49 protein-coding genes and 1 pseudogene (1 of these 50 running past the window's edge) are annotated in these 57,671 nt (G+C 67.3%); 17 read left to right on the top strand and 33 right to left on the bottom strand.

All coding sequences use genetic code 11. The annotated features are described in order from the left end of the window. Nucleotides 1–438 carry the 3' portion of an alpha/beta fold hydrolase gene (locus tag LC041_RS15620; RefSeq protein WP_226534017.1) on the top strand. The gene continues 363 nt to the left of window position 1, outside the view, so 438 of the gene's 801 nt are visible here — the last part of the coding sequence; its start codon lies beyond the left edge, outside the window; it ends in the stop codon at nucleotides 436–438. Between the two features lie 137 nt (nucleotides 439–575). On the opposite strand, the gene msrA is transcribed toward LC041_RS15620, so the two are convergent. The 12 genes from msrA to LC041_RS15560 form a co-directional block, all read right to left on the bottom strand. Further along, nucleotides 576–1,121: a peptide-methionine (S)-S-oxide reductase MsrA gene (msrA, locus tag LC041_RS15615; RefSeq protein ID WP_226534016.1), complete on the bottom strand. Its 546-nt coding sequence runs from the start codon at nucleotides 1,119–1,121 to the stop codon at nucleotides 576–578. Next, nucleotides 1,118–1,594 carry a peptide-methionine (R)-S-oxide reductase MsrB gene (msrB, locus tag LC041_RS15610; RefSeq protein WP_226534015.1) on the bottom strand — a complete coding sequence of 159 codons (477 nt, stop codon included), beginning with the start codon at nucleotides 1,592–1,594 and terminating at the stop codon, nucleotides 1,118–1,120. Before msrB ends, msrA begins: the two co-directional genes overlap by 4 nt. 139 nt (nucleotides 1,595–1,733) lie before the next feature. After that, nucleotides 1,734–2,363: a carbohydrate-binding protein gene (locus LC041_RS17405; RefSeq protein ID WP_226534014.1), complete on the bottom strand. Its 630-nt coding sequence runs from the start codon at nucleotides 2,361–2,363 to the stop codon at nucleotides 1,734–1,736. Then, entirely contained in the window at nucleotides 2,360–4,681 is a 2,322-nt protein-coding gene (locus tag LC041_RS15600; RefSeq protein ID WP_226534013.1) for a sialidase family protein, read from the bottom strand. The genes LC041_RS17405 and LC041_RS15600 overlap by 4 nt, the downstream gene beginning before the upstream one ends. 125 nt (nucleotides 4,682–4,806) lie before the next feature. Further along, nucleotides 4,807–5,727, bottom strand: a complete 921-nt coding sequence (locus tag LC041_RS15595) for a DUF4862 family protein (RefSeq protein WP_226534012.1) — start codon at nucleotides 5,725–5,727, stop codon at nucleotides 4,807–4,809. Further along, complete coding sequence (locus tag LC041_RS15590) at nucleotides 5,724–6,410, bottom strand: N-acetylmannosamine-6-phosphate 2-epimerase (RefSeq protein ID WP_226534011.1); 687 nt, start codon at nucleotides 6,408–6,410, stop codon at nucleotides 5,724–5,726. The genes LC041_RS15595 and LC041_RS15590 overlap by 4 nt, the downstream gene beginning before the upstream one ends. After that, on the bottom strand, nucleotides 6,407–7,342 hold the full coding sequence (locus LC041_RS15585; protein WP_226534010.1) for an ROK family protein: 936 nt from the start codon (nucleotides 7,340–7,342) through the stop codon (nucleotides 6,407–6,409). Before LC041_RS15585 ends, LC041_RS15590 begins: the two co-directional genes overlap by 4 nt. Then, nucleotides 7,342–8,289: a dihydrodipicolinate synthase family protein gene (locus LC041_RS15580; RefSeq protein WP_226534009.1), complete on the bottom strand. Its 948-nt coding sequence runs from the start codon at nucleotides 8,287–8,289 to the stop codon at nucleotides 7,342–7,344. Before LC041_RS15580 ends, LC041_RS15585 begins: the two co-directional genes overlap by 1 nt. Nucleotides 8,290–8,305: 16 nt before the next feature. Continuing rightward, entirely contained in the window at nucleotides 8,306–9,106 is an 801-nt protein-coding gene (locus tag LC041_RS15575; RefSeq protein WP_226534008.1) for an ABC transporter ATP-binding protein, read from the bottom strand. Further along, on the bottom strand, nucleotides 9,103–11,154 hold the full coding sequence (locus LC041_RS15570; RefSeq protein WP_226534007.1) for a dipeptide/oligopeptide/nickel ABC transporter permease/ATP-binding protein: 2,052 nt from the start codon (nucleotides 11,152–11,154) through the stop codon (nucleotides 9,103–9,105). The genes LC041_RS15575 and LC041_RS15570 overlap by 4 nt, the downstream gene beginning before the upstream one ends. A gap of 1 nt (nucleotide 11,155) precedes the next feature. Then, nucleotides 11,156–12,112, bottom strand: coding sequence for an ABC transporter permease (locus LC041_RS15565; RefSeq protein WP_226534006.1), 957 nt, complete (start codon nucleotides 12,110–12,112; stop codon nucleotides 11,156–11,158). A gap of 78 nt (nucleotides 12,113–12,190) precedes the next feature. Further along, the gene (locus LC041_RS15560) at nucleotides 12,191–13,789 is read right to left on the bottom strand and encodes an ABC transporter substrate-binding protein (RefSeq protein WP_226534005.1); all 1,599 of its coding nucleotides are present in this window, start codon (nucleotides 13,787–13,789) and stop codon (nucleotides 12,191–12,193) included. A 130-nt stretch (nucleotides 13,790–13,919) separates the two neighbouring features. On the opposite strand from LC041_RS15560, the gene LC041_RS15555 reads away from it, so the two are divergent. Both LC041_RS15555 and LC041_RS15550 read left to right on the top strand, forming a co-directional pair. After that, nucleotides 13,920–14,645, top strand: coding sequence for a FadR/GntR family transcriptional regulator (locus tag LC041_RS15555; RefSeq protein ID WP_226534004.1), 726 nt, complete (start codon nucleotides 13,920–13,922; stop codon nucleotides 14,643–14,645). A gap of 78 nt (nucleotides 14,646–14,723) precedes the next feature. Further along, nucleotides 14,724–15,641 carry a DUF808 domain-containing protein gene (locus tag LC041_RS15550; protein ID WP_226534003.1) on the top strand — a complete coding sequence of 306 codons (918 nt, stop codon included), beginning with the start codon at nucleotides 14,724–14,726 and terminating at the stop codon, nucleotides 15,639–15,641. A gap of 22 nt (nucleotides 15,642–15,663) precedes the next feature. Here the strand turns inward: LC041_RS15550 and LC041_RS15545 are convergent, their stop codons facing one another. Continuing rightward, a complete protein-coding gene (locus tag LC041_RS15545; protein WP_226534002.1) occupies nucleotides 15,664–17,013 on the bottom strand; it encodes an HNH endonuclease in 1,350 nt (449 codons plus the stop codon). Nucleotides 17,014–17,095: 82 nt separating this feature from the next. On the opposite strand from LC041_RS15545, the gene LC041_RS15540 reads away from it, so the two are divergent. The 3 genes from LC041_RS15540 (at nucleotide 17,096) to pnuC (ending at nucleotide 19,672) form a co-directional block, all read left to right on the top strand. Beyond that, nucleotides 17,096–18,313 carry a hypothetical protein gene (locus tag LC041_RS15540; protein WP_226534001.1) on the top strand — a complete coding sequence of 406 codons (1,218 nt, stop codon included), beginning with the start codon at nucleotides 17,096–17,098 and terminating at the stop codon, nucleotides 18,311–18,313. Between the two features lie 115 nt (nucleotides 18,314–18,428). After that, nucleotides 18,429–18,956: a GNAT family N-acetyltransferase gene (locus tag LC041_RS15535; protein ID WP_226534000.1), complete on the top strand. Its 528-nt coding sequence runs from the start codon at nucleotides 18,429–18,431 to the stop codon at nucleotides 18,954–18,956. Nucleotides 18,957–18,958: 2 nt separating this feature from the next. Beyond that, the gene (pnuC, locus tag LC041_RS15530; RefSeq protein WP_226533999.1) at nucleotides 18,959–19,672 is read left to right on the top strand and encodes a nicotinamide riboside transporter PnuC; all 714 of its coding nucleotides are present in this window, start codon (nucleotides 18,959–18,961) and stop codon (nucleotides 19,670–19,672) included. A gap of 20 nt (nucleotides 19,673–19,692) precedes the next feature. On the opposite strand, the gene LC041_RS15525 is transcribed toward pnuC, so the two are convergent. From LC041_RS15525 to LC041_RS15500, 6 genes are read right to left on the bottom strand one after another with little or no spacing between them, the layout of a single operon-like run. Continuing rightward, the gene (locus LC041_RS15525; protein ID WP_226533998.1) at nucleotides 19,693–20,430 is read right to left on the bottom strand and encodes an amino acid ABC transporter ATP-binding protein; all 738 of its coding nucleotides are present in this window, start codon (nucleotides 20,428–20,430) and stop codon (nucleotides 19,693–19,695) included. Continuing rightward, nucleotides 20,427–21,293, bottom strand: coding sequence for an amino acid ABC transporter permease (locus LC041_RS15520; RefSeq protein WP_226533997.1), 867 nt, complete (start codon nucleotides 21,291–21,293; stop codon nucleotides 20,427–20,429). Before LC041_RS15520 ends, LC041_RS15525 begins: the two co-directional genes overlap by 4 nt. Continuing rightward, complete coding sequence (locus tag LC041_RS15515) at nucleotides 21,290–22,138, bottom strand: ABC transporter substrate-binding protein (RefSeq protein ID WP_226533996.1); 849 nt, start codon at nucleotides 22,136–22,138, stop codon at nucleotides 21,290–21,292. The genes LC041_RS15520 and LC041_RS15515 overlap by 4 nt, the downstream gene beginning before the upstream one ends. 58 nt (nucleotides 22,139–22,196) lie before the next feature. Further along, on the bottom strand, nucleotides 22,197–22,625 hold the full coding sequence (locus LC041_RS15510) for a cupin domain-containing protein (protein ID WP_226533995.1): 429 nt from the start codon (nucleotides 22,623–22,625) through the stop codon (nucleotides 22,197–22,199). Between the two features lie 31 nt (nucleotides 22,626–22,656). Then, nucleotides 22,657–23,952 carry an amidohydrolase family protein gene (locus LC041_RS15505; RefSeq protein WP_226533994.1) on the bottom strand — a complete coding sequence of 432 codons (1,296 nt, stop codon included), beginning with the start codon at nucleotides 23,950–23,952 and terminating at the stop codon, nucleotides 22,657–22,659. Continuing rightward, on the bottom strand, nucleotides 23,949–25,391 hold the full coding sequence (locus LC041_RS15500) for an adenosylhomocysteinase (protein ID WP_226533993.1): 1,443 nt from the start codon (nucleotides 25,389–25,391) through the stop codon (nucleotides 23,949–23,951). Before LC041_RS15500 ends, LC041_RS15505 begins: the two co-directional genes overlap by 4 nt. Nucleotides 25,392–25,516: 125 nt before the next feature. On the opposite strand from LC041_RS15500, the gene LC041_RS15495 reads away from it, so the two are divergent. Continuing rightward, nucleotides 25,517–26,899, top strand: a complete 1,383-nt coding sequence (locus tag LC041_RS15495; RefSeq protein ID WP_226533992.1) for an LLM class flavin-dependent oxidoreductase — start codon at nucleotides 25,517–25,519, stop codon at nucleotides 26,897–26,899. 88 nt (nucleotides 26,900–26,987) lie between these two features. On the opposite strand, the gene LC041_RS15490 is transcribed toward LC041_RS15495, so the two are convergent. Further along, entirely contained in the window at nucleotides 26,988–27,164 is a 177-nt protein-coding gene (locus LC041_RS15490; RefSeq protein WP_047522894.1) for a hypothetical protein, read from the bottom strand. Next, nucleotides 27,161–27,895 (bottom strand): MerR family transcriptional regulator, encoded by a 735-nt coding sequence (locus tag LC041_RS15485; RefSeq protein ID WP_226533991.1) that lies wholly within the window; start codon nucleotides 27,893–27,895, stop codon nucleotides 27,161–27,163. The genes LC041_RS15490 and LC041_RS15485 overlap by 4 nt, the downstream gene beginning before the upstream one ends. A gap of 60 nt (nucleotides 27,896–27,955) precedes the next feature. Here LC041_RS15485 and LC041_RS15480 point away from each other — a divergent pair, with 60 nt between their 5' ends. The 3 genes from LC041_RS15480 to LC041_RS15470 all read left to right on the top strand — a co-directional run bounded on the left by LC041_RS15480 (nucleotide 27,956) and on the right by LC041_RS15470 (nucleotide 29,246). Next, nucleotides 27,956–28,402 (top strand): DUF6194 family protein, encoded by a 447-nt coding sequence (locus LC041_RS15480; protein ID WP_226533990.1) that lies wholly within the window; start codon nucleotides 27,956–27,958, stop codon nucleotides 28,400–28,402. Next, on the top strand, nucleotides 28,399–28,929 hold the full coding sequence (locus tag LC041_RS15475) for a putative immunity protein (protein WP_226533989.1): 531 nt from the start codon (nucleotides 28,399–28,401) through the stop codon (nucleotides 28,927–28,929). Before LC041_RS15480 ends, LC041_RS15475 begins: the two co-directional genes overlap by 4 nt. Nucleotides 28,930–29,018: 89 nt before the next feature. Further along, nucleotides 29,019–29,246, top strand: coding sequence for an RNA-binding S4 domain-containing protein (locus LC041_RS15470; RefSeq protein WP_226533988.1), 228 nt, complete (start codon nucleotides 29,019–29,021; stop codon nucleotides 29,244–29,246). A 4-nt stretch (nucleotides 29,247–29,250) separates the two neighbouring features. Here the strand turns inward: LC041_RS15470 and LC041_RS15465 are convergent, their stop codons facing one another. Continuing rightward, nucleotides 29,251–29,865, bottom strand: coding sequence for a class I SAM-dependent methyltransferase (locus LC041_RS15465; RefSeq protein ID WP_226533987.1), 615 nt, complete (start codon nucleotides 29,863–29,865; stop codon nucleotides 29,251–29,253). 447 nt (nucleotides 29,866–30,312) lie between these two features. On the opposite strand from LC041_RS15465, the gene LC041_RS15460 reads away from it, so the two are divergent. Continuing rightward, nucleotides 30,313–32,889: a helix-turn-helix transcriptional regulator gene (locus tag LC041_RS15460; RefSeq protein ID WP_226533986.1), complete on the top strand. Its 2,577-nt coding sequence runs from the start codon at nucleotides 30,313–30,315 to the stop codon at nucleotides 32,887–32,889. A gap of 72 nt (nucleotides 32,890–32,961) precedes the next feature. On the opposite strand, the gene LC041_RS15455 is transcribed toward LC041_RS15460, so the two are convergent. Further along, entirely contained in the window at nucleotides 32,962–33,636 is a 675-nt protein-coding gene (locus LC041_RS15455) for an HAD family hydrolase (protein WP_226533985.1), read from the bottom strand. Nucleotides 33,637–33,887: 251 nt separating this feature from the next. Between LC041_RS15455 and LC041_RS15450 the strand changes: the two genes are divergently transcribed. Next, nucleotides 33,888–34,622 carry a GntR family transcriptional regulator gene (locus tag LC041_RS15450; RefSeq protein WP_226533984.1) on the top strand — a complete coding sequence of 245 codons (735 nt, stop codon included), beginning with the start codon at nucleotides 33,888–33,890 and terminating at the stop codon, nucleotides 34,620–34,622. 205 nt (nucleotides 34,623–34,827) lie between these two features. Then, nucleotides 34,828–36,948: an LPXTG cell wall anchor domain-containing protein gene (locus LC041_RS15445; RefSeq protein ID WP_226533983.1), complete on the top strand. Its 2,121-nt coding sequence runs from the start codon at nucleotides 34,828–34,830 to the stop codon at nucleotides 36,946–36,948. A gap of 403 nt (nucleotides 36,949–37,351) precedes the next feature. Here the strand turns inward: LC041_RS15445 and LC041_RS15440 are convergent, their stop codons facing one another. Beyond that, on the bottom strand, nucleotides 37,352–41,059 hold the full coding sequence (locus LC041_RS15440; protein ID WP_226533982.1) for a TniB family NTP-binding protein: 3,708 nt from the start codon (nucleotides 41,057–41,059) through the stop codon (nucleotides 37,352–37,354). A 303-nt stretch (nucleotides 41,060–41,362) separates the two neighbouring features. Further along, the gene (locus tag LC041_RS15435; protein ID WP_226533981.1) at nucleotides 41,363–41,593 is read right to left on the bottom strand and encodes a helix-turn-helix domain-containing protein; all 231 of its coding nucleotides are present in this window, start codon (nucleotides 41,591–41,593) and stop codon (nucleotides 41,363–41,365) included. 139 nt (nucleotides 41,594–41,732) lie between these two features. Between LC041_RS15435 and LC041_RS15430 the strand changes: the two genes are divergently transcribed. Then, on the top strand, nucleotides 41,733–42,182 hold the full coding sequence (locus tag LC041_RS15430; protein WP_226533980.1) for a hypothetical protein: 450 nt from the start codon (nucleotides 41,733–41,735) through the stop codon (nucleotides 42,180–42,182). A 132-nt stretch (nucleotides 42,183–42,314) separates the two neighbouring features. Next, complete coding sequence (locus LC041_RS15425) at nucleotides 42,315–42,716, top strand: DUF2333 family protein (RefSeq protein ID WP_226533979.1); 402 nt, start codon at nucleotides 42,315–42,317, stop codon at nucleotides 42,714–42,716. 42 nt (nucleotides 42,717–42,758) lie between these two features. On the opposite strand, the gene LC041_RS15420 is transcribed toward LC041_RS15425, so the two are convergent. From LC041_RS15420 to dnaB, 8 genes and pseudogenes are all read right to left on the bottom strand, one after another. Continuing rightward, entirely contained in the window at nucleotides 42,759–43,757 is a 999-nt protein-coding gene (locus LC041_RS15420) for a hypothetical protein (protein WP_226533978.1), read from the bottom strand. Between the two features lie 51 nt (nucleotides 43,758–43,808). Next, nucleotides 43,809–44,965: pseudogene (locus tag LC041_RS15415) on the bottom strand (IS3 family transposase). 121 nt (nucleotides 44,966–45,086) lie between these two features. After that, nucleotides 45,087–47,711: an AAA family ATPase gene (locus LC041_RS15410; protein WP_226533977.1), complete on the bottom strand. Its 2,625-nt coding sequence runs from the start codon at nucleotides 47,709–47,711 to the stop codon at nucleotides 45,087–45,089. Nucleotides 47,712–47,753: 42 nt separating this feature from the next. Beyond that, entirely contained in the window at nucleotides 47,754–48,104 is a 351-nt protein-coding gene (locus LC041_RS15405) for a M48 metallopeptidase family protein (protein ID WP_226533976.1), read from the bottom strand. A gap of 2 nt (nucleotides 48,105–48,106) precedes the next feature. Then, nucleotides 48,107–51,043, bottom strand: a complete 2,937-nt coding sequence (locus LC041_RS15400) for a type I restriction endonuclease subunit R (protein WP_226533975.1) — start codon at nucleotides 51,041–51,043, stop codon at nucleotides 48,107–48,109. Beyond that, entirely contained in the window at nucleotides 51,040–51,675 is a 636-nt protein-coding gene (locus tag LC041_RS15395) for a restriction endonuclease subunit S (RefSeq protein ID WP_226533974.1), read from the bottom strand. Before LC041_RS15395 ends, LC041_RS15400 begins: the two co-directional genes overlap by 4 nt. After that, a complete protein-coding gene (locus tag LC041_RS15390) occupies nucleotides 51,672–53,480 on the bottom strand; it encodes an N-6 DNA methylase (protein ID WP_226533973.1) in 1,809 nt (602 codons plus the stop codon). The genes LC041_RS15395 and LC041_RS15390 overlap by 4 nt, the downstream gene beginning before the upstream one ends. Nucleotides 53,481–53,905: 425 nt before the next feature. Further along, complete coding sequence (gene dnaB / locus LC041_RS15385) at nucleotides 53,906–55,279, bottom strand: replicative DNA helicase (RefSeq protein ID WP_374197680.1); 1,374 nt, start codon at nucleotides 55,277–55,279, stop codon at nucleotides 53,906–53,908. A 530-nt stretch (nucleotides 55,280–55,809) separates the two neighbouring features. Between dnaB and LC041_RS15380 the strand changes: the two genes are divergently transcribed. Together LC041_RS15380 and LC041_RS15375 are read left to right on the top strand one after the other, a co-directional pair. Then, on the top strand, nucleotides 55,810–56,826 hold the full coding sequence (locus LC041_RS15380; protein ID WP_226533972.1) for a hypothetical protein: 1,017 nt from the start codon (nucleotides 55,810–55,812) through the stop codon (nucleotides 56,824–56,826). Nucleotides 56,827–56,928: 102 nt separating this feature from the next. Then, nucleotides 56,929–57,671 (top strand): chaplin family protein (locus LC041_RS15375; RefSeq protein WP_226533971.1); only part of this gene is annotated, 743 nt, incomplete at its 3' end.

Genomic DNA, 57,671 nt, shown 5'->3' with positions numbered 1-57,671 from the left:
TGGGAGGTCGTGCGTGAGCTGCCGCACCGCATCGGACGAGCAGTGCTCGGTGGCGTCCCGGACGGCATTCCCCTCGCGCGACTCGACCTCGACCAGGTGCGCGCGCACATCGCGGACGGCACCCCCGTCGCCGACCGGACCACGCAGAACTACATCGCCCTCACCGAGAGGGTCCCCGGCAACGACCTGCAGGCACTGGTCGCACTGGCGGAGGGCATGCGGGCCTCGGGGATGATCGACCCCGATCCGTCGGATGCTCCGACTCGGCCGATCCTCTTCGCCACCGGATCCAAGGACGCGATCATCGAGGGGTCACGGGCGCTGGCCGCCGCGGCCCCCGATGGACGGTTCTTCGAGATCCCGAACCGGAACCACTTCAACGCGCCGGGGTCGCGTGACTTCAAGGAAGCCGCGATGGCGTTCCTCGCGGAGGCATAGCGAGGCATCGCGCCGAAACCCCCCTCCGCCGCCGAGACCCCCTCCTGCTGGCGTCAGCAGGAGGGGGTCTCGGCCCGGTGAGGGGGTCTCGGCGCGGTGGGCGACCGGGCAGCTCCGGGCAGCGCCGCGGTCCGGCGTCAGACCGCGGCGGCCTCGTCACGCTTCGGCAGCACCCATCCTGCACGCGGGAAGTGGCAGGTGTAGCCGTTCGGGTACTTGACGAGGTAGTCCTGGTGCTCCTCCTCCGCCTGCCAGAAGGGACCAGCGGGCTCGATCGTGGTCACGGCCTTCGCCGGCCACAGGCCCGAGGCGTCGACGTCGGCGATCGTGTCGCGTGCGACCTGCTCCTGCTCAGGAGTGAGCGGGAAGATCGCGGAGCGGTAGCTCGAACCGATGTCGTTGCCCTGACGGTTCAGCGTCGACGGATCATGGATCTGGAAGAAGAACGCGAGGATGTCACGGTACGTGGTCTTCGTCGGATCGAACACGATCTCCACGGCCTCGGCATGGCCGGGGTGGTTGCGGTAGGTGGCATGGTCGTTCGAGCCGCCGGTGTAGCCGACCCGGGTGTCGAGGACGCCGGGCTGGCGGCGGATCAGGTCTTCCATGCCCCAGAAGCAGCCGCCGGCGAGGACGGCCGTCTCGGTCCCGGGCGTGCGGGTGATGTTTCCGGTGTCGGTCATGACTGCTCCTCAGAAGAATCGGTGGTGGGGTGTACGAAGAGGGAACTGTAGCGACCGTACCCCTCCTCTTCCAGCCTGTCAGCCGGGATGAAGCGCAGGGCCGCCGAGTTCATGCAGTAGCGCAGACCGCCTTCGGCGCGGGGACCGTCGTCGAAGACGTGCCCGAGGTGACTGTCGGCGCCGGCCGAGCGCGCCTCGGTGCGCTTCATCCACAGCGAGCGGTCGGTCCGCGTGGTCACGGCATCCGCTTCGATCGGCTTCGTGAAGCTCGGCCACCCGGTCCCGCTGTCGAACTTGTCCGTGGACGAGAACAGCGGCTCGCCCGAGACGACGTCGACGTAGATGCCCTCGTCGTGGTTGTTCCAGTACGCGTTGCGGAACGGAGGCTCGGTCGCGTCCTGCTGGGTCACCTCGTACTGCAGGGGTGTGAGGCCGCTGACGGCCTCGGGGGTCTTGCCGTAGTCGTTCGACATGATCTGACTCCTTGTCCGACGTCGCTGGCTGCGCCGTCTCAGAGGAGAACCGACGAGCGGCCCGTTTTGGTCCCGCAGCCCTGGGAGCCGGCTGTGAGTTTCGGGGCCGCTCGTCGGAGCGATGCCGTCGGGTGCCGTCTCAGCCGACCTTCTGCCAGGGACCGCCGCTCGACGCCGTGCCCGGCTGCTGGTTGCGCGTCCACCACTTCGCCTCGAATCGCGTGCCGTCGTGCACGACGTCGTCGCCCGCGGTGAAGATGCGGGACGGGGTCCACACCGTCGCCCCCTCCGCGTCCGACGCGAGCTCCTGCCAGGGACCGACGGGGTCACCGGGGCGCTGGTCACGGGTCCACCACGACGCTTGCCACAGGCGCCCGTCGAGCGACACGAGCTCCCCGTCGGTGTACACGCTCTTCGCGCTCCACGCCGCCGCGGTGGGCAGACTCAGCGTCACGACGTCGGACGAGGATGAGACGGCACGAGCGCCGTTCGCCGCCGCAGCCTCGAACGACTCCCCCGCGATCGATCCCTGTGCCACGTCATCCGTCGTGAGACGGACCACGACCGCCGCGAGGGTCACCGCTTCACCGGGCGCGAGCGCACCCACGTCGGCCCCGGCTGCCGTCACGTCGTCGAGCGCCACGTTGCCGGTGTTCTCGACGGTGCGGGTCCAGGTCACCGTGTCGAACGCGTCCGCCACTCCGTTCCCGTTCTCGTCCGCCCACTCGCCCGCGATCTGCGCGGACACCGCGGGGGTCCGTGCGATCACGTCGACTTCTCCCCCCCCGGCACCGCCAGCTGCGTCGTCGATTGCCCTGCCGCCTCGACGGTCCAGGTCGTATCGGCGATGAAGAAGCCGCGGTCGATGTCGGCCTGGGTGACGGTGTGGCGTGCCGTGCCGCAGTCATAGCCCGCGCCGAACGGGAGATTCCGGTAGCGGCAGTTCCCGGCCGCGGGTGGGAGGAACGGCGAGAAGTCGCCGGTCTCCGGCACGACGGTGACGGCCGTCGGACTGTCGTTGTCGACTCTGAACGCGTAGGGCACCTGCTCGCCGACGGCGTAGGGGCTCGACTCCAGGTCGCGCCCCGCATCCCCCCGCCCCCCCGTGATCGTGGCAGCCAGGACCCCGTCTCGCAGCACCACGGGAGCCGCCGAATGGGTCACGGTCACCGCGGGAGCGGAGCCGTCGGCCGGCGCCACCGTGAAGGCGAACTCCGGCGTGTACCAGCCGCGATCGATGTCGGCCTGCGTGAGCGTGCGCCGCGGAGAGTTGCAGTTGTAGGCGTCGTGGGCCGGCAGGCTCAACCACCGGCACGCGGTGGGGGCGAAGCCCGTGGTGAAGGTGTTCGCCGCCGGGGTCACGACCGTCGTGACGCCCGCCGTGCTCACGACCCGCACCTGGAAGCTGAGCTGCTCCCCCGCGGTGTAGGGATTCGTCACGACGTTCCGCGCCGCCGACGTGTTCGTCGATGTGAGGGTCGCTCCCAGCACGGATTCCTGCGGCAGCGTGAACGTCGCGGTCGTCTGGCTCAGGCGTCCGTCCGCCGCGGTGAACGCGGCCTGCAGGCGCTGAGACCCGGCGGCACCCTGGGGTGCGGTGACCTGCAGCTCAACCGTGGTGGTCGCGCCGGGGGCGAGATCCACGACCTGCGCGGTGGTCGCCGCCCATCCCGCCGTCGTGTGGAGGGTGACGGCACCGTTGAGCGGGGTCTCCTCCTGGTTCGTCACCTCGACGGGGACCGCGGCGGCCGCGCCCGCGGTGAGAGCCGTCGTCGGCACCGACAGCGGCGCACACACCGCATTCATCCAGTCTTCGTCGAACGACGAGAACTGCATCGTGTCGGTGTACCCCGCCTCCCACAGCACGCCCACCCTGCCCTCGTCGATCGCCGTCGCGCTCGAATACGCGAAGGTACCCGTCTCGAGCGTGCGCAGCCCCGGCCAGGTCTCACCGTCATCGCAGGAGAGCCGCACCGCTCCGTTCACGCGGTTGCCGTTGGCGCCGTTGTTGGCGTTGGTGAAGATCAGCTTCTTCGCATCGTCGGTCCCCTCGGCGGCTTCCGGGTGCAGTCGGGTGATCGAGGCGTTGTTCGTCGGGTCGGGCAGCTCGGCGTCGCGGATGACCGGACCGTAGCTGTGGCCGCCGTCGGTCGAGATCGCGACCTTGCGCAGGCGCCCGTTGGAGCTGTCCCGCGAGTTGAGCATGACACGCCCGTCTGACAGCTCGACGACCTTGTTCTCGTCCATCCCGGTGCCGACGTACTCTCCGCGCTCCCAGGTCTGTCCGCCGTCGTCGGAGTACACCGAGTACGCCTGGATCGCCGTCGATCCATCGGACTGACGCACCGTGCCGGCGTACTGCTGGAGGAGACGCCCGGCGTGCTCGCCATAGCGCAGCTGGATCCCCTCACCCGAGGTGGCGAACGTACCCTTCACGTCGCCGGTGACGGGACTGTACGCCCCGTCGCTGAGCGTGCCGTTCGAGGTCTTCACGACGTCGGTGATCAGTCGCGGCGCGCTCCAGGTCTCCCCGCCGTCGTCGGAGTGGATCACCGCGGCACCCAGGATCTGCCTGTTCGCATCGTCGTCTCCGTACGCGCTCCCCTGGAACCCCTGGTCCTTGGAATGCACGAAGAACGCGAAGACGCGACCGCTCTCCCGGTCGACGACGTAACTCGGGTCGGAGTAGCCGTACCTGTCGCTCCCCGTCTTCCCCGCCGCGATGATCTGCAGCGGACCCCAGGTGCGGCCGTTGTCGGTCGAGCGGCGCTGGATGATCGAGTTCGGGTTGGGGGCATCAGCCGCGCTGCCCGGCCGGGCGTCCCATGCCGCGATGACGACGCCGTCACCGAGGTGGGCGAGCGCGGGGATCCGGTAGAAGTAATTCGCCGCGGTACGGTCGGCGCCGATGTTCAGCTCGAGATAGTCGCCGGGTTCGGAGTCCGGGTCGGTCAGGTAGCCGGGCGCGGGTGCGGCTGTGGCCGCCGTGGCCGGGAGGCTGAGCGCGAGCACCAGCGCCCCGATCGTGCCGCATCGCAGCCAGGGACGACGGCGACTCCGGGAGGTGGGCGTAGGGGGAACGTGCATGGACAGACCTTTCTGTTCGTGCGGAAATCAGACGTCTGATGTCTGATTTCATGTCACTCTAGCGACGCTCCTTCCGTCGGACAAGGGGCGGTCGCGCGGGAGGGCCGGTGAGCCGCACCCCGCCCTCAGCCGGCGGCGCGTACGACCTCGAGGTTCCGGGAGATCGTGCGCAGGGAATCCGCGGCCGTGACGTCGTCAGGGCGTCTGGCCACCTTCAGCCCCAGCCATTCGAGGTCGCCCGCGGCGGCGAGCGCATCGGCCACGAGCGCGTCGTCGAGGAGCGAACCCGATTCGGGGTGTGTCGAGGCGATCGGCAGATGCGCGTCGATCCACGCCGCCCCGTAGGGGCCCTGAACCGGCGAGGCGCCCGAGAACGCCAGACCGACGAGGAGTCCAGAAGCCGCAGCCGTCCCGATCTGCGCGGTCACGGCATCCGCATCGCGCAGTTCGATCGCGGAACGACCCCAGTTGAGCCACAGTCCGATCGGCACGTCTGCCGCGCGGAGCGCGGTGATCTCGTCGTCGAGCGGCAGGAACCCCTTCTCCGGCGCCCGGCCGGGCACGAACGCATCGCAGTGCTCGACGACCAGGCGGGCACCCGACCAATCGAGCGCGGCGATCTCGTGGAGGGACCTCACGAGGGACTCCACAGCTCCGGTCGCTCGTGGAGCGGTGTGCACCGTCACCACCGCGACGGATGCCGCGCTCTCGCCGTGGATGCGCGCGACGTCGGCGGCGACACGGCGCAGGTCGGCGACCGCTGCCGCCCGCCCGTCCTCGTCGACCGACGCGAGACCGTAGCGAGGATCCTCCCCGACCCGCCCCATGACGAACGGGATAGGGGTCACGGCGAGCGGCACCGTCGGCACGTTCGCGAGGAACCAGGCATCGTCGTGCGGATGGAGGCTTCCCGTCCACGGCACCTCGAGTCCTGCGACCCCGGGCAGCGCGCACAGCGCGGGAAGCAGCGCGGCTTCGAGCGCGGGATCCCAGCGCGCGTGTGCGGGAGAGGCAGGGTACGCGCTCACGAGGACCGGCGTGGTCATGAGCGGGCTCGCCCGACCGCGTCCGCGAACCACGTCGTGATGGTCGACGGATGGGTGATGGCCGTGCCGACGCACACGGCGAACGCCCCGGCGGTGATCGCGGCCGCGGCGTGCGCCGGGGTGTGGATGCGCCCCTCGGCGACGATCGGGCGGCCGCACCTGGCGACGATCAGCTCGATGAGTTCCAGGTCGGGCCCCGTGCTCTTCGGGCGCTCGGACGTGTACCCCGAGAGGGTGGTGCCGAGGATGTCGGCGCCCGCGGCCTCGGCGGCGATCGCGTCATCGAGGGATCCGCAGTCGGCCATGATCAGCGCATCGGTGTGCGCGCGGAGGCCCTCGATCGTCTCGGTGAGGGTCAGCCCGTCCGGGCGGGGACGACGGGTGCCGTCGATCGCGACGATGTCGGCGCCGGCGTCGGCGACGGCCTTCGCGTGCACGAGCGTCGGGGTGATGAACACCTCGGCGTCGCCGTCCTTCCACAGCCCCACGACGGGTACGGGGAGGTGCACGGTCGCACGGATGTCCTCGATCCCCTGCACGCGGATGCCCGCAGCTCCACCGACCAGAGCGGCCGAGGCGACCTGCGCCATCGTGCGGGGGTCGCGCATGGCCTCCCCGGGGTACGCCTGGCACGAGACGACCAGTCCGCCCCGGAGTCGTTCGAGGGTGTCGGTGAATCTCACGGGTTCCTCCAGGCGGATGCCGCGGCTCCGCGCAGCGGTGCGTCGTCGCCGAGAGTTCCCGGCAGGATGGGGGTGTGCTGCAGGGCGTCGATCGCCTCGGCGTGGAACGCGGCGCGCATCGGCCGCCACCAGTCCTCGCCGATCTTCGGGACGCCCCCGGTGACCACGATGCGCTCGGGATCGAGCAGTGTCGCCGCGCCTGCGAGAGCGCGCCCCACGGCGGCGGCCGACTCATCCAGGGCGCGGCGGGCGATGGGGTCTCCCGCCGCGACGGCGGTGACGATGTCGCGCGCATCGCGGAGGTCGGGGTCGCCCCCGAGGGACAGGAAATGCCGATGCATCCCGATCCCGGAGCCGATGGCCTCGAGGTGACCGTGACGTCCACAGGGGCAGCGCAGGTGCGCGGCGCCCGGCACGGGCATGTGGGCGATCTCGCCCGCGACGTGATGGGCGCCGCGGATCGCCTGGTCGTGCACGAGGAGCCCTGCACCGACCCCGGTGCCGACCGCGACGACGAGCGCACTCGGCGCGCCGGCCGCGGCACCGTGCCGATACTCGCCCAGGGCGTGCGCGTCGACGTCGTTTTGCACCTCCACGCACGCGTCCGGCAGCAGATAGCCGTCGAGACCCGCACGCACGAGTGCGGCGAGCGGCGTCCCCGGCCAATCGGCGAAGGTGTCGGTGGCGGAGACGATCGTGCCGCGCCCGGCGTCGACGACGCCCGCCGTGCCGACACCTACCCCCGACAGGCGCAGTTCAGAGCCCGCGAGCAGCCGCCGGGTGAGCGCGACGACCGTGGCGACGACGGCCGACGGACCTTCCGCCGCGGGAGTGGCGGCCACCTCGGTCCGCAACAACCGGTCGTGGCGGTCGGCGAGCGCTGCGGCCGTCTTGGTGCCGCCGATGTCGACGGCGAGGACGACCTCGTCCATCAGCCGACGGCGACGGGGAGCAGGTGCAGCTCGTCGAGGATGTCGCGGATCCGGGACACCGCGTCGGGGTCGAGCGCCTGCACGGTGTTCGCCATCGTGGCGTGGTCGATGATGCCGCGGGCGTGCATCGCCGCCTTGAACGCACCGACACCGGTCGCGTCGCCCGACAGTCCCTTCGGCTGGAACACGATGTCGAACAGGCGGTTGATGCGCTCCTGCTCGGTCCGAGCCGTCACCCAGTCGCCTGTCTTCGCGGCTTCCCACAGCCGGACGTAGCCCGCGGCCTCCACGTTCGCGAGGCCCGGGACCACACCGTCGGCGCCGGCCAGGGCCATGGCGTCGACGACGACCTCATGGCCGGTGAGCAGTTGCAGCGGACGACCCGCCGCGTCGTTCGCCGCGATCAGACGCCGGAACGACACGTCGTCACCCGAAGAGTCCTTCACCCCGTGGATGACCCCTTCGGTACCGAGTTGCACGAGCAGGTCGATGCCGAGCTTGGAGTGCACCCGCACCGGCACGTCATACGCCCACAGCGGGGCATCGATGGCCGCGGCGATGGTGCGGAAGTGGTCGGCCACCTCGGTGGCGGAGTTCAGGGTGTACAGCGGTGCCGTCGTGACGATCGCCTGCGCACCGGCATCGATCAGCCGTCGAGCGGTCTCGATGATGCGGGGCGCGGTGAGCTCGATGGCGCCGGCGATCACCGGCACCCGACCGGCGTTGGCCGACACGATCGTGCGGAGCAGCTCGACGCGCTGGTCGTCGGTGAAGTACGCCGTCTCGCCGGTGGAGCCGAGGGCGAAGAGCCCGGACACCCCCTCGGAGACGAGGCGGTCGACGAGGCGGGCGAGGGAGGTGTGATCGATCGACCCGTCGTCGAGCAGCGGGGTGGCGACGGGCGGGACGACGCCCGCGAAGACAGGGGCGGAGGAGGTGGCAGACATGTATGTTCCGGTCGTTTCAGTGGTGGGGTTCGAGCAGCGAAGGCGCAGCGCCCAGCAGCGTTCTGGTGTAGTCGTCGGAGGGGGCCTCGAACACGCGGGCGGCATCGCCGAACTCGACGACCCGCCCCCTGTTCATCACCGCGATCTCGTCGGAGAGGTAGCGGACGGTCTGGATGTCGTGAGAGATGAAGACCATCCCGAGGCCGAGCTGCTCCTTCAGGTCGGTGAGCAGGTTGAGGATCTGCGCGCGCACCGAGACGTCGAGCGCCGAGGTGGGCTCGTCGGCGACGATGACCTGCGGGTCGAGCACGAGCGCCCTGGCGATCGCGACGCGCTGACGCTGACCTCCGGAGAGCTGACCGGGCAGGGCGTCCAAGGCCGATGCCGGGAGCCCGACGAGACCGATCAGGTCACGCACCTTCCGATTCCGGGTCGAGGGGCTGCCGAGCCGGTGCACCTGCAGGGGATCGAGCAGCGCGTCGCGCACCGTCATCCGCGCATTCAGGGCAGTCGCCGGATCCTGGAACACGACGGAGAGGATGCGTCCGAGCCGCTTGCGCACAGCGGGCGTGAAGGACCGCACCGGCTCCCCGCCGAACACGACTTGTCCGCTCGTGGGCTTCTCGAGACCGATCAGCACCTTGGCCGAAGTCGACTTGCCCGAACCGGACTCGCCCACGATGCCGAGCGTCTGCCCGCGCTTCACGGTGAGCGAGACGCCCGCGAGTGCGTCCACGTACTCAGGCCGGAAGAGCGAGGAGGCCCGGGTCTTGTAGCGGACATGTACGTCTTTGAGCTCGATCACGGCTTCGCTCATCGCCCTGCTCCGATCGCCTGGACGGGCGCATCATCGGGATGCGCGGAATAGTAGTGCTCAGTGCCTTCGATGTGTCGCCGCACCGGAGCGACCCCCGCGTACCGCACGGGATCGCTGGAGCGTGGCGCGAAGCGGTCTCCTGCCGGGAAGTCGCGCGGTGACGGCACGACGCCGGAGACCTGGTGCAGCCGGTCGGACCCGGCCTCGATCGAGAGCACCGCCCCGAGGAGACCTTGCGTGTACTCGTGCACGGGCTGGGTCAGCACTTCTCTCGTCGTGCCCTGCTCGACGACCTGCCCCGCGTACATCACCGTGATCCGATGGGTGAGTTCGGCGACCAGTGCGAGGTCGTGCGAGACGAACAGCAGCGCGAAGCCGAGCTCCTTCTGCAGACGCATGAGCAGTTCGACGACCTGGGCCTGCACCGTGACGTCGAGGGCGGTGGTCGGTTCGTCGGCGATGACCAGTCGCGGATCGCGGGTCAGGGCCATCGCGATGAGCACGCGCTGACGCTGACCCCCCGAGAGCTCGTGCGGGTACGAGGCGAGGGTGCGGTCGGGGTCGAGTCCCACCAGCTCCAGCAGCTCCGCCGCGGTGCGGGTGCCGCCGCGCGAAGTGAGCTGCTTCATCTGCGAGCGGATGAGCATCGCCGGGTTGAGCGAGCTCAGCGCGTCCTGGTAGACCATCGCGATGTCGTGTCCGCGCAGGGCGTTGCGCTCCTTCGGGGCCATCTGCAGCAGGTCTTCCCCATCGAACAGGATGCGCCCGCGGATGTCGGCCTTCGGGTCGAGCAGGCCCATGATCGCCAGGGAGGTGATCGACTTGCCGCAGCCGGACTCCCCCACCAGCGACATGGTCTCGCCGGGACGCACCGTGAAGCTGACGTGATCGACCACGTCGACGTCGCCATGCCGGGGGAACGAGATGCAGAGGTCCTGCACGTCGAGCAACGGCCTGTCATCGCCCGCGTAGACGAGACGGTCGGTGCGCGAGAACTCGCGCCGGCGCAGTTCGGCCAGTCGCTCGGCGAGAGGCACGGCCTCGGTGCGCGACACCAGGGTGTCGGGTACGCCGCTCGGCACCGAGAGGTTCACCGCCGTGTCGACGGTGGGGATCACGTGGGTGTCCTCCGGCACCGCTGCAGCCTCGAGCTCGTGCGTCGACTCCTCGGTGTTGGCGGCATCGGCCGTGATCTTGCGCGCCCGCGGCGACACCATCGCGTCGGTCATCCCCTCGGAGAGGATGTTGAGGCACAGGACCGTCAGCATGATGAGGATGCCGGGGAAGAACGTCGCCCACCACGCGCCGCTCATCAGCAGGTTGCGGCCGGCGGCGATCACGTTGCCCCACGACGGCTCGGGATCGGGCACCCCGGCCTGCAGGAACGACAGCGAGGCCTCGAACACGATCGCGTCGGCGACGAGCACGGTGGCGAAGACCAGTACCGGGGCCATCGCGTTGCGCGCCACGTGGCGGACGATGATGCGCGGGGTCCCCGAACCCATGACTCGCACGGCCGAGACGTAGTCCTCTCCGTACTGGTCGAGGATGTTCGCACGGACGATGCGGGTGAGCTGGGGCACGTACAGGAACGCGATCGTGAGGACGAGCACCGGAAGCGATTTGCCGAACACTGCCACGAAGACAGCGGCGAGCGCGATGCCGGGGAACGACATGACGACGTCCATGACCCGCATGAGCGTCTCGGAGATCCACTTCGGCGCCGTGGCCGCGATGGTCCCGAGCACACAGGCGGCGAGCAGGGCGACCAGGGTCGCGCCGATGCCGATCACGAGGGAGTAGCGGGCTCCGTATACCAGGCGGGAGAAGATGTCGCGGCCCTGACGATCGGTGCCGAACCAGTGCTCCGCGCTCGGTGGCTGCACGGGCGTGCCGGACGCGAGCGGGTCGAACGGGGCGATGAGCGGCGCGAAGATCGCGGCCAGAGCGATGATCGCCAGTACGGCGATGCAGATGATGGATCCGAGGGACAGCCGGCCCCAGCGGAGACCGGGGACGGAGAGCCGTTCCGTGAGTTTGCGTCGCATGTCACACCGCCCGGATTCGAGGATTGATGAGCACGTACAGGAGGTCGACGATGATGTTGATCACGACGAAGGCGAGCGCCACGGCGAGTGTCACGCCCTGCACGAGGTTGGGTTCGTTGTTGGTGACACCGTTGAGGATGAGGGTTCCCATGCCCGGAATCGCGAAGATGATCTCGATCACGACCGCACCGCCGAGGAGGTAGCCGATGCGGAGCCCGAGCACCGTCACGGGTGTGATCAGGGCGTTGCGAAGCACATTGCGGCCGACGACGATCACCCGCGGGATGCCGGCGCCGAGCGCCGTTCGGACGTAGTCGCGGTCGAGTTCCTCGACCATCGAGGTGCGCACGACGCGGGACAGCTGCCCGATAACGGGGACGGCGAGCGCGACGGCGGGGAGCGCCATGCGAGCGAGCCAGCCCGAGGGGTCGGCCCAGAAGTCGGGGAGGGGTCCCGAGGCGGGAAGCAGATTCAGGCCGAGGGTGAAGACCTGGATGAGCAGGATGGCGAGCCAGAACGACGGCGTGGAGAGCGCCGCGACGCCGAAGACGCGGATCACCTGATCGGGCCACCGGTCGCGGTACACGGCAGCCAGGACACCGATCGCGAACGCCACGATCACGGCGATGAGGAGACCGAGGAAGGTGAGCGCCAGGGTGACCGGGAAGGCACGGGCGACTTCGTCGATCACCGGGAGGCTGCGCGCGGAATAGGTGCCGAGATCGCCCTGCACCAGCCCGAAGAGGAAGTTCACATAGCGGGCGAACAGGGGGAGGTTGAGGCCGTGATCCTCACGGTAGGCCTCGAGTGCCTCGGCTGACGCCGTCTCGCCGAGCGCGGTGCGCGCCGGGTCGACGGGGGAGAACGACATCACGAAGAACACGAGGAACGTGATGCCGAGGATCATCAGCGGCAGCTGCAGCAGTCGCCGGCCGATGAGGCGGAGCGTGTGGGACACGTGCCGCTCCTTCCGGGTGGGGAGGGCGGGGGTGCGCTCCTCGGGTGAGTGCACCCCCGCCGCGGGGTCGGTCGGGTGCTACTTCGCCGCCACGCCGACGTCGAGGAACGACAGTCCGGTCGTGGGGACGGGCTGGAATCCGACGAGCTCCTGGTTGCTCCAGGCGGTCGGCAGCTTGCGGTGGAACAGCGGGTACAGCACGGCCTCGTCGGAGATCAGATCGAAGGCCTGATCCCAGGACTTCTGCTGCTCCTCGCCCTCCTGCTGGACGGCGGTGTCGAGGAGCGTGCGCAACTGGGCGTATTCCGGGGAGTCGGCCCAGTTCGTGCGGGTCTGCGTCCACACGTTCTCGCCGTACCACCAGTTCATGAGCAGGTCGGGGTCGACACCGAAGACCGAGGGGTCGCCGGGGGCGACGGCGACCGTGTAGTCACCGGAGTCGACCTTCTCGTACATCGAGGCGGACTGCCCGATGTCGAGCGTGGTGTCGATGCCGATCGCGTCGAGGGACTCCTTGATCAGCGGAGCGACCTCCTTGACCCAGCCGGTGTCGGTGGTGAGCAGCGTGATCGACAGGTCGGAGACGCCGGCATCGGCGAGCAGCTCCTTCGCCTTCTCGGGGTCGTACGTGTACACCGTGGAGGCCTTGTTGTAGTTCGGGTAGGTCTCGGGAAGGAACGACGTGGCGGGCGTGGCGTTGCCGAGCATGCCGGTGCCGATGATCTTGTCCATGTCGAGGGCGTAGTGCAGCGCCTGACGCACGCGGACGTCGTCGAACGGAGCCGCCTTGGTGTTGAACATCATGAACAGCAGGCCGAACGACTGCACGCTCTCGACATCCGCCGCCGAGGCGAGGGTGTCGACGTCGATGTAGGGCACGTCCTCGATCGCCTGCACGGTTCCGGTGGACATCGCCGTCACGCGGGCGGAGGCATCGGCGAGCAGGTTCCAGTTCATGCCGGCCACAAGCGCGGGACGGGGGCCGTTGTAGTCCTCGTAGCGCTCGAAGACGAGCTTGTCCTCGGGGACCGCCGAGACCAGCGAGTAGGGGCCGGAGCCGACCGGGTTGGCGGCGAAGCCCTCGGGGTCGGCCTCGACGACCGACTTCGGGACGATCTTGACGACGCCGAGACGCTCGTCGATCAGCGAGAACGGGTAGTCGGTGGTGATGCGCACGGTGTCGTCGTCGACCGCGGTGACCGTGTCGATGAAGTCCACGAACGACAGGAAGAGCGAGTTGTTGTCCGGGTCGAGCACGCGGTCATAGCTGAAGACGACGTCGTCCGCCGTGACCGGGTCGCCGTTCTGGAAGGTCGCTCCTTCGCGCAGGTCGATCTCGTAGGTCGTGTCGTCGATCTTCGTCGGGAAGTCGGCCGCGAGGGCGGGTGCCGCCTCCTGCGTGACGGGATCGAGATCGATCAGTCCCTCGAAGATGTGCCAGTTCGCCGAGACCGTGACGGCGCCGGAGGCGACCATCGGGTCGAAGCTGCCGTTCAGCGTGTAGGAGATACCCGCTTCGATGATGCCGTCGGGGTCGACCTCACTTGCCGCAGCGCTCCCGTCGGGGGTGCTGGTGGTGCCTGCGCCGCAGCCGGCGAGGGCGACGGACGCGGCGACCGTGCCGGCGACCGCCATCGCGAATCGACCCGCGCGCCGGCGGGTGATGTATCGGTTCATGTGTGCTCCAGGGTGGTGGGGGTGGACATCTTGAGGACATCTGATGTCTGATGTACTCTAAACACAGGTTCGATCAGATCACAAGGGTGAGATGATCGGAGCGTTTCTGCCAGGCACGAGAGGGAGCCCCATGAAGTCCACCACGAGTAGGGCATCGCGTATGCGACGCTCGACCACGGCGGATCAGATCAAGCAGCTCATCCTGACCCGCGGACTCACGCCGGGCGACCCGCTGCCGACCGAGGCTGAGCTCTGCGACGAGCTCGACGTCTCGCGATCTTCCGTGCGTGAGGCGATCCGCACGCTCTCGACGCTCGACATCGTCGATGTGCGCCACGGGCACGGCACGTACGTCGGTGCAATGTCACTGGATCCGATGGTCGAAGCCCTCGTGTTCCGCGGCGTACTGTCGCCGGAGGGATCCCTGCAGGCGCTGCGCGAGGTGGTGGAGGTGCGCCTGGCGCTGGATCTGTCGATGGCAGAACGCGTGGTGGCGGCCGCGAGGCAGGATCCCGATCCCGAACTCGATGCGCTCGTCGCCGACATGGTCGACAAGGCCGGGCGCGGGGAGCACTTCCTCGACGAGGACCGGGCGTTCCACACCCGGCTCTTCGGCGCCATAGACAACCGCCTGGTCGGACAGCTGGTCGGCGCCTTCTGGGATGTGCACACGGCGGTACTCCCCCAACTGGGGATCCCCCAGCCGGACGACATCCACAAGACCGCGAAGGCACACGGCGACATGCTCGACGCGGCACGGTCGGGTGATGTCGAGCGCTATCGGCAGGCGGTCATCGAGCACTACCAGCCCCTGCAGCGCGTGCTGGCGAGCGCGGAGGCCGACGCCCAGGGCTGAGCCACGACGCGGGACGGAACACCTCCCCCGTATCGATAGAGTTGCCTCCGCACAGCAACCTCTCGAGGGGAACCGCCCATGTCCGTTGGACTGCTCGCCGTCGTCGACGACATCCTGAGCGCCGCGATGAAGGCGTCGGCGAAAACGGCAGGCGTCGTGATCGACGACGCCGCGGTCACCCCGCAGTACGTCCAGGGCCTCACACCGGCCAGGGAGCTGCCCGTCGTCGGCAAGATCGCCCTCGGCTCGCTCGCGAACAAGTTCCTGATCATCATTCCGGTGGCGCTGCTGCTGACCGCCTTCGCGCCGTGGGTGCTGCCCTACCTGCTGATCCTGGGCGGCGCCTACCTCTGCTTCGAGGGCGCCGAGAAGGTGCTCGAGTGGTTCGGCGTGCAGCACGGTCACACCGACGAGGACGCGCGCGACGAGAGGAAGCTGGTCCTCGGCGCCGTGCGCACCGATCTGATCCTCTCGACCGAGATCATGCTCATCTCGCTCGCGAGCCTCGACACCGGACTCGACATCTGGGCGACATTGGCGATCCTCGCCGTGATCGCGCTCCTGATGACCGGTGTCGTGTACGGCGCGGTCGCGCTGCTGGTCAAGATCGACGACATCGGCCTGAAGATGGCGAAGAACCCGGTGCAGCGCGTGCGTCACACCGGCACCAGGATCGTCCGCTCGATGCCCGCCGTGTTCCGCTTCATCAGCGTGCTGGGCACGGTCGCGATGCTCTGGGTCGGTGGTCACCTCATGCTCGTGAACCTCGGTGAGGTGGGCTGGCACTTCCCGGTCGACGTGCTGCACGGGATCGAGCACGCGCTGGAGCCGCTCGGCGGTTTCGTGGTCTGGGTGGTCGAGACGATCGTGTCGGCGATCGCCGGCCTCGCCCTCGGGCTCGTGATCGTCGGGATCGTCCTGGGCATCGCCCGGCTCTTCGGCAAGACCCCGAACTTCCACGAGGGCGAGGCGTCCCCCGCCGACCTGCGCGTCTGAGCCCAACGCGCGCGGCACGCCCTCATGCCGCGATGTCGTAGCGCGCTCGTCCGCCGAGTCTCGGTCTGCGTTCCGGATCGACGTTCGGCGGCGGGATGAGCCATACCCGCGCGGCGAGCCCGAGCCCCTCGATCCTGATCTCCCACTCGTTGTCGTGGATGCGATGATGACAGCTCTCGCAGAGCAGCACCCCGTTGTCGAGGTCGGTCGGCCCGGCGTCCCGCTGCCACCAGCGCAGGTGATGTGCCCTGGTCATCTGCGGCGGGAGCCCGCACATCACACAGCCTCCGTCGCGTTCCACCAGCGCGAGCCTCTGAGCGCGGGTGAACAGCCGCTTCTCACGCCCCCAGTCGAGAATCTCGCCTCCACCGCCGAGCACGACGGGAATGATGCCGCCGTCCGCCGCCATCCGACGACAGGCGGCGATGCTGACCGGCGCATCGAGGCCGTCGACCGTCGCGAACCCGGAGCCGGCAGTCAGGTCGTCGAGCCCCACACGCACGACGACGGTCGCTCCGGACACGGGCAAGCCGCCGTTGTCGCAGCCGCTCGCGTGTGCGCAGATCTCGGCGAGCGCATCGGCCTGCAGCATCGCGACCGTGCGTCGATCGGCATCGTGCGCTTCGGGATCGAGCACACGCGCCCTGGCCTGGAAGGGGGCGGTGACGTGGGCCTGGATCGCCGCCGTGATCGGAGCGCCGGAGGCGACGTCGGTCTGCAGCGTCAGATGCAGCGACCCGTCGCGCTCGAACATCGTCAGCGAGCGCCGCGAACGCGCCTCGTCTTCGCGGGGAGCAACACCGTCCGGGTCGAGCCAGGCCTCGGCGTGCACGACCAGCTTCCGTAGGTCGTCGAGCGAAAGCCCTGCCCCGCGTTCGACGAGCAGCCGCTCCGCCTCGACGATCCGCTCCAGACCGACCTTCAGGCGGGCCTGATCGAGCAGTGTCACGATCGCCGCCGCCGCCGCTGCGCTCAGCGTGCCGGCACCGATCGCCTGCTGCACCGCGGGATAGCGCGGCGGCAGCGGCTCGCCGAGCAGGTTCGCCCGGGGAGCCGTGGCCTCGCCCACTTTCACCAGGCGCGCTGCATCTCCCGTCGATCCGCCGGTCGTCGCGGCGATCATGGTCGCGGGACTGCGGAACCCCTGCTCTTTGGCCAGGCTCGCCGCTCCCAGCTCCGCGCGGGACTCGCGCGCGATGCTCGCCGCGATCTCGGCGTGGATGCCGTCGAGGCGACGCTGGACCACCCCTAGTGTGCGATGCGCCTCGAGCAGCTGGGCTCTGGTCAGGTCGGCCGCGTTCGGCGCATCCGCCCACACGTGTTCGAGGCACTCCACGGCCTCGAGAAGAGGGCTCAGATGCGGGTTCGCCATGGTTCCAGTTTAGAACATATCTTCGATATATCAGAGGGGTGTGGATAAGTCGGTATGCCGTCGTTGCCGTATCCTCGACGCCATGTCCGCCTTCCGAACCTCGCCGAAGCCCGGTAGCGCGACGCGCGGTGCCGATCGCTGGTTCCGCGAGCAGGGCCTCCCGACGTTCGTCCCGCTGCGCCGCTGGTTCACCGACCTTCCACGACGCGTGGCGCCGCTGATCGCCTGGGTCGTCGTGGCCGCGTATCTCTTCCAGGACGGGATCGAGATCGTCATCGACTTCGCCTTCGATGACGACTACCCCGAGGTGGCCGCCTTCATGCTGCTGATCGCGCTGGTGATCTTCGTGGTGGCGGCGGGTCTCGCGTGGGCCGCCTACTTCCTCGTTCGCGCACTGCTGCGCCGCCTCCCCGTCGGCATCGGCACAGCGGTCGCACTCCTCCTGATCGCCGGGTGCCTCGCCTTCACGATCGTGATCGGCTACAGCGAGCAGCCGGACGCCGCGGTCGGCCCGGTCCTCCGTGCGCTCCTGGTGCTCGGCCTCTGCGTCCTGGTGACCGGCATGGGCGGCGGTGCGATGATCTCCTGGGCCTCTCGCCTCGCGGTGCGCAACGCGTCGGCGATCGGTCACATGGCCTCGATCGCTCTCCCCGTGATCCTCATGCTCGTCGTGTTCTCGTTCTTCTCGGTCGAGGTGTGGCAGATGGCGTCCACGATGTCGTGGGGGTCGATCTCGCTGCTCACCCTCGTCGTCGCGGCGCTCGCGGGCATCGTCGCGCTGCGCGTCGCCGCCTCCGAGATCGAGGACGAGGCGCAGGCGCCGACGGCAGAGCAGCGCACCGCCCTGCTCCTCGGCACCCCCGCGGAGGGGCGTCTCGTCGCCCCCGGTGCTGCGCGACGGCTGCGCGCGCCGCAGCGCATCAATATCCTGCTCGCTCTGACCGTCGCGCAGCTGGTGCAGGCACTGTTCTTCGCCGGGCTGCTCGCTGCCCTGCTCATCGTCATCGGCGCGATCACGGTTCCCGCGGGGCTCATCGGCATCTGGCTCGGGCCCGGCACCGCCACGCAGCCGATGACGGTGCAGCCTCTCGTGTTCTTCGGGGCTGCGCTGCCTCTCACCATCAATCTCCTCAAGGTCTCGACGATCCTCGCGGTGATCGCGGCCCTCCCGTTCGTCTTCTCCGCCGTCAGCGAGACCCGCTACCGGGAGCGGTTCTTCGACCCGATCATGGTCGACATGCGCCGGGCGATCCTCGTGCGCGATGCGATCGACACGACACCGTCGCCTCGGCCTGCGTAACTGTTCGGTTCCGGCACGCCCGTGGTCCTCGCATCCTGCTAGCGTCGGCGATGCGCCCCGAAGCGCCGACGCAGCATGCGCACCCGAAGCGCAGAAGAAGAGAGACCGCCCGCCGATGACAGCCGTGCGAATCAGGGATGCCGAGACCGCCGATCTCGAGACGATCACCGCGATCCACAACCACGCCGTGGTGCACACCACCGCGATCTGGAACGAGGAGGCGGTGGACCTCGACGACCGCGCCTCCTGGCTCGCCGACCGCACGGCCCAGGGCTATCCGGTCCTCGTCGCCGTCGACGATTCCGGCGTGCTGGGCTATGCGTCCTACGCGCAGTGGCGACCGCACAGCGGCTACCGGCTCACGGTCGAGCACTCGGTGTACGTTCTCGGCGGCCAGCACGGCCGCGGCATCGGCACCACCCTGATGGCCGCGCTCATCGAACGCGCCAGGGCGGCGGGAATGCACGTGATGATCGCGGGAATCGAGAGCGGGAACACCGCATCCATCGCCCTGCACGAGCGACTGGGCTTCGTCGAAGTCGGACGGATGCCGCAGGTCGGCGCCAAGTTCGGGCGCTGGCTCGATCTGAGCATGCTGCAGCTCGTCCTCGACGACCGCCCCGATCCCGACGCAGGATCCTGACGATGGACCTGCTGCAGTGGTTCGTCGAGGCGTTCACCTCCCAGTGGGTGCTTCCGGGCGGGCAGACGCTCCTCGTCCGCGAGGTCGTCGGCAATGCGTTCGGCCTCGCGAGCGCCCTCGGCGGCATGCGCCGCAAAGTGTGGGCGTGGCCGGTCGGCATCATCGGCAACCTGCTCCTGCTCACGGTCTTCCTGGGCTCGGCTCTCAGCCCCGATCCCTCGCTGCCGCACCTGCTGGGTCAGGCCGGACGACAGCTCATGTTCATCGCCGTCGCGATCTACGGATGGATCCGATGGCGGGGACTCGACGGCGGCCGAGTGGTGCCGCGCTGGGCGCCGACGGGTGCGCGCATCGGCATGGTCCTGGTCATGGTCCTCGGCACCGTCGCCCTCACCCCGCTGTTCCGACTACTCGGATCGTGGGAGCCGGTCTGGGCCGACGCCTGGACCTTCGTCGGCTCCCTCCTCGCCACCTACGGCATGGCGAAGGGGTGGACCGAGTTCTGGCTGATCTGGATCGCGGTCGACGTGGTCGGGGTGCCGCTGCTGTTCAGCTCCGGTTACTACGCGACCGGCTTCATGTACGTCTTCTACGGAGTCTTCACAGCGATCGGCTTCGTGATCTGGTGGCGAGCGCAACGCAGCGCCGCCCACCCGATCGAGATCCTGCCGCCCGACCCGAGCCCACGGCGGTCGGACGAGGAAGAGCTCGCCTGAGCCCGAGGACCGGACCGAGATCAGTGCCGCACGCGCGCGAGGAACTCCGCGGTCGCCGCCTGCTGCGGGGCGTCGAACACCTGCGACGGGGGTCCCTGCTCGACGACGACGCCGTGCTCGAGGAACACGATGCGGTCGGCGACCTCACGGGCGAACGACATCTCGTGCGTCGCCATCACGATCGTGGCGCCCTGACGCTTCAGCTCGCGCACCAGGTCGAGCACCTCGCCCACCAGCTGCGGGTCGAGCGCACTCGTGATCTCGTCGAGCAACAGCACCTCGGGCTGCGTGAGCACCGCGCGCACGATCGCCACCCGCTGCTGCTGGCCGCCGGAGAGCCGGTCGGGGTACTCATCGGCCTTGGCGCCGAGGCCGAGCGTCTCGAGCAGTTCGCGCGCCTTGGCACGGGCCTCCGCCTTGCGCATGCCGTGCACCCGGACGGCCGCGAGCGTGACGTTGTCGAGCACGGTCAGGTGCGGGAACAGGTTGAAGTGCTGGAAGACGACGCCGATCCGCGCCCGCACCCCGTCGGCATCCACCCGCGGATCGGTGATGTCCTCGCCGACGAGGAAGATCTGTCCGTCGTCGATGTTCTCGATGAGGTTCATCGTCTTGAGCAGCGTGGACTTGCCCGAGCCGGAGGCTCCGATCAGCACGACCACCTCGTGAGTGCCCACCGACAGGTCGATACCGCGGAGCACGTCGTGATCCCCGAAGCGCTTGCGCACCCCCCTGGCCTCGATCACCGGGACACTCATACGACTCCTCCGGCCTGCTCGCGCTTGTTCATCCGAGCCGTCACGACGTCGGTCAGTCGGATCATGGGCCAGCTGAGGATGATGAACATGAGCCCCGCGACGAGGTAGGGCGTGTAGTTGTAGGTCTCGGCGACCATCAGTTGAGCGGCGCGGACGGCGTCGACCGCACCGAGCACCGAGATCAGGCCGACATCCTTCTGCATCGACACGAAGTCGTTCATCAGCGCCGGGACGACCTTGCGCACACCCTGCGGGATCACGACGATGCGAAGGGTCTGCCCATGGGTCAGCCCGAGCGAACGCGCCGCGATGCGCTGCGAGGGATGCACCGCCTCCATCCCCGCGCGGAGCACCTCGGCGACATAGGCCGAGTAGGTGAGGACCAGGGCGATCGTGCCCCAGAACATGGCAGGCATGCGCGGGAAGATCATCAGCGCCGGGATGCCGAAGCCGACCAGGTACAGCACGATCAGCAGCGGGATGCCGCGGAAGAAGTCGGTGTACGCGGCGGCGAGCGCGCGCAGCGGGAAGAAGACCGGACCGCGCAGTGAGCGCATCGTCGCCAGGAGCGTCCCGAAGATCGCGACGCAGACGACCGCGATCACGAGCACCAGGAGGTTGACGAGCAGGCCCTGGAAGATCGGCCCGACGCTCTCCAGCGCGACCTGCGGGTCGAAGAACGTCTGGCTGACGACCGCCCAACCGGGGGTGTTGACCACGACGACGATCAGCACCGCCGCCAGGACGAGGCTGCTGACCAGCGCGATCAGGACGGAACGCGTGGTCGCCCGTCGCCGCAGAACGCGGCGTGACAGCTCGAGTTCGCTCGGCTGCCACTCCGTGTCGACGGAGGTCGAGGTCATTTCAGGACGGGGACGTCGACGGCGTCGCTGAGCCACTTCTGCTGCAGCTCGTCGAGCGTGCCGTTCTCGCGCAGGGCGTCGACCGCCTCGGTGACGTCCGCCGTGAGCGCGGATCCCTTGGGCAGCACGATGCCGAAGTCGTCGCCGCCGTTCGCGTCGGCGAACTGGCCCGTGACGACGCCGTCGTCGAGCTGAGCGCCCACGACGTAGAAGGCGCCGGGGAGGTCGGTGATCATCGCGTCGATCTGGCCGCCCTTGAGCGCGAGCACGACGTCGTCGACCGAGTTGAAGACGCTGAGGTTCGCGTCGCCGAGCTGCTCCTTGGCGACCGTGTAGCTGGTGGTGCCGCTCGCGACGCCGACCGTCGTGGCCTTGAGCTCGTCGATGCTCGTCGCGGAGGCCGCGGCGGAATCGCCGACAGCCACGACCGCCTGCGTGGTCGTGTAGTAGGGCGAGGAGAAGTCCACGGCCTTCTTGCGGTCGTCCGTGATGGAGAACTGCTGGAGGTTGATGTCCCAGTCCTTCGGGCCCGGAGCGATCGCGCCGTCGAAGGTCGTGCGGACCCAGACGATGTCGTCGGCCGCGAAACCGAGCTGCTCGGCCACGGCGTTCGCCACCGCGCCTTCGAAGCCCTCGCCGTTGGAGGGGTCGTCGTCGACGAACCACGGCTCGTAGTTCGGCTCTCCGGTGGCGATCGTGAGCTTGCCCTCGGTCACGGTCTGCAGACCGGAGTCGTCGCCGTCTCCGGTCTCGGCGGACGGAGACGCACAGGCGGCGAGGGTGACGGCGAGGACGGCGGCTGCAGCTGCGACTGCGGTGCGGCGGAGGGAGGGGGCGAAGGGCACGATGACTCCAGTGCGAGGAACGGTGAGGAGGAAGTTGCGAGGCAGGACGGGTCTGCCCTTACAGAGTAGGCGATTCGGCGAGTCGCCAATCCGCGAAGTCGAAACCCGGGGAAACGAAGCACGAGACGAGGACCTCGTCGGCATCCAGCGGACGCGCCGCCTGCCAGACGCCGGCGGGCACCAGTGCCTGCGCCGCCTCGTCGGGGCCGAGCACGATCGCGGTGGCTTCGCCCGGCTCCGCACCGTCTCCGCCGAGACGGAGTTCGAGTCGGCCGGGGCCGTGCCACAGCCACAGTTCGTCGCTGGTCACGACGTGCCATTCACTGCGCTCGGACGGCTGCAGCAGGTAGTGGATGCACGTCGCCGCGGGCCGCGATCCGTTCGGGGTCTCCACCGGAAGCGGACTCGTCCAGGTGCGACGGAACCAGCCGCCCTCGGGATGCGGCGCGAGATCGAGTCGCTCGGCGGTCGTGGGGCGCTGTGTCACGTGACACCTCCGGGTTCGGATACGGGAATGGTCACAGGGAGACCGCGGGGCGGTCGAACTCGTCGATCGCGTAGCGGACCTCACCCGACACCACGGTCGCCGCAGTGCGGCCGGCCCCGTGATCGACGAGTTCCGCGACCGCATCCGGCCCGGCCGGCACGTCGAAGAACGTCAGGTCGGCGAGCGCCCCCACCGCGAGGTAGCCGGTGCGATCCGGGCCGACATCGATCCCCATCGCATGCGCACCGCCGAGGGTGGCGGCGCCGAGCAGACGCGCATGCAGATCACGGTCCGTGTACCCCTGCGATCGGGCGATGCGGGCGAGTTCGGCCACATCGGCGAGCACGTCGAGCGAAGGGCTCGACGACAGCGAGTCGGTCCCCACCGCGATCGGGCTGCCTTCGCGCAGGTAGGCCGCGATCGGGGGCTCCTCGAGCCCGATGACGGCATTGGACCTCGGGCACAGCGCCACCGTCGTGCGGCGCTCGCGCAGGATCGCACGGTCCCTCGCGCTCATGTACACCCCGTGCGCGATGTGGCAGTCCGGTCCGAGCACCCCGAGCTGGTCCACGAACTCGGTCGCGCTGGTCCCGAACCCGGCCTTGCGCAGCTCCTGGAAGCTGGCGAGTCCGGCCGTATGCCACGCCTGCGGGTGCTCGTGCGCGAACTCCCGCTCGAAAGCGGCCTCACCCAGATGGATGTGGATGCGCCCGCCGCGCTCGCGCACGATGTCGGGGATCTCCAGCAGGGGCTCGACGTCGAGCGAATAGGGGGCGTGCGGCGACAGGCCGGTCCCTGGCGGGGTCGGCAGAGCGTCCAGCGCCTGCTCGACCTGCGCGCGTCCGGTGCGCGCCCAGTCGGCGTTGGTCCAGCTCATCACCTCCCAGTAGGTGATGCCGTGCAGCCCGGCATCGTGCAGGGCGGTCGCGGCCGACCGATCGGTCACCACGTCGGCGACCGCCGTCGTGCCGGTGCGCAACGCCTGCTTCGCGCCGTCCGCGGCATCCGCGGCCCAGTCGCGCCCGCCCTCGTACACGGGGTCGAACGCCCGCACCCAGTCCTCGAAGCCGTCGTACTGCCCGCTGCCGACCGACGCCATACCGGTGTACTGCAGGTGGGTGTGCGCGTTGACGAGGCCGGGGGTCAGGACGCCCGGCCAGTGCACCTCATCGGCGGCGATGCCCCGCTCCGCGAGGGATCGCAGCACCCAGGCACGCTCGCCGACGTGCATGATGCGACCTTCCCGCACGGCGACCGCCCCGTCGACGATCGGCGGCGCGGTGATCGGCACCACGAGTCCTGCCGAGTAGACGGTGACGGCCGTCATGCGGACACTCCTCGGAACCGCGGCGAGCGCCACTCCCGTTGCGCGTCGACCTGCGCCGGGCTACGCCGGTCGATGTGCTCGCCGCGCGCCGTGAGCGCAGCGGCGCCGATCAGGGTGTCGGCCTCGGACGGCAGCGGATGCACCCCGGGGGGCAGATCGTGCGCGAGCAGATGGCCGACGGCGAAGAGCTGCACCGCGAACGACAGGTCCATGATCTCGATGGGATTGCCCTCACCGGCGGACAGGTTCACGCAGCCTCCGCGGGCGATCACGAGCGCTCCGTCGCCGGCGCGCTCGACGACGGTCGAGGCCTCGCCGTTCTCAGCCCCGTAGGTTCGAAGCATCGCAGGATCGAGGTCGACCTCGTGCGGAACGCCCCCGGCGACGGCGACGATCGCCGCAGCGCGCAGCACCTCGGCGTCGATCGTGTGCGGGGCCCCGGTGGCCGAGACGACGAGCGCTCCCGGGGCGAGCTCGCGCAGGCGACCGATGCGGTGCCCGTCGTGGGCGGCACGCAACGCGCGGACAGGGTCGGTCTCGGTGACGGAGACATCGACCCCGAGGGCACGCAGGTGCGCGGTGACACCTTCTCCGACCGGACCGTAGCCGACGACGACCGCCGGCTGGTCGCGGAGGTCGATGCCCACGGCGTCCAGCGCATCGGCGATCGCGAACACGCACGACTGACCGGTGCCGTACCGGTTGTCGAAGGAGGTCTTGGTCAGAGCGTCGTTCACCGCGATGACGGGGATCCCGAGCACCCCCTCGCCCTCCATGATCCGCAGCGGGGTGAGCCCGCTCGTGGTCTCCTCCGCCGCCCCCCGCAGGTCGGCGGCGAGGCCTTCCTCGTGCGCCAGGCGGATCAGATGCGAGCCGTCGTCGAGCAGCAGGTCGAAGCCGCGGCGCAGGAAGGCCACTGCGGCAGCGCGCTCGGCTGCGCCCGAGAGAGTCGGATCGCCATCGACCGGGATCCCGCGCCGACGCAGCACGGCGGCGACCTCGACGTCGATCTCGTCGGGATGGGCGTAGACGGCGACGGTGGCTCCGGCATCCCGCAGCAGCAGGGCGAGCTGGGCGGTCTTCGGCTCGAGCACCATCGCGATGCCGATCCGGATCCCCCGGACCGTGCCTGCGTCGCGCAGGCGTGTGGCGAGAGCCGTCGCGACAGGCATGTGCCGCCCGGCCGCGTCCACGCGGTCCTCCGCGGTGTCCCGCACCGGCAGAGGCCGACCGTCGAGCAGGATCTCGCAGGATTCCCCCGGCGCGAAGGTGACGCCACCGTCTCCGAGGCGCGCACCGAGGGCGGGGAGGAGGGAGCGCAGCACCTCGGCCACCGCATCCGTCCCCACGACCGAGAAGTCCCGACCGGATACGAGCAGGTTGGTCTCACGGGCGAATCGGCGCACCAGACGCTGGGCGGTCGAGATCTCGTCGGTCACCAGTCAAGGGTAGAGCCCGCGGAAGAGGGCGACTGCCAGGGCGCCTCGGGCCCGTCGTGCCCGAAATGTGTCCGTGCGTGTCGGCAGCCCTGGATTCGCACTCGCCGTTCGCCTTTCATGGGTGCATGACACGTCAGATCCGCTTCAACGCCTTCGACATGAACTGCGTCGCCCACCAGTCGTCCGGCCTGTGGCGTCATCCCGACGACCGGTCCCGGCAGTACAACACCCTCTCCTACTGGACCGACCTCGCGAAGCTGCTGGAGAGCGCGACCTTCGACGGCATCTTCATCGCGGACGTGCTCGGGACCTACGACGTCTACGGCGGCACGAACGAGGCCGCGATCCGCAACGGCGCCCAGGTGCCGGTGAACGACCCGATCCTGCTGGTGAGCGCGATGGCCGCCGTCACCGAGAACCTGGGGTTCGGCATCACCGCCGGCACCGCCTTCGAGCACCCCTATCCCTTCGCGCGTCGGCTGAGCACGCTCGACCATCTCACCCAGGGCCGCGTCGGGTGGAACGTCGTGACCGGGTACCTGCCCAGTGCCGCGCGCAACATGGGCCAGGAGGACCAGCTCGCGCACGACGACCGCTACGACCACGCGGACGAGTACGTCGAGGTGCTGTACAAGCTGTGGGAGGGCTCGTGGGAGGACGACGCCGTGGTCGAGGACCGCGAGCGCGGCATCTTCACCGATCCGGCCAAGGTGCATCCGATCGGACATGACGGCACGCACTTCAGCGTGCCCGGCATCCACATCTCCGAGCCGTCGCCGCAGCGCACACCGGTCATCTACCAGGCCGGCGCGAGCCCGCGCGGGGTGAGGTTCGCGGCCGAGAACGCCGAGGCCATCTTCGTCGCCGCCCCCTCGAAAGAGGTGCTCGCCGGCACGGTGAAGCGCATCCGGGATGCCCTCGAAGCGGCGGGCCGCGACCGGTACGACGCCCGCATCTACACACTGCTCACCGTCATCACCGCCGCCACGAGCGAAGAGGCCACTGCGAAGCACGCCGAGTACCTCTCCTACGCGAGCCCCGAGGGTGCGCTCACGTTCATGTCGGGGTGGATGGGCGTGGACCTGTCTCAGTACGCCGAGGACGAACCGGTCGGGAACGTCGAGTCGAACGCGATCCAGTCGGTGTTGCAGCACCTGAAGGAAGAGGCCGACCTCGGTCGCGAATGGACCGTCGGCGACTTCGGGCGCCACAACGCGATCGGCGGCCTCGGCCCCACGATCATCGGATCCGGTGTGGAGATCGCCGACGAGCTGCAGTCCTGGGTGGACGAGACCGACATCGACGGGTTCAACCTCGCCTACGCGGTCACCCCCGGCACCTGGCAGGACATCATCGAGCACGTGATCCCGGTGCTGCGCGAACGCGGCGCCTACCCGGAGGAGTATGCGCCGGGCACCCTCCGCAACAAGCTCCACGGTCGCGGTGACCGTGTGCAGGACACGCACCGCGCCGCGAAGTACCGCGTCGGCGCTTTCGCCCGGTCCTGACTCCCCCGGGGGCGGTTTCGAATCGCGCAAAGTGTCGCTTCCGAGGCGAATCCGCAGCCGTTTGCGCGATTCGAAAGGCAGGAGGGTGTCAGTCGTCGCTGCGGCTGAAGATCCCGCGGAGCACGAGGAAGACCACCACCGCGACGACGGCAACGATCGCGAGCTTGAAGATGAACGCGAGGACCGAGAACAGCGCGCTCACGATCCACCACGCGATCACGACGGCGAGGATGACGCCGAGGATGGTCCAGATGTTCTTCGTCATGTCTCCAGCCTACGGAGTCGGCCCGGGAGAACGAGCAGGTCGTGAAGTTGCCCGGCGGCGGCGAGGAGCTCGACGCTGCGTCGGGTGAGCGTCGCAAGCCGCTCCGCGAGCATCCCCTCCACCTCGCCCGTGCGATCGTGCGCGCGCACCTGATCGAGGATGCGCGCGATCTCCCGAATGCCGTACCCGCCCGCCCGGAGCGCTGCGACGATGCGGGCCTCGGTGATCGCCGCAGAGCCGTACCTCCGCGCCGACGCCACGCCACGGAGAGGGTGGACGAGCCCTTCACGCTCCCAATGACGCAGGGCGGAGGGGCGGATGCCGAGCGCTTGGGCGAGCTCCCCGATGACCATAACGTCGTCGGGGTCGAAGTCGTCGTCGGCCTCCTGTCTGGCGACCTCGAGACCGCGGAGCGCTTCCCGCACGCGCGAGCGCTCCTGGGCGAGATCGGCATGCAGGAGGTCGATCTGCTCTGCCGCCTCCTCCGATGATGCGTCGATCAGCCGGGGCATGAGTCGCCGCGCGGGCACGGGGCCGATCGCCGCTGCCATCGCTCGATAGGCGCGCAACGCCGTCTCATGGCATGGTCCGTAGCGGCGGTAGCCGTTTGCTCCGCGCTCAGCGGTAGGGAGGACACCGAGCCTCTCCAGGTCTCGCACCTGCTGCGTCGAATACCCCACACGCCGCCCCAACATCGCGGTGTTCAGAGTCTTCTCTTGAGGGTTGGTCACCAGGATGCCTTTCATCGCGCGACAAACTCCACATAAGCGCATCAACTTCATCATTGAAGCATGGACATGCAGCAGATCATCGAAGCCGTCCGTGGATTCGACGGCGCCCTCGTCATCACCCCCGAACCGGGCGGCCCCTTCCCCGAGCTCTCCTGGGGAGACGCCTACTTCTACTACGCACCGGACGGCCGGATGCCGCAGCGCACCCAGCCGTACGGGACGATCATCACGAAGGACTATCCCGATGACGAATCCTCCGCGCTCGAGGCGGCAGGGCGTTTCCGGGTGAACATCCACGTCGGCCAGGGCACAGCCGACGCGCTCGTGGCCACGGACGCGCTCGCGACCGATGTCGACGTTCTCCAGCCACATCCGCTGTACGGCACAGCCGGGTGGGTCTGCGTGATCGACCCGGCTGCGCGGACCTCGGACACCGTGCTCGCCCTGCTCCGCGACGCCCACGAATCCGCTCGCTCTCGCGCCGACCGTCGAGCGCGACGAGGATGACCACCCCGCAGGGCATGACCGAGGAGGATCGGCGCCGCGTCGCCGTGTGGGCCGCGGATTGCGCCGAACGGGTGCTGCACCTCTTCGAGATCGAGGCGCCGGACGATCCCCGCGCGCGGGATGCCATAGCGCGCACTCGCGCCTTCGCACGGGGTGAGCTCACCGCTGCGGGGGAGATCCGTCGCCGCTTCGTCGCCGGTCGAGCGGCCGGCAACGCGACCACGCCGGTCGGTGCGGCTGCGGCGCGTTCGGCCGCCCAGGCAGCGGGCGTCGCGCACATGGGGGCGCATGCGTTCGGTGCAGCCGCCTATGCCGCGAGGGCGGTCGAGCTCGCGAACCCCGACGACTCTGGCACTCGTGCCGAGGAAGTGCGCTGGCAGCTCGCACGCCTCTCGCCCGAGGCCGCGGCGGCGCTCCGCCGACTCCCGCCCGTCGGGACGGATGCGGCGGGCCCGCTCGGCCCCGGCCTTCTTGCCGCGGGCCCCCTCGGAGCGGTCATCCGCGAGCTCCAGGCCGCCCTCTCCTGACCCGTTCGAATCGCGCAACTGGTCGCATCCGACGCGGAGATGGAGTCAGTTGCGCGATTCGAACGCCGACGGACGATTAGCATTCAGGGATGACGAGTTCTGGGCCGATCGACGACATCTCCATCGGCGGCGAGGTGATCCGCCTGGGGCAGTTCCTCAAGTTCGCGGGGCTCCTCGATTCCGGCGGCGACGCCAAGGAGGTCATCATCGACGGCTATGTGACGGTCAACGGCGAGGTGGACCGTCGCCGCGGACGCCAACTGCGCGAGGGGGACCTGGTCTCGTTCGAGGGCCGCACGGTCCGCGTTCGCCCCTGAGTCCTCAGACCGCGATCGCGCTGATCGACGCGTGAGGGCGTCGTCCGGCCTGGACGCGGGTCTCACTGTCGGTCACGGAGAACCCGGACTCCGCCAGCAGCGCGGACATCCCGTGGACGCTCCAGTAGTGCGCGCCGATCACGGCATGGGGGAACGGCTCGCCGTCGGGACCGTCGAAGAAGCCGAGGAGCAGGCCGCCTCCGTCTCCGAGGGCCGACCGCGCCGCGGCCAGGAGCGAGGGAAGTTCATCCGGGCCCGCATGGATCAGTGAGTACCAGGAGAGCACGCCGCGGAGCGAGCCCTTCTCGATGCCGGCATCGGCCAAGGACGCGACCCGGTACGGAACACCCGGATACCGCGCTGTGGCGAGGGAGATGAACTCCGGGACGAGGTCGATGCCCTCCGCCTCGTGGCCTTGTGCGGCGAGGAACGCCGTCCAGTGCCCTGGGCCGCACCCCGCGTCGAGGAGGCGACCGTCGATGCCCTCCGCCCAGCCTGCGATGCGCTCCCGATCCACGTCATCCATCTGCTCGATGTCGCCGAGGAGCCGGGCGTACTCCGCCGCGCGGGAGGAGTACCCCTCGCGGATGCGCCCGTCGCTCGCAGAGAGTCTCGGCATTGCCAGTTCCCTTCCGCGGAGCGCCCGAGTCCGTCGAGACTCCACGGTATCGGTGCCGCCGCCGTCCCCACGTCTTCACCCCCGCGACAGGCAGGCCGTAGTCACACGTGGCAATGCGCTCCCGCATCCTCGAGGACGCGACACTGAACGGGCCCGAGATGTGCACCTAATGGTGCGAGGGACTACGCAAATACATCGCTCACCACCGCGTACGGGAGACGTGTGCGCCCCGGCAGTGCCCGCCCGTGTTGGAAGGTGTCTCTCGGCCCGCTTCCCCCCGTCCGCGATCGCTCGAACGATGATCGCGCGTCGCGCCGCCGTCATCTCATCCTGACCCCCACCTCTGACGATGGCTACGAGGACGAATCCCGTGAACTCGGGGTTCCGACGCGCACGGATCAGGTCCTATTTTCGGTTTGGAGTGTCCGTGTGAGGAAGCGGGGTCGCATGGTCATAGGTCGGGAGCAGAACCTGGCCACCGCGGTCGATCTGGTACACGCAGGCGCGAGCGTGGATGTCGTCGGAGGACGAGGCAGTGGTCGAAGCACCTTTCTGAAGGCGCTCCGTTCCCGGCTGGAGGAGGGCGAGTGGAAGGTCATCCAGGTTCGAGGGGTGGCCTCGTTGCGTCAGCATCCGCTCGCCGCCCTGCACCTCGCCGGAATGCTCTCCACGGGGACGCAGCGCTCGACCAACGGACTGCACGAGACGGCGGAGGCTCTGCGGCATGCTCTGCGGCTGCCGCGCTCCGTGCTGTTCCTCGACGACTGGGATGACCTGGACGAATCATCCTGGGGCGTCGCCGAGGCCGTACGTCGCTCGAGTGGGATCCCCATCGTCCTCTCGCGGCTGCAGGGACTGCGTGCACGCCACACTCCGACGGGCCTCGCGGCTTCCACGTTCGAGCGCTCGTATGTGATCGACATGTCTCCGCTGCGCTTCGAGGAGATGGAGAAAGCGCTGGAGCGCTACCTCAAGGGGCCCATCGAGGCGGCGACCATGAGCCGCGTCTTCGCGAAGTCCGGTGGCAACATCGGGCTGGCGTTGAGCCTCGTCGACGCCGGCATCCGCGAGCAGAGGATCACGCTCCGCGGAGGGAAGGAGTGGGTCGCCACCCGCGACCTCTGGAGCTCGGGCCTACGCACGGTGCTCGAGGCGCACCTCGAGGATCTCGACGACGCCGCACGGGACGCGATGGAGATCATCGCGATCGTCGGCGTGGCGGACATCGAGACCGTGCGCACGCTCATCGACTGGGCCACGCTGGAGCTTCTCGAGGAACGTCGCCTGATCACGTTCATCTCCAGCGGCGCCCGGCAGCTCGTGACCGTCGTGCCTCCGCTCCTCGTGGAGTTCTTCCGCCATGAACCCGTGACGGCGCGGCGGATGCGGCTCACCGCCCTGATCGTCGAGCGCCTCGGATCCGCCGGATCCGCCGCGGCGGTTCTGGCCGAGCGCGAGAATCACCAGCCGTCCTCCGCGACACCGGAGGCGCTGTTCGTCCGGCTGCTCCAGGAACGCGCCCGTGCGCGCAGGATCGTGACGGCGTCCGAGTGGGAGGCGAACCCTTCGGCGAGCAGCGCCGTGGGCTACCTGCGCGCGCTGATGCACACGCACACCGCGCCCGTCGCCGAGACCGTCCGCCACGTCTTCCGGACCACGGACGTGAGCAACGGAGACCCGGCCGGCCGCGCCGAATTCGAGAGCCTGCGGGCGGAGTGGACCGCCTACGTCGACCAGGATCTGGAGGGCGCCCAGCGGCGTCTAGGGGAGGTCGCCGCAGGGATGGGCCCCTACGCCCGGATGCTCGACGCCGTCGACGTCCGTCTCCAGGCCACCCTCACCCGCATCCCAGACGACTTCGGCGCGCGGCTGGAGGTCACCGACGACCTGCCGGACGATGTGAAGCTGCAGCTGTGGGAGACGCAGATGCTGGTGCTCGTCTCGACCGGTCGCTTCAGCGACGCGCTCAGGGTGCACACCGCCACGGAGACGGTCGAACGTCCGCGAAACGCCTATATGATCCGCGTCCTCCACGGTCTTGCTCTTCTCGGGATCGGCGCACACCACGCCGCGCTCGAGACCCTTCAGCAGGGATTCGACGAGGCGCATGGGCACTTCGACATCGATGCGCTCCGGGCGTTCGGCGCCGCGGTGATCCTCGCTCAGCTCCTCGCAGGCGACTACGCCGCCGTGGACGAGATCGTGGAGACGGTGCTCGCCGCCGGTGAGCCGTCGCCGCTCCCTGCCGGTGTCCAGCTCTCCCTTCGGACCGTCTCCTCGGTCGTCGCGATCCGTCGCGGGCAGCTGAGCCTGGGCGAGAAGATCATCCAGGAGATCGACGCCTCGCCCCTCCCCGACGGCCCTCTGCCCGGTCAGGCGCGGGCCTGGCCGGGAGCGCAGCTGCTGGCTTTCGACGGAAAGATGCAGGCGGCCGCCGACGACATGTGGGGATCGTCGAAGTCGCTGTGGGATCGCGGCGCGAGGTTCGCCGCGGTGCTCGGAATGCTGTCCTCACTCGAGATCTCCCCCGACCGGGAGCGCCTCGCGGTCGCCCGCCGGGCGCTCGACGAGCTCCCGGATGCCCGCCTGCTCCACGCCCACGGCGACTACGTCTCCGCACTCGGCGGGGGTGATCCCGTCGCCATGCTCGCGTGCGTGGAGGAGCTGGAGAAAGTAGGACTGGTCGGGCTCGCTCTCTCCGCATGCCAGAGCGCACGGGCCGCGGCTCTCGCGCAGGGCGACGATGCCGCACGCCGGGCTGCGGACGCCGCGGCGCAGACGATCCGCACCGCCCACGGAGACCGCGTGTTCGACACGGCCAGGTTCGGCGCCGCGGCCGTCACGCTCACGGAGCGCGAGCGCGAGGTGGGCCGATTCGCGGCGATGGGCCTCTCGAACCAGGAGATCGCGACGCGCCTGGTGCTCAGTGTGCGCACGGTGGAGAGTCACATGCATCGCATCATGCGAAAGCTCGAGGTCTCGACCCGGACGGCGCTCGCGCAGCACATCGAAGTCCTGCTGTAGCGGACCGGGCGCGACTCCGGCTGTGGCGCGTAATGATCCGTGGACCAGAGCAGATCGACGGTGAAGGTCAGGTCATCGAGAGCCCCCGCCCCGGACGATCCCGCGCAGCATCGGTACGTCGACGTCGCTCAACGAGGCGACCCGATGAACCCCGGGCGGCAGGCCCCATGCCGGATCGCCGACGACGACGGTCGCGCACCCCGCCGACACGGCCGACCACGTGCCGACGAGCGAGTCCTCGAGCACGACGCAACGCGTGGGGGGAAGACCGAGCGCGGCTGCTCCGTCTAGGTACGGATCGGGGGCTGGCTTGGTGCGAACCGTGTCATCCGCGGTCACGCTGGCCTGGAACGCCGAGAGATCCATACTCTGCGCGAACCGCTCGACCCAGTGGCGGGGCGACGAGGTAACGAGAGCGAGCGGTACGGCGGCGTGGACGAGGGCGCGCAGGAGCTCGGGGGCACCCGGCCGCCAGGTGACCGCACCCACATACGCGTCCGTCGCACGACGGTCCAGCTCGGCCGCGACGTCGGCCTGGGGAGCCGTGAGCGCCAGCCGTTCGCGCAGCAAGAGAGCAGTCCTGTCGAGATCGAGACCCTCGGCTGCTGCGACGAGGTCGAACGCATCCGTCGCGTCATGGTCGCGAGCGAACTGCTCCACCACCCGCAGCCAGGTGCTCTCAGTGTCGAGCAGCGTGCCGTCCATGTCGCTGAGGACTCCCCAGGAGAGCGAGGGATCGTGCATCATGGTCGGCCTCCGGTCGCGTCGATCTCGAACGGACCGCTGCATCCATCACGCCTGGAGGAGAAAGACGCCGCCCGGCCTGCACGCGAACAATGGATGAACGCCAGCGGACCGGGGAAGGAATCTCCACGGACACGTGCGCACAGGTGTACACGATGCCAGGGATCAGGCGAATCGCGACACGACGCTGCGGCTACGCTGGCGGCGGACCGACCCCGCCTTCGCCCGAGGGGGTGCAACTGAGAGGAGCCGTCGTGCATCGCTACGCGGAGATCGCACGCGACCTCACGATCCAGATTGCCGGCGGGGATTTCGATGCCACCGGGATGCTGCCGCCGGAGGCGCAACTCGCCCGCACGTTCGAGGTGTCGCGCGGCACCGTCCGCAACGCGCTCGTGCTCATGGCACGCCAAGGAGCGGTCGCCCCTCGCCGTGGGTCCGGTTGGCTGGTGCGAACGACCGCGCAAAGCCAGCGCCTGTCCGAGATGCGCTCCTTCGCGCAGTGGGCGTGGAGCCGAGGCATGGAGCCGGGCGGGCGTGTGATCGCGCAGCAACGCCGGACAGCGACGACATCCGAGGTGCGGCAGTTCCGCAGCAGTCACGGCATCGGCGAGGTGCTTGAGGTCGTACGCCTGCGAATGCTGAACGGACGCGTCATGATGCTGGAGCGCACCGCCTATCCGTCCTGGATCGCTCCGCTTGTCGAGGATCTCCCGCCAGAGGAACCGTCGGTCGTCGGGGCGTTGGAGACACGGGGTGTGCGAATGGTGCACGGCGAGCACTCGATCGACGCCATCGCCGCACCCCGTGAGGACGCCCGCCTGCTCGACGTGCGACGTTCGAGCCCGCTGCTGCGGGTGAAGCGCGTCAGCTATGCCGCAGACGGCCGCGCGATCGAGACGGGCGACGACCGCTACTTGCCCGATGCCATGTCATTCCAGGTGCAGGCATCGCTCCAGGGGGTCTCACTCACACGACAGACGTGCTGACAGCCCCAGAGACGCGACTCTGGACAGGTGTACGTCGTGGGCACCGGTATTCGGTCTGGTTCGGCACGGCGCCGCTGTCTAGACCGGCCACGTTCACCCCGCGGTCATCTTCCGGCTGTTCTGTCGCGTCGATGAAGGACGTTCGAGCCTTCAAGTCGGCCCCGCACGGGACGCCGTCTTCGTCTCTGGAAGGAACACCGCAGACATGTCTTTGTCCCCCGCTGTCGGGATGCGCCGACGTCGGCGCATCCCCTTGCTCACGGCGCTCATCGGTGCCGTAGCGCTCATCACATCGCCCCTGATGCTTGCCTCCCCCGCTGCGGCAGACACGGCATCCGAGATCACGCTCGCGAGCGCCGAGGTCTCTGTCGGCGACTCGATCGCTGTCAGCTTCGCCACGGACCGCCCCAGCGCCAAGAACTGGGTTGCGATCTACGCGGCGTCCACGCCGGAGCCCTGCGACGCCTGCGGCATGGCCTGGGCCTATGCCCCCGGAGCGAGCGGATCAGTGCAGCTCCCCACGAACGACCGCGCGGGCAACCCGCTCCCCGCCGGGAGCTACCGGGTCGAGTACCTCTACAACGACGGCTACACGCGCATCAGCGAGCCGAAGTCGTTCACGATCGCCGGCGAACCAGGTGGCGGGTACGAGGGCCCGGAGGTCGATCCGACGAAGCCGATCGACCTCTCGGTCGTGCAGCTCAACGTCTGGGGCAAGACGACCGACGCGCAGATGCTCGAAGAGATCGGTGCAGATCTGATCTTCGTCGAGGAAGCACAGCGTGCGGCTGCGGCCGTAGCCGAGGAACTCGGTTTCGACCACCACTCCACCGGCGGTAGCGCCGGAGTGATCTCGCGATACCCGATCGTCGATGCCGGCGTCGTTACGGTGCCGGGCACGCAGGGCGGCTGGGTGAAAGCCATCGTGCAGGTAGGCGATACCCAGATCGCCGCCTATGGCGGGCACCTCGAGTACCGCTACTACGCCACCTACCTGCCCCGCGGGTATGCCGGCGATGTACTCGCCCCCGGCTTCCCGAGCGAGTGGCGCGGGTGGAGCAAGCTGAACGCCCCGGTCACGGATGTGCCACAGATCCTCGCAGCCAACGAAGCATCCAGCCGACCGGCTGCAGCAACGGCACTAATCAACGACATGACACAGGAGCGCGCGGCCGGACGACTCACGCTGATGGGCGCCGACATGAACGAGCCGTCGGACCTGGACTGGACCGAGAGCACCGCGAACTTGTACGACCACAACGGAGTCGTCGCCCCCTGGCAGACGACGAGCATCCTGCGTGACGGCGGACTGGTCGACGCGTATCGAGCGGTGTACCCGAACCCCGTCACCCACCCCGGCTTCACCTGGCCGGCGGCCACTCCGAACGTCAGCGTCTCGCAGCTGGCCTGGGCACCAGAGGCCGACGAGCGCGATCGCATCGACTACCTCTTCTTCGCCCCAGACGAGCGCCTGAGCCTGACCAGCACGCGGATCGTCGGCCCCGTGGGCGATATCGTCCGTGGTGCTCGCGCCCTCCCCGTCTCAGACGAAGAGATCTTCACCCCCCAGACGCTGTGGACCAGCGACCACAAGGGCCTGCAGGCAGAGTTCGTCGTGTGTGGCGAGGCTTGCCGGGCAGCACAGGAGCCGGGCGAACTCACAGTCGGCACGCCGTCGATCTCGGGCACCCCGAAGATCGGTGCGACGGTGACCGCGGAGACTGGCGAATGGACTGCTGGAACGGCGTTCGCCTTCCAGTGGCTCGCCGACGGTGAGCCGATCGACGGTGCCACTGCCGCGACATTCACGATCCCGCCCGAGCTGGCCGGACGAGCACTCTCCGTGCGCGTCGGAGGAACGCTCGAGGGATACCTTTCGGCGGAGGCGATCAGTGCCGCGGTGACCGTCGCCGACGACGAGCCGGTCGCGAGCGAACCGACTGTGACGATCAGCGCGAAGTCAGTCATCGCGGGCGGCACCCTGCGCGTCACCGGCAGCGGCTTTGCTGCCGGTGCCGAGCTGCTGCTCGAGCTGCACTCCACGCCCGTGGCGCTCGGCACCGCGACAGCATCCGCAGCAGGCGAGTTCTCCACCATCGTCCGCATCCCGGGCTCGACCTCAGCCGGCGCGCACACACTCGTTGTGATGCTTCCGGATGAGACCCAGCTGCGCCTCGCGGTCACGGTGACCGCCGCGCAGGGAGCAGGTGCCGATGGTCTAGCGCAGACTGGCAGCGACCTCCCCCTGCCGGCCGTCTGGATGGCCCTGATGGCACTTGCGCTCGGAGGACTGCTGCTCGCGCGCCGCCGGATGCGGCAGCACTAGGCACGGCGCAGACGAAGCGTGGCCGTGCCGGTGAAACGCCGGTATGGCCACGCTTCGCCTGCTGTAGGACGACTGTCACAACGCCCCTACCGGGATCTCACAGCGGAAGATGCGTGGCGCCCTGGACACGCTCAGCATCGGAGCGCGTGACGAACCCGTTCGCCTGCCCTTGCGACCTCAGACCTCGCCCCGAGCAGGCCGGCGGGCATCATTTCGCGGAGGTTCCGCCACCTAGATCGCCAAACCGCCAATCGGGACAATCTAGGTAGCGCTATGACAATCCAGCCAGTCGCCTACATCAGTTGATGTCGGGCACTTCACTAGTTTGTCCGGACACGGCGGCTTGGAGGGCATTCCGCCAGCAGTTTGTCCGAAGTTTCCGCCAGCTAGATTGTCCGCGGGATCACATCCGGTTACGGACACCCTTCCCGGCTCCCCATCCGCGGCTGAATATCTCGACGCGACCGGCCCCCTCAAGACGCTCCAGGAGGGTCTTGGCTGACGAAACGGGCGGAAGGTCGAACTCCACCCCCGGACCGCTTGTTAGCGCGTTGTATGGCGCCCCGAGGAATGCCATCGTCTCGATCAATTGATCAGGGCTGAGATCTCGATCTCGAACCAAATGCGGGAGCACGGCGCTGGCGTCCATGGTGACTCTCGCGATACGGCTGACCTGCTCGCGCGGAATCCTGATCCACTTTTCCGCGGCGTAGACGCCCACGGCCCGGAGCGGCTCGACCTCGTCATCCGGGACGAACGCAGTGGCTTCCTCCGCAACCCTGTTGCGGAGGACCTCCGGGACGCCAGCGCTGCGAACCAGCTCTGCGACATACCCCGACACGAGCGCTGGCGTGAGGAACGTCTCGACGTTCTCCGATACGGCGAATGCGGCTGCGACGGAGGCCCAGCCGCCGCTGGAGAAGTGCTCGAACGTCGACGCCTCGTCAGGAACGAGTCCGGCTTCTAGCGCCCTCGCCAAGAGATCGTCGCCAGCTGGCGCCAGGGCAGCCGCGTCAACCCCGTTACGTAGGTCGAGCTGGATCGCAAGACCTACCCGAACAGATGCCGGGAGAAGTGCGCCGGCATTGAGGATAAGCACGGCGAGAGCGCGCCGGTCGTCTTCGTCAACCTCATCAACACCCTGCAGCGGAATGGCCTCTCCGTCGTCGACGAGAAACTGAACGAGGTCGTGATCGATGCCGTGCGCCGAGGCGTACTCATTCACATTGGCGACAGCGGGCATAACACGACGCTCCGCAACAAGAAGGGGCCAGGCGTCAAGTGGGACATCAGTGATATCGGCAAGCGCTGCTGTGTGCGAGCTCGACGCGATGACTCTTGTGAGTTGCTCATCGCTCCACGTGCCGTGCTGTTCCGAGATGACGGCTTGAAGGACACCCTCGACAGTCACGGTCTCTGCGTCAGGCTGAGATGCGAAGAGCGTGCCTAGGTACACGTCAATGTTCTTCTTGACGTAATGCCAGACCGCTTCGTGCTTGCGCGCCTCGTCAAGTGTGGGGGTGGTCGTGATCTCCAGGGCAAGCTGCAGGTTCGGCGTCGAGATCTCATACATCTCCCCAGCAACGACGCGCGTTCGCAACGGTGCGCCGAGGACACCCAGATCCTCGACGAGGATGTTGGCGGACTGGAGGAATCCGTAGATCGTCGCCGTCCTCTCCGGAGACTGGGGATCACGAACGCCACCAAGATTCGCGTACTCACTGGAGAGTAGCGAGAGAGCTTCACCGTCGACATCATAGGCATCGGCCGTCTTGCTGCTTAGCAGCGCCGCGTCGAGGAGGCGGATCCGGGTGTCTTCGTCGGGCATGCCAGAGTGAGTGGCGATGTACTGAAAGAGGTCTCTCCATGGATGCTCGGCGAGCAGCGCGACAAGCTTCTCGCGTGGCGTCGTCGGCGAGTTGATGAACGCGTCGAGGAAGGTCTGAGCGTCCTTGCTGAAATCGGCGACGACAAACTCAACCACTTCTTTGGCCGCCGCCAAGTCGTTGCCCAGGAGGTACGAGACCACTTCCAGGTTGAGCGCACTGGCGGAACTTGTGAAGTCTGCCGGTACTTGTTCGAGCAGGTTCGCCACCGCATTCTCGGTCTTGAATGAGTAGTCGACGTACATCTGGTTCGGCTGGACGCTGTGGTTGTAGAAGAAGGCGACGTCCACGCCGATGAAGCTCCCGTAGAACCGAGCTGAGTACTCCGCGTAGTTCCGGGTCAGGAATCCGCGACGCACGAGGTCCCGTGCGAGCTCGGAATCGAGCGTGCTCGTGATCGTGTCCTTGAACGGTGTCTTGCCTGAAGCGATGTTCTCGTAGTGAGCGAGGTCCTTGAAATCCGCACCGCGTAGGGATGCAATGTCCTCGTCGTATCGCCGCACCTGACGGGTGAGTTCTGCGGGACTCGAGTCGCGCCAAACGTCGCTGTCCACGCTGTCGGGGAACAAGGACGTGAGTTGTGCGGCATCGATGATCACGGCATTGTTCTCGTAGTTCGGCCGGGCGGGTGTCAGCGTCAGCGTGCCTGCTTCTGAGACGTGCCGCCAGAACGTCGGGGAAGTCACCTCATCGAACGCGCGGGTTTGCCCTTGGACGTCGATTCCCGCATAGCCGTATGAGGTACGAGCCGACACCAGGTCCTTGACGAGTAACAGGCGTGCTCCGAGAGTCGCCGCCGTTTCGTCTTGGACGCGTCGCTTCTCTTCCGTCCGGATCAGTTCGCGACGCTTCTTCTGTAGCTCCTCGATGGTGGCCCGAACGAGCTCTCGATGGCTGTTCTCAAGCGCGTCAAGAGCACTCGCCCGCTGGGGGATTGCTTCGAAGTCCGCGAGGTGGAAGTTCTTGTAGGCGACCAGTGCGAACAGGTCGTCGGGGGTCATGCCTGGTGCGCGATTCTCAGTCCAGTAGAGCTGCTCGGCGAACACCGCGAACTCGTTGCAGATGTTGATCAGCAACCTCATGTCAGTGGTGTGGCGCGCGACGAGATCCAAGAGCGGCCGGGTCACGAGATCCTTCGGAAGGCCGAGCGTCGTGAGCGCTCCTGCAAGGAGGTCTCGAGCGTTGCGATGGGAGATGAATGGCACGACGGGAACCACCAGTTCAAAGAACTTCGTCCTGTTCGCACGTTCCACGGCCGCGGCGGCCAAATCAATCTTGCGTTCCCGGTCTGCAGTCGTCGGTTTCGACGGTTCGTCGTCCGATCCCGGATCCTTCTCGTCGAGATCCGTGCCGATCTTCTCAAACAAGCTGTCCTTGATCGCGTAGATATACCGAAGCGGATGATCCTTGCCGATCCAGTGAGAAGACGCGTTGATCAACGTGTTGAGTTCACGGAGAGAGTCGAAGATCTGCGGATCGTCGAAGCGATCGAGGTCTTCAAAGATCACGTACTTCGGTTCAACAGCGTCGAAAAAGGCGACGATCTCGTCGAGATAGCCGTCGAAGTACGTGGTCGGCTTGTCGCCGAGAGTGATCGTCGTCCCCGCTGTCGTGACCTGGGAAACGACGCGGTCCCCGATGACCAGCCGCACCACCCACACGACCGCAACGACGAGAGCGACGAATATCCCGCCCAAGAGGAGTGTCAAGAACGGGTTGCTGGTGCCCCCGAACCAACTGTCACCCGGACGGAGACCTATCAGCCAGAGCAGTAGCAGCCCTCCAGCTGTGATCCCGACCGCTTCGAAGAACGCACGCCAGCGGGTGAGCGGTCTGCTTCGCACGAACCGCGAACGGCGGAGCTTCCCCGGCTCGGCACGATAGACGAGCTGTTTGACAAGCTCTTTCTGAATCCGGTTGGTGAGGTCCTCGTCGTCCTCGTCGGGTCCGAGAGTATTGATGCTGATTCGGAGAGTATCGGCCTTGTGTGCGCGTTCGAACTGATCGAGCACGCTGGACTTTCCGGAACCGTATCGACCCGTGAGTGCGATGTTGCGATTCCTGGGGTCCTTCATCGCATCCTCAAGATGCCGCAGATAGCCCGCGTGGTGTGGTTCCTCATACTCGGGAGCAAGAGAGCGGAGGACAACCGTCGGCGCCGGCTGCTCCGACGGTTGAGATTCAACGTCGGTCGCTATCCGATCAGCTTCGTTCTCTGCAGGCACAGTGCCAGTATGGTCGGACCCTCGGACGAAGCCTGTGTTGCCATGCGCACACGGACCTAGACCGCGCGGGGCACGGAGAAGCAAGCACACGAGCACGGGATGGACCTGTAGATGGGGCTGGCCGGTCTCAGGTTCACTTTCTCACCGACGAAGTCGGCGCAGAGTCCACTGCTCCACGGCGACGCCCCTCTCAAGGCGTACACGACCATCCGCGACCATCGGATCGCCGCTGAATCGCGGAATGTAGCGGCGTCGAGTGAGGCGTCGGCGTAGTCGCTCGATGCCGTGCCCAGGTAGCCGCCGCTACGACGGGCGGTTGTCCTGCAGCAGGTCGAGAGGGTCAACGCCCAGTTGGTCCGCGAGCTTCGACACCGTGTCGAGCGTGAGATTGCGTTCGCCACGTTCAACGGAGCTGAGATACGTCCTGTTGTAACCGAGATCGTGCGCGAACTGCTCCTGCGAGCGGCCATGCTCGTGACGGAACAGTCGGAGGTTCTCCCCGAGAGTCCTGTTCAGCGGGCCACGCTTCTGCACCTTTCGAGCGTGACAACCTGATACTCATCAGTCGCGTACTTATGAGTATCGTTGGCGCGAGCCTTGCCGGAGCGGCGTGTGCTCGATGTTCGCCACGCTGACGAAAGGAACGCGTCGACGCGCAGCAATTCTTGGCACAGTGAGCCAAGAATTCGGATGGCTCGACCTGACGCCCGTGACCGCGACCCGTGAATCGCACTCGTTCCGGCCCATCCGCGCCATGTGCGCGATGATCTTGGTCGTTGGCGCGGTTGCTGCCTCGCTCTCCGGCTGCTCGAGCGCGTCGAGCGTCGATGGGAACTACATCAAGATCGCCGAGACGAGTGGGATCAGCTCCGCGTGGATCGTCGAGGGCGACTCGATCCAGTATGTGAACGGCAGTTGCAGTCAGTACGACCTCGATCACGAGCCCGCGGTGCTCAGCGAGGATCGCACTCGCATCACCGACCCCGCGACCGGTGAGAACACATACTCGCCTAGTACGACGACCGCACGGGTTTCATCTGGGAGGGTCACGGGGACTTCATCCGCGACGATTCGGAGATCGGCAAGAGTGCGGTTGAACGGTGGGAAACCGCGTGTGGCATGAAGTGGCTGCAGTGACCCGCGAGACCCCCGTCGTTCCAAACATCGACGATGTCGAGACGGTGCGGCGCGACCCGCAGCCGGCGGAGGATGGGTCTGGCGCGAGGCCACCTGACGCCACGACGAGGAGACGAGCATGACCGGAGAAGCCGTCGAGTTCGTCCTCGAGTCCGGTGATGTGCTCGAGTTTGACCGCCTGGCAGGCATCTACACCGGTGGCGACCGCAATGCTTTGCTACACGAGGCGATCCGGATCATGGCAACGCGGGAACGGGTTGAGCGGTTGCAGCGTCTCCAGGCCCGGATCCACACCAGCACCGGTGGGCCGAGCCTCTCCGAAGAGGCCGACCACCGTCCAGACACAAGGTCAACGTTGACGGCCGCAATCCGCGAGGCGCGCGCTGTCATCACCGCCTGCGATGACGCGCCCGTGGACGAGATGGATGTCTTCTTCTACGCCCGGGGTTACAACGCGCTTCGGTTCGCTCTCGAGAATCTCCTGACCGCGATCGAGGTTCACCCCGATCCGAGTGGATAGCTCGTCTCGCAGCCACCGCGTGGGTTGATCGCCACTCGACAACTACAGATCCCAGCCGTTGAAGTCAAAGACCACCGGCTCGGGGTCGGGCAAGTATTCGTGCGGCAGCCAGGTCTGCGGGCGGTCGGGAAGGCCGGCCAGCTCGGTTGTCCAGTCGACTGAACTGATGAGTCGACCGGACGGCACGGGGTGCGCGGCAATCGCCCATCGAACATGACGCGGTGCACGATTCACCGCCTCCGCGAAGTGCCCCAGTCCGACCACGCCGTTTCCGACGAGTTCATGCAGCATCGGAAGATCGATGTCATCGAGCTCCGGGCCGAGTTGAGCCCCGAGATGCCGGAACCGTGGCGGTTCGTAGGCCACGATGATCTGACCCTTGGCAGTTCGCGGGAGACCGTAGTCTTCCAGGCCTAGGAAGCTCACATCCTCGAGTCGCCTGAGCCATCCGACGAGGTACTCGTCGATCGCGACTTTGAGTTCCGCGCTCATGGTCAACACGAACGTCGTGTACTCCGCCACGTCGGGAGCGTGTGCTCGAAAGCGAAGAGGCTCTGGCAGGTCGCGCGGAGCGCAAGCGCTCATCCGCAAAAACGCATACCGTCGGGCGTTGAGCAGACGCCGTTGCTTCCCGGGTGACTCACCGACGGACTCCGTGAGCACATTCCAGTGATCCTCGATGAGGAGTTGCGTTGCCGGGAGACTCATCCGCCGCGTGTAGTCGATCGGCGGCGGCTCCGCCTGGAGGACGATGGCGAGTTCACAGAGCTGCTGGAGTACGGAGTCGGTCTGCTCGGGAGTTCCCAGCATCGATGGCCGAAGGCGTTTCCCGATGCCAGCGATGGCGTCTGAATCGGGACGGGCGCCGGTGCCGGCGATTCGGAGCGCATCCGCGAGCGCCAGTTGGAGCGTGTATGCCTCGGTCCGGTCGTCGACGCCGAGAGGCGCGGCCCACGACGGCCACATCAGTCGCGGCAGCCCGAGCCGCCGGTGCGCATAGAGGTTGCCTGGCGCTCGTCCTCGCGCCTGGGACTGCTGCACGAGTAGGTGACATCTTGACCTGCCCCACGGATTTGGTGCCAGTCGCGGTCGCTAACTCGCGGCGGGGATGTCGTTGATTTCGAGCGTCTCGTATTCGATCGGCGTGCGGTAGCCGAGGGCGGAGTGACGGCGCTGACGGTTGTGGAAGATCTCGATGTACTCGAAGATCGCGTTCGCGAGTTCGACTCTGGTTTTCCACTTCTTCCGGTTCAGGAGCTCGATCTGCATCGATGACCAGAAGCTCTCCATCATCGCGTTGTCCAGCCCGTCACCGACGGGCCCGAACGAAGGCAGCAGCCCGGCAGAGCGGATCTTCTCCCCGAAGAACCACGAGGTGAATTGCGTTCCGTGATCCGCGTGAACGATCCCACCCGGTCCAGGGCGACGGTTCCGGATGGCCATGTCGAGCGCGTTGATGACGAGTGTCGTGTCCTGCTTCGAGTCGATCGACCAGCCGACGATGCGGCGGCTGTAGGTGTCGAGGACTGCGGCGCAGTATACCCAGCCTTCGCGCGTGCGATGCTGCGTGATGTCTGTCACCCAGAGCTCATTCGGGCGCGGTCGGGCGAACTTCCGGTTCACCAGGTCATCGGCCGTGACGACGCCGCGGAGTCGTTTGGTGCGGATCGGGCCGGGGAGCCCGTAAATCCCGGCCAGGCGCATCAGCTTGTGAACCGTCCGCTCGCTGACGCTGACTCCCATCGCCATGGTCAGCTCGGCGTGGACGCGGCGATATCCGTAAGTGCCTCGCGAGGTGACGTGCACTTCCCGGATCAGGCCGGTGAGCCATTGCCTGCGCAGCTCGGACTGGGTCAGCGGCTTCCGTTTGACGCGGTAGTAGTGCTGCCTGGCGACACCAAGAACGCGGCAGCAGCGGTCGATCGGGATCCCGGCGTCGGCGAGTCGGCCGATCACCGGGAAGAGTCTTTTGGGCGGGGACGCTCCTCGTCGAGGAACTTCGCCGCTTGCCGGACGATCAGCAGCTCGGTCTCAAGCTCTCGAATGCGGCGTCTCGCTGCACGCAGCTCCGCCGATTCCGATGACGGGACGCCGGGCCGGCGACCGTTGTCGATGTCGTCCTGGCGGATCCAGTTCAAGAGCGTGACGGGGTGGATGCCGAGTTCGACGGCGGTCTGTTTGGCCTGCTTGCCGGCACGCACGAGCGCGACAGCGCGAGCACGAAACTCCGGCGGGTAAGGACGGGGCATGATGGTGAGCTTTCCGGATCGGGCCACCAATTAGCCACCGAAACTGGAACCTTTTCCGTGGGGCAGGTCAAACTGTCACCTATCCGTGCAGCAGACCCCTGCTGAGGGTCGAGCCCTCGAGCTAGGAAGCAAGTCCGAGCGACGAGTTGAGCTTTCGAGTGCGCCGAGCGAATGGCGTTCTACCACCTTCCAGGTGGTGCAGCGCCAGCTTGTTCAAGTCGAATCGTTCCAGCGAGCCAGACGCTTCAACCTCGCCCTTGCCAGCGGTCGCCTTCATAGTTATGAGCTGCTCCGCGTCGGCGCTCACCACAAGACCCGGGCTTCGAGTGGCGAAGATGTACTGGCGACTCCCCCTAAGGTCACGGAGGCGGTCGACCAGGTACTCCTCGATCCATGGCGCGTGCAGGGCATCCTCGGGTTGGTCGACCAGCACGGGGCTCTCACCATCCGCAAGCAGGATCACCAGAATCGCCGTGCACTTCTGCCCATGCGAGAGGTCTTCGATGCTCGCGTAGTCGGTCCCCTCCGGCTTGCGGAACTTCACGTTGAGCACGTCCGGCGTGTCGACCAACTGGCCGTCGAGGAGCTCCTGCCACAGCTCGCGATCGGCAACTGTGGTGACGAGGCGCGAGATATCTGCAGCCTGAACGCCGTCAGGCAGCTTCCCGAGCTGAGTCACGTCGCCGCTCCAGAGTGCGCGAGCAAAGCTGTACGGGTGGACGTTCTCAGCAATGAGGTCAAGCACGGTATCCCTGACGTGCGACCCGACCTTTAGCGAGCCGAGCACCTTGCGGAAGTCGGTCGTGTCGCCCTTGGGAGGGATGTCGATCTTCACGAACGTCTTGGTCTTCTTGTTCAGCTCGTCCACCCGAGCCCGACGAAGTGCGCGCCGGTCATCGCGCGCCTGCTTCAGCTCGGCGAGCAGCGCCTCGCGATCGCTAATTGCCTTGTCGAGAGCTGGCTGCGCTACGTTCTGGAGCTCATTCGCCGCCGTTTCGGCAGTGCCGAGCCTTGTCTGCACTGCCTCAAGTTCACGGCGCAGCACCGGCAGCGTGCCGATGCCGGTCTTCGCCAGCGCCTCATCCAACTTCCTCTTGAAGTCCAAGAACTCAGTGTCGAGTTCTCCTTTGACACTGGCCACGACCTCCTTGAGCTTGGTCAGGCTGTCGGCGACCTGCTTCTCCGCTTCGTCGATGACCTTCTTGAGATCCGTCTGAGCCGCACTGATCTTTGCGTACTGGGCGTCGTGCTCAGGTGACATCTTCGCGGCTGCCAGATCTGGCTCCGCGGGCCTGACGAACTCGATGCCGTCCACGGTTGTGGCCAGCGTGGCTATCGCTGCGTTCTCCGTGGTCCACCGCCCCTGAGCCTTGACCAGCTCACCGTCGAACAGTGCGGAGAGTTCGCGCTCACGCTCCTTGAGCGCCGCGACCTCAGCAGCCTGCTCGGCCAGTCCCAGCACCCGATCCCGCGCCGCTATCAGGTTGGTCCCGTTGGCCTTCAGCTTCACCGTGCGGTCAGCGATCCGGTCTTCAACCTCGGTCAGATCGAGATGGGCGTCGACCAACCCAACCCGACCAACTGGCTGACGCGCGTACTCCAGGATCTCGCCCTGAGAGAAGGCCGCGATGCTCATCAGGCTCGCCGGATCCTGGTCTACCTGAACCCACTCACCTTCGATGAACTGCTCTACGACCGAGGTTGAACCAGACGAGCGATAGACACGAGTGACGCGGTAGTTGTCCGCGGGCGTGGTGATCTCGACTGAGGCTGTCGTGCCTTCGCACAACGCCGACTCAAGCCGACGATCGACCTCACCGCGAATCGCGCCGAAGACCGACCGGTCGACCTGCTGATCCAGCGCGAACCGGATGGCCTCCAGCGCGAGCGACTTTCCGGCTCCGGTCCCGCCGAGCAGGCAATTCAGGTCTGGACTGAACTCGATCGACGTACCACCGAGGAAACCACCCGACACCGAGACTCGGTTGATGGCCTGATGGGGTGCAACCGTCGACGGGTCGGTACCGAGCTTGACCCGCAGCTCCGGATCCTCCAGCGCGTAGCGAAGCCCGCAGAGGTCAGGGCGAGATGCCTTGATCCAGCTACGCCGCGCACCGATCCCCGTCGCCGAATGCCGACTCAGAGTGGCGTCGTAGGCGTCCGAGCTCTGAACGAGAGCCGGGTGCCGCGTATCACCGAGCTTCGCAGCGACCTTCTCAGGAGTCTCAACGAAGACGTACTCGAACGCCGCAATGTTCAGGTCCGCAAGAAGCTGGTTGACATGCGTCTGAACCGGCTGCTTGAGGATCCCCTTCTCCTTGTCGATGTGAGCGGCGATGGCGATGCCACCTGACGCGACGATCTCCGCTGCGCATTCCGCCATCCCCTTGGACGCAACCACATCCGTACTACCGAGCTGACCTCGCTGGATCCCGAGCTTGATCAGGATATCTTCGAGAGTCGACGGCGCAGTCCCCTCCTCCCAGATACCCAGGAGGTGGCCCTGCTGCGTGCTCAGCTCGAAGCCAGGCAGCACGACGAGGTTCGTGCCCTCGGCCGCTTCTGCCATCTGCCCGCACCAAGCAGCAGTGTTGTGATCCGTCACCGCGATGGCGTCGAGACCTGCAGCAAGCGCTGCCTTGACGATGTCGGCCGCCGACCCAAAGTCGTCGTCGTTGGCATCTCCAGACCCCGGCGTGTGCACGTGTAGGTCGACTGCCCAGAAGCGGGCCCACTTGCTTGTCATGCCTCTTGCCACATCCCGTCTATGAAGCCCATTCGCGCCATGTCAGCTCTCCAGCTCACGCTGCGCCCGAGTGGCGTTCTCTGTCGCGTGCTTGCTTCGTCTATCCAGCTCTGGCCAATTAGGTACGAGGGCGGTCATCATGGCCTTGAACTGCTTGCCGTGGTCCCGGTACCGCAGGTGCAGCAACTCATGGACGATGACGTAGTCCTGGAAGTCCTCGGCCTCCTTCGCAAGGTCCTCAGCGATGGTCACGATCCCGTCAGGCCCACAGGAGCCCCACTTACCCGGCAGGCGCTCGATGAGCACCTTCTCCGGGATGACCTTGAGCTTGACGGCCCAGCCCATGGCACGCCGGCGCAGCCGCTGCTCGGGGTAGAGCGACGACTTAGCCATCCTCATCCCGCCTGCTCCAGCACCTGCATGATGCGCTCAATGGCGGCGGCGCGATCGTCCTTGCTCATCGTGAGTAGCGGCCGGTACAGCCCAGATCGGAGGCGCCGCTTCTCCTCGGCGCTGTCGCGCCAGCTCGGGTACTTACCCAACTCCACCTCGATCTCATGAGCGGCGAAGGAGAAGTCGACCGACCCAACCGAGGGGCCGCCTCCATGACTCAGCACCCAGTAGATCGCGAAGCCGAGATCGCTCAGACCAGACTCCTTGGCCCTCTGTCTGGCTGACTCCTTCTCCTGCGCCAGCGTCTCCAGCTCGACCATCGCCGCCAGACCCGTGACCTTGCGATCCTCGAGATCCTGCAGGACTCGGTCAGCGCGTTCCTTGATGCCCTGGAGCACCACGGCGCCGGCCGGGTCATCCTCGATCTCCTTCTTCAGGCCACGGAGCAGGTTGAAGACCTTGCCCTCCTCCGGCCCCTCCTCCTCCTTGAGCTGCGCGAGGGTTTCGACGTCGAAGGTGACAACCTTTGAGAAACGGCCGAGGCCTTCCTGGGTAGCCGCGTCCTCGATCAGCTTCCTTGTCTTGTGCTCAAGATCACCAAGAAACCCGCCCGACTCGGTGTAGTTGGCCCGCACTGCGGCGTAGAGCTTGGACAGGTCCTTGTAGGTCTGGATGTGGTCACGAAGGCCAGGATCGGGCGACAGGATCTCCCAGAGCCGCTCGATGTTCTTGTAGGCCTCGTAGAAGACCTTGCGGGCCTCGGGGTCGAGGAAGCGCCCGTAGACAGCCGCCTCCAGCTGAGCATCCGGCGTCTTGGAGCCGTCCGCCTGGAGGTATTCGTCGGCCGCTGCCGTGATTTTCATCTGCAGGTCGACCATGAGGACGTCGAGGTCTTCGAGCGCCCCTTCGAGGGAGGCCGAGTCGAAGTTCAGAGCCTTGGTCAAATTCTTGAAGATGCTGACGAAGTCGACGACCAGACCGACCTTCTTGCGGACGTTCTCGCCGTCGATGTACGGCCGGTTGACCCGGGCCAGCGACTGGAGCAGGACGTGGTTGCGCATCGGCTTGTCCAGGTACATCGCGTAGAGGACCGGAGCGTCATAGCCGGTCAGCAGCTTGTCGGTGACGATCAGGATCTTGGGCTCCTGGTCGGCCTTCTTGAAGGCCTTCCTGACAGCCTTCTCCTTGTCCTCCGACGGCTGAAGCTCGGCCACCATCGGGCGGTCGACAACGTCGTTGACGTTCTTGGAGTAGATGACCTCCGACCACTCCGGCGGGAGGTACCGGTCCATCGCCCGCTTGTACTTGGCGCAGGTCTCCCGGTCGACCGCTACCACGAACGCCTTGTAGCCAAGCGGCAGGACGTTCTCCTTGAAGTGGTCAGCCACGAACTTGGCGACCTGGTCGACCCGGTCCTCAGCCCCGAGGAAGGCACGGAGATCGACCGCCCGCTCCAGCACCTTGTTGAGCTCGTCGACGTCGGTGACGTCCTCCTCTTCGGCGAGGGCGTAGAACTGCGACTCCAGGTCCTCCTCGGGCAGACGCATGGTGCTGGGCGCCAGTTTGTAGCGGATCGGCAGGGTCGTCTCATCCTCGATCGACTCGATGATCGAATACTTGTCGAGGAAGCCGTCCGGGTCCTGACGGCCAAAGATCTTGAACGAGCCGGAGCCAGCGCGGCTGTCGCCGACCGGCGTACCCGTGAATCCGATGATCGTGGCGTTCGGGACGGCGGCCATCAGGTAGGTGCCGAGGTCAGCGGCGACCGAGCGGTGTGCCTCGTCGATGAAGACGTAAATGTTGTCGCGCAGCGAGGAGTTGGTCTTGATCTCCTCGAACTTGTGGATCATCGAGACGACCAAGCCACGGAAGTCCGAGTCGAAGACGTTCTGCAGGTCAGCCTTGCTGTCGGCCCGGCGCACCGCGATGTCGGCAGCCTGCATCTCGCCGAGCAGGCGCTCCACCCACTCCTTGAGCTGACCCTCCAGTTCGTTGCGGTCGACGACCAGCAGCACCGTGGCATTGCTGAAGCGCGCCTTATCCTCCAGGATCTGGCGGGCAGCGGTCAGCAGCGTGAACGTCTTGCCCGAGCCCTGGGTGTGCCAGATCAGGCCGCGCGTCTTGTCGGGGTCGGCGCAGCGGGCCACGATCTTGTCGACTGCCTTGCGCTGGTGCTCGCGCAGGACGGACTTCCGGGTCTCGCCGTCCTCGACGTAGAAGATGATCCAGTCCTTCAGGGTCCGCAGGAACGAGTGCGGCTCGAAGAAAGCCTGAACGGCGTTCTGGTAGGTCTCGTCCTCGGTGAACTTCCACTTGAAGATGAAGCGACGAGAGACGTTCCAGGTGACGCCGTACCAGTACCCGAGCATGTGGGTGACGTTGTAGAGCTGGGTCTGCGCGAGCAGCTCCGGCGTCTCCTTCTCGTACCGGCGCAGCTGGGTGATCCCCCGAGTCAAGGCGTCGCCGTCCTTGGGGTTCTTGTGCTCGACGATGGCCACCGGCAGCCCGTTGACCAGGAAGATGACGTCGGCACGGTTGCCCTTACGGGCGACCGGCTCGATCTTCCACTCCCAGGTGACCTGGAGCTTGTTGTTGTCCGGATAGTCGAAGTCGACGAGCTGGACCGAGCGGGCACGCTTCTCGTTCTCGTCGTACCAGGTGTGCTCACCACGCATCCAACGCAGGACTTCCCAGTTGCCATCGATGGTAGTTGGCAGCGCCTCGACAGTCTCCACGATGGAACGGGCCTGGTCGGCGGTCAGCCAGTGGTTGAACTCGCGCAGCTTGTCCTCAAGGACCGAGGTGAACAGCATGTTGTCACGGCCGCGACGGAGCACTTCGGCGTCGATGGGCTCGACAATCTCCCAACCGACTCCGCCCGCGTGGGCGACCATGGGGAACTGCGCGGTACGCGCCTCGCTGATCTTGAGAGTGGTCATGTCGTCGGCACCTCCTCCAGGAGCGGAGTTGCCATATCGCTATTGCCGGTCATGATCCGGAAGAGCGAGCCGTCGTAGATCTCGGAGAGCAGGTTCATCCGGCGGGTCTGCGCCTCCATGGCCTGGCGGACAGTACCGAGGATCTCGACAATCTCCTGCTGTTCATTCTTGGGCGGGTGCGGCACCTCGAGCGCCGCCAGCCGGTTACGAGACAGGTTCGGGATCGTGGTCTTGTTGCCGGCCCCCTGGAAGATGCCGAGCTGGAGGAAAGCCGACTCCAGGAAGAAGACGTAGAAGCGCGGCACCACGTCATCTCTCTTGGGACGCAGGCGGTGGAGGTGGTTCTGGAAAGTCACCTTCTCAATCTGGCCGTCCCAGATGGCCGCCCTACCGATTTCACCGCCTTCACAGACCATGAGGTCACCAGGCAGTAGCAGCCGCTCGGGCAGCTCGTGCGGGGGAACCCACATCTTGTCAAGGTTCGTCAGGTCGATGCGGTCCCAGAAGACGTTGGACGTCCGCAGGAACGGAATCTTGTCCTTGCCGCTACGAGCAGCGGCCGACATGGTCTTGCCCGCACCGATGTCGAACAGCTCGCCGATCGGACGCCACGTCCAGTTCTCGTTGATCACAGGTTGCTCACCAGCTCCGCCATCTTGATGTCGATCTTGTCTGCCTCGGCGTCCAGTGCGCGCAGGTCGGCGAGGATCTCCGCGATAGGCCGCCGGTCCACCTTGTTAAGCTGCGTGACCCAGCGGTCAGGCGACAGGAGGTAGTCCGCTCTGGCGATCTCTTCGTTGTCCAGGATCCGCAGCTCGCCCGCGATGGGTTCGCCTGCAATGTAAAGGTCCGCGAGGTACTTGATGTCCTCGTCCGACAGATGATTCTTGGGCTTGCCCTTGGTGTAGCACTGGCTGGCGTTGAGCAGCGCCACCTTCCCCTTGCGAGATGCTGGCTTGCGCTTGTTCAGAAGCACGATGATCCCGGCGGCCGGGGTGTTGTAGAACAGGTTCTCCGGCAGCAGGATGACGCCCTCAATGTAGTCATGGTCGACGAACCACTTCCGGATGTTGCGCTCCTTGTCGTCGTTCTTCGAGCCAGAGCCGCGCGACATGGCACCGGGGTCAAGGACGACAGCCGCACGGCCACCGTCGTTCATGACGGCGAGCGTGTGCTGGAGCCAAGCCCAGTCGCCCTTGCCCGACGTCACCCCGCCTGCCTTGGCGAAGCGGTCGTACGGGTCGTCCTCGAAGATGTCGGGCGAGAAGGTCTGGTTCCACATCGGGTTAGCGACGACGATGTCGTAGCGCTGGAGGCCACCCGCAGGTTCGTGGAACTTCGGGTTGATCATGGTGTCGCCGCGCTGTAGATCGACGTCCATGTCGTGGATGATCGTGTTCATCCGAGCCACTGCGTAGCTCTCAGCCTGAAGCTCCTGGCCGAACATCTTGAGCGGCACCTTGCTGGTCTTGTCGAGCTCGCGCGCCACCAGCTGCAACTTGATCAGCAGACCGCCCGAACCGCAGGCGTAGTCGTGGGAGGTCTCGCCCGGTCGGGGGCGAAGAATCCTGGCCATGAGGAAGCCGACCTCGGTCGGCGTGAAGAACTCACCGGCCGACTGGCCGGAGCCCTCAGCGAACTTCCGCAGCAGGTACTCGTAGGCACGGCCGAGGAAGTCGGGCTGGACATCAGCCAAACCAAGCCTGTAGCGAGGGTCGGAGAAGGCCTCGACCACGCCCCGGAGCTTGGCGGGATTGATGTCGCGCTCACCGTTGCGCTCGGTGGCGAAGTCGACGACATCGATGACTCCGCTGAGGCTCGGGTTGTGGCGAACGACGGCACGTGTGGCCTTGGTGAGGTGCTCCCCGATGTCCTTAGGCTCGGTCGGCCGGCCGCGCTCGTCGAGCGGCCAGGTGTAGGGCTCGCGGCCGGAGATGCCGCCCCAGCGCGCCTCGGGCGGCAGATAGAACCGGAGCAGCTCGGTGTCTGCCTCAGCAATCTCCAGAGCGACCTCCGGGTCGCCGTACTTCTCCGCCAGGCGCGCGATCTCGTCGTCGAAGACGTCCGACAGGCGCTTCAGGAAGAGCAGCGGCAGGAGGTAGTCCTTGAACTTGGCCGCGTCCTTCTCGCCACGAATCGAGCTGGCAGCGTCCCAGAGCATCTGCTCCATGGACTTGGTCGTGCCGACGTCGGAGCGAACGCCACGGCGGCGGCGAGGAATCGCTGGGATGACATCGCCGAGTTCGGCAGTGTCGACCCCAGCCTCGGAGGCAAGCTCGAGGATGCGCGCCAAGGGCGCGCGCTGCGGCTTGTTGCCGCCCCCCTCCCAGCGGTTGACGGTGGCGAAGGACACGCCCAGACGCTCGGCGAGCTCGGTCTGGGTCAGGTCGAGGTTCGCCCGGATGGTCTGGAGAACGGCCGGTACGTGCTCTGTCATGTTTGCTATTTTTGCTATATCGCAGAGCTTTGTCAAGAGGCAACTCAGTGCGGCGTGTCGCTGGGCGCTACATCACCTTGCTCCTCCTGGCGAAACTCGTCCTCGATTTGTCGATCGGGCTGATAGCCCGCGTTGTCTCGCCCCGACGTCCGGCGCTCTGCCGAACGAGACAACTCGTCGGGCGCCTTGCCACGGAGAAGTTGCTCGGCTGCAGAGCTATCGCGCAGCTGGTCTTGTCGACGCCACAGCGCGTCCGCGGCTGAATCCATCCCAGGCTTCGCGACAGTCGCCCGTCGAAGTTGGTACGAAGAGCGCCGCATGCGGTTCTGTAACCTCGCTCGTCGGCCCATCTCCGCCAACTAGATTGTCCAAACGCTCGACGCGGACAATCTGCTTGGCGGTTGGACAATCTAGTCAGTCACCCGTCAGTTGAAGTCGCCGCCGGGAGCCATGTCGGCGAAGCGCGAGTAGTGCCCCTGGAACGCGACCGTGATGGTGGCGGTCGGGCCGTTGCGGTGCTTGGCGACGATGAGGTCGGCCTCGCCCGGTCGCACGTCTTTGTCGTAGACGGAGTCGCGGTGCAGCAGGATGACCATGTCAGCGTCCTGCTCGATCGAGCCCGACTCGCGCAGGTCGCTGATCGCGGGCTTCTTGTCGGTGCGCTGCTCGGGGCCACGGTTCAGCTGCGACAGGGCGATCACCGGCACCTGCAGCTCCTTGGCGATGAGCTTCAGGCTTCGCGAGAACTCCGAGACCTCCTGCTGACGCGATTCGACGCGCTTGCCCGACGTCATCAGCTGCAGGTAGTCGATGATGACCATGCGCAGACCCTCGCGCTGCTTGAGCCGACGACACTTGGCACGGATCTCGACGAGCGTCATGTTGGGGCTGTCGTCGATGTACAGCGGGGCGTCGTTGATGCGGCCGCGGGTCGCGGCCACCGTGGTCCAGTCGCGCGGGTCGAGGTTGCCCTTGCGCATGTTCTGCAGCGGGATCGCCCCCTCGGCGCTGAGCAGACGCATTGCGATCTCGCTCTTGCCCATCTCGAGGGAGAAGAAGACGGAGGGGAGATCGTGGCCGATGGAGGCCGCCCGCGCGAAATCGAGCGCGAGCGTCGACTTACCCATGGCGGGTCGAGCGGCGACGACGATCATCTGACCGCCGTGCAGACCGTTCGTGAGTTCGTCGAGTTCCTTGAACCCGGTCGGAACGCCGGTCATCGATCCATCGCGACCGCTCGCGGCCTCGATCTCCTCGAGGGCGGCGTCCACGGCGATCTGCAGCGGAACGTAGTCCTCCGCCGTCTCGGATCCGGTGATCGAGTAGATCTCGGCCTGGGCGTTGTTGACGAGGTCCGTCGCGTCGCCCTCGCCCGCGTAGCCCAGCTGCACGATGCGGGTGCCGGCATCCACGAGTCGACGCAGGATCGCACGCTCCGAGACGATGCCGGCGTAATAGCCCGCATTCGCTGCGGTGGGAACGATGGACGTAAGGGTGTGCAGGTAGTCGGCGCCACCTGCACGCCCGAGCTCGCCCGTCTTGATGAGCTCGTCGGTGACCGCGACGACGTCCGTGGGCTCGCCGTGCGAGTACAGCGAGAGGATGGCCTCGAAGATCAACTCGTGCTTCGGGATGTAGAAGTCGGCGCCTTTCAGCGTCTCGATCACATCGGCGACCGCGTCCTTCGACAGAAGCATTCCACCCAGAGCACTCTGCTCGGCGAGAAGGTCGTGAGGAGGCGTGCGCTCCGGGCCGCGATTCGCGCCCATGCGCTCCTCTGAGATGTCGGCGATCGACACAGTCTTCCCTTCGATGCGACGTTTCCGATGCGATGCCCCGATGAGGCGCCTCGACGGCTGTGCCGTCCGATCCTCGACCGTCACGCCGTCCTGCACAGCGAAACAGGTGCCTCCGACATTCGGTCGCTCGCTCACGCTACGAGCGACTCTTTCCCCATGCAACACGGCCTGTGGATAACCATGTGGAAAGCGTGCGGACAAAGTCGGAGTGTCTGTGCACAACGGGTGTGGATAACCCCGTGGAGTGCTTCCGGTTCAAACTTTTTTTATGCTACTGAACTGGTTTTTTCCGTTTCCCCACCCTGTGGATGGGAATCAGTTTAAATCGGGCCTTGAAGGTTGACCCCGTCGTGCAGAGGATGTGTAGAACTTGGGGAAAGTCAAGCCGAGATTTCGTCGGGCGCGTCACGGGCCGACATCGGCGGAAACCCGCGGAAACCCCCTAGACAGATGCTCCGGACGCGAGTATCGTCACCGGCAATCGACGCATCTGCATCGAGGTGACGTTGCCTTCGGAGGGGGAGGTCGACGTGGACGTTCGGGCCACCCGACGCGGCGTTCCTGCCGCCGTCCTCTGGGGTGCGATCGGAGTGCTCGCCTGGGCGACTCTCGCCGTGTTCCTCGGCGGCGGATCCGCGCACGCGGACGACCGCGAAGACGGCCCGCTCGACGGGCTCACCTCGCTCGTCGGCGACACCGTGTCGAGCGTGACCGCTCCCGTGGCACCGGTCGTCACGAAGGTGGTCGCACCGGTGGTCGCGAAAGTCGTCGCGCCCGTGCAGCAGGCCGCGCCGGCGGTCGTCGAGACCGTGACGCAGACGGTCGCCGAGACCCCGGTCGTCGGCCCCGTCACCGCGCCCGTCGTCCACACCGTCACGGAGACAGCCCGCGACGTCGTCGCCCCGGTCACCGCGGTGCTCTCCGACGCACCGGTATCCCGGATCACCGATCCGCTCCTCGACACCGTCGCAGACCTCCCCGTGGTCGGAGGACTCGTCACCGATCTCGGCGTGGTCGCCGCCCTCGACGACGTGGTCGACGTGGTCGACGACACGACGGCCCTCGTCGGCGGTGTCGCGGACGCGACCGTTCCGCCCGTGCTCGACGCGCTCGACCCGACGACACCCGCTCCCGCACCGGGCACCGGTGTGATCGAGGAGCCCTCTGCGCCCGAGCTCGACACCGCCGCGGTCGTATCGACCGATGAGGCGGCTCCGGGACCGGCGCCGCTCTCGACGTCGTCCCGAGCATCCTCCGGCGTTGGCTTCACTTCCGCCACATCGGCCGCTCTGACCGGCGATTCCGACGCGGTCGAATCCGCGGTCGACACCACCCGTGCGCCTGGGAACTCTCCCCCGGGAAGCCTCCCGGGAAGCCCCGCTCCCGCGTCTTCCTCCGCCGGTTCCGGCGGAGGATCAACCGCTGCCCACGCGCGTCTCAGCGATGTGGATTCTTCTCCGCTCCGTGCTGGCGAGCGGACATCCGGCGCATCCGACGACGTTCTTCCGACGTCGCCGGTCGCCGACACCGACGTCTCTCCTGACTGACGGACCGTCCCGTCGTTCCTCCCGGAACGACAGATGCCGTGCTGCGCGCGCACGTCGATCGCGCGCACCCATCAGACGATCCCATCAGTCAGGAGAACGATCATGCGTACGTACATCAAGCGGGCCCTGTGGGGCACGCTCATCGCCGGGGGCATCACGCTCCTCGGCGCGACGGCCGCCAATGCGGCCGAGACGACCGGAGAGGACGGGCTGCTCTCGGGCACCCAGGCGGAGACAGCGATCACCGCGCCGATCACGGTCGTCAGCAACGCGATCTCGGTGCTGGGCGATACCGTCGTCTCCGCACCCGCGCCGGCGCCCGCACCCGCACCCGCACCCGCGCCGGCGCCCGCACCCGCACCGGCACCGGCCCCGGCACCGGTCACGTCCGGGTCGGAAGGCACGGCATCCGGCACCCAAGCCGTGGTGTCGGTGAACCTGCCCGTCACCGTGTCGAACAACGCGGTGAGCCTGGTCGACGACAGCTCTTCGACCGCCGCCCCGGCCTCGGCTCCGCAGACCTCGGCTCCCCAGGCCGGGGCACCGGCCGACGCGCCCGTCCTGACCACGAACGGCGTGGACGGCGTGCTCGCGGGCACGCAGGCGCTCCTCGCGGTCAACGCACCGATCACCGTCACGGGCAACGCCGTGTCGCTGCTCGGCGACAGCGACAGCACCGCCACGGGCTCGGAGGAGGCCGCAGCACCGGCTTCCTCCGCTCCCACCGGCGCAGCGACCTCGGGGGAGGACGGCATCGGCAGCGGCACCCAGGTGAACGCACCCGTCACGGCACCGATCACGGTGTCGGGCAACGCGATCTCCCTGCTCGGCGACAGCGCCAGCAC

The organism is Microbacterium paraoxydans (assembly GCF_020524545.1).
Classification (GTDB): Bacteria; Actinomycetota; Actinomycetes; order Actinomycetales; family Microbacteriaceae; genus Microbacterium; species Microbacterium paraoxydans_C.
This window is presented reverse-complemented; position numbering and strand designations above follow the sequence as displayed.

Coding starts and splice junctions, on each gene's coding strand:
- msrA (WP_226534016.1), bottom strand. CDS start 1,121: ATGACCGACACCGGAAACATCACCCGCACGCCCGGGACCGAGACGGCC.
- msrB (WP_226534015.1), bottom strand. CDS start 1,594: ATGTCGAACGACTACGGCAAGACCCCCGAGGCCGTCAGCGGCCTCACA.
- LC041_RS15600 (WP_226534013.1), bottom strand. CDS start 4,681: ATGCACGTTCCCCCTACGCCCACCTCCCGGAGTCGCCGTCGTCCCTGG.
- LC041_RS15595 (WP_226534012.1), bottom strand. CDS start 5,727: ATGACCACGCCGGTCCTCGTGAGCGCGTACCCTGCCTCTCCCGCACAC.
- LC041_RS15585 (WP_226534010.1), bottom strand. CDS start 7,342: ATGGACGAGGTCGTCCTCGCCGTCGACATCGGCGGCACCAAGACGGCC.
- LC041_RS15580 (WP_226534009.1), bottom strand. CDS start 8,289: ATGTCTGCCACCTCCTCCGCCCCTGTCTTCGCGGGCGTCGTCCCGCCC.
- LC041_RS15575 (WP_226534008.1), bottom strand. CDS start 9,106: ATGAGCGAAGCCGTGATCGAGCTCAAAGACGTACATGTCCGCTACAAG.
- LC041_RS15570 (WP_226534007.1), bottom strand. CDS start 11,154: ATGCGACGCAAACTCACGGAACGGCTCTCCGTCCCCGGTCTCCGCTGG.
- LC041_RS15560 (WP_226534005.1), bottom strand. CDS start 13,789: ATGAACCGATACATCACCCGCCGGCGCGCGGGTCGATTCGCGATGGCG.
- LC041_RS15555 (WP_226534004.1), top strand. CDS start 13,920: ATGAAGTCCACCACGAGTAGGGCATCGCGTATGCGACGCTCGACCACG.
- LC041_RS15550 (WP_226534003.1), top strand. CDS start 14,724: ATGTCCGTTGGACTGCTCGCCGTCGTCGACGACATCCTGAGCGCCGCG.
- LC041_RS15545 (WP_226534002.1), bottom strand. CDS start 17,013: ATGGCGAACCCGCATCTGAGCCCTCTTCTCGAGGCCGTGGAGTGCCTC.
- LC041_RS15540 (WP_226534001.1), top strand. CDS start 17,096: ATGTCCGCCTTCCGAACCTCGCCGAAGCCCGGTAGCGCGACGCGCGGT.
- LC041_RS15535 (WP_226534000.1), top strand. CDS start 18,429: ATGACAGCCGTGCGAATCAGGGATGCCGAGACCGCCGATCTCGAGACG.
- pnuC (WP_226533999.1), top strand. CDS start 18,959: ATGGACCTGCTGCAGTGGTTCGTCGAGGCGTTCACCTCCCAGTGGGTG.
- LC041_RS15525 (WP_226533998.1), bottom strand. CDS start 20,430: ATGAGTGTCCCGGTGATCGAGGCCAGGGGGGTGCGCAAGCGCTTCGGG.
- LC041_RS15520 (WP_226533997.1), bottom strand. CDS start 21,293: ATGACCTCGACCTCCGTCGACACGGAGTGGCAGCCGAGCGAACTCGAG.
- LC041_RS15505 (WP_226533994.1), bottom strand. CDS start 23,952: ATGACGGCCGTCACCGTCTACTCGGCAGGACTCGTGGTGCCGATCACC.
- LC041_RS15495 (WP_226533992.1), top strand. CDS start 25,517: ATGACACGTCAGATCCGCTTCAACGCCTTCGACATGAACTGCGTCGCC.
- LC041_RS15490 (WP_047522894.1), bottom strand. CDS start 27,164: ATGACGAAGAACATCTGGACCATCCTCGGCGTCATCCTCGCCGTCGTG.
- LC041_RS15480 (WP_226533990.1), top strand. CDS start 27,956: ATGGACATGCAGCAGATCATCGAAGCCGTCCGTGGATTCGACGGCGCC.
- LC041_RS15475 (WP_226533989.1), top strand. CDS start 28,399: ATGACCACCCCGCAGGGCATGACCGAGGAGGATCGGCGCCGCGTCGCC.
- LC041_RS15470 (WP_226533988.1), top strand. CDS start 29,019: ATGACGAGTTCTGGGCCGATCGACGACATCTCCATCGGCGGCGAGGTG.
- LC041_RS15465 (WP_226533987.1), bottom strand. CDS start 29,865: ATGCCGAGACTCTCTGCGAGCGACGGGCGCATCCGCGAGGGGTACTCC.
- LC041_RS15460 (WP_226533986.1), top strand. CDS start 30,313: ATGGTCATAGGTCGGGAGCAGAACCTGGCCACCGCGGTCGATCTGGTA.
- LC041_RS15455 (WP_226533985.1), bottom strand. CDS start 33,636: ATGATGCACGATCCCTCGCTCTCCTGGGGAGTCCTCAGCGACATGGAC.
- LC041_RS15445 (WP_226533983.1), top strand. CDS start 34,828: ATGTCTTTGTCCCCCGCTGTCGGGATGCGCCGACGTCGGCGCATCCCC.
- LC041_RS15425 (WP_226533979.1), top strand. CDS start 42,315: ATGACCGGAGAAGCCGTCGAGTTCGTCCTCGAGTCCGGTGATGTGCTC.
- LC041_RS15410 (WP_226533977.1), bottom strand. CDS start 47,711: ATGACAAGCAAGTGGGCCCGCTTCTGGGCAGTCGACCTACACGTGCAC.
- LC041_RS15405 (WP_226533976.1), bottom strand. CDS start 48,104: ATGGCTAAGTCGTCGCTCTACCCCGAGCAGCGGCTGCGCCGGCGTGCC.
- LC041_RS15400 (WP_226533975.1), bottom strand. CDS start 51,043: ATGACCACTCTCAAGATCAGCGAGGCGCGTACCGCGCAGTTCCCCATG.
- LC041_RS15390 (WP_226533973.1), bottom strand. CDS start 53,480: ATGACAGAGCACGTACCGGCCGTTCTCCAGACCATCCGGGCGAACCTC.